General features: G+C 38.2%; 48 protein-coding genes and 2 tRNA genes. 29 read left to right on the top strand and 21 right to left on the bottom strand.

The window, feature by feature from the left end:
- Positions 1-159 precede the first annotated feature (159 nt).
- The 5 genes from agaR to A1D26_RS08880 all read left to right on the top strand — a co-directional run bounded on the left by agaR (position 160) and on the right by A1D26_RS08880 (position 4,363).
- A complete protein-coding gene (gene agaR / locus A1D26_RS08860) occupies positions 160-921 on the top strand; it encodes a transcriptional repressor AgaR (protein ID WP_157403658.1) in 762 nt (253 codons plus the stop codon).
- Positions 922-1,030: 109 nt separating this feature from the next.
- Entirely contained in the window at positions 1,031-2,170 is a 1,140-nt protein-coding gene (locus A1D26_RS08865) for an SIS domain-containing protein (protein WP_157403659.1), read from the top strand.
- Between the two features lie 10 nt (positions 2,171-2,180).
- Positions 2,181-2,654: a PTS system mannose/fructose/N-acetylgalactosamine-transporter subunit IIB gene (locus tag A1D26_RS08870; protein WP_157403660.1), complete on the top strand. Its 474-nt coding sequence runs from the start codon at positions 2,181-2,183 to the stop codon at positions 2,652-2,654.
- Positions 2,655-2,667: 13 nt separating this feature from the next.
- Positions 2,668-3,540 (top strand): PTS mannose/fructose/sorbose/N-acetylgalactosamine transporter subunit IIC, encoded by an 873-nt coding sequence (locus A1D26_RS08875; RefSeq protein WP_157403661.1) that lies wholly within the window; start codon positions 2,668-2,670, stop codon positions 3,538-3,540.
- Positions 3,527-4,363: a PTS system mannose/fructose/sorbose family transporter subunit IID gene (locus tag A1D26_RS08880; protein ID WP_157394110.1), complete on the top strand. Its 837-nt coding sequence runs from the start codon at positions 3,527-3,529 to the stop codon at positions 4,361-4,363. The genes A1D26_RS08875 and A1D26_RS08880 overlap by 14 nt, the downstream gene beginning before the upstream one ends.
- 91 nt (positions 4,364-4,454) lie before the next feature.
- Here A1D26_RS08880 and A1D26_RS08885 read toward each other — a convergent pair whose 3' ends face one another.
- Complete coding sequence (locus tag A1D26_RS08885; protein WP_157403662.1) at positions 4,455-4,787, bottom strand: DMT family transporter; 333 nt, start codon at positions 4,785-4,787, stop codon at positions 4,455-4,457.
- A gap of 199 nt (positions 4,788-4,986) precedes the next feature.
- Here A1D26_RS08885 and A1D26_RS08890 point away from each other — a divergent pair, with 199 nt between their 5' ends.
- From A1D26_RS08890 to A1D26_RS08945, 12 genes are all read left to right on the top strand, one after another.
- On the top strand, positions 4,987-5,658 hold the full coding sequence (locus A1D26_RS08890) for an HAD family hydrolase (RefSeq protein WP_157403663.1): 672 nt from the start codon (positions 4,987-4,989) through the stop codon (positions 5,656-5,658).
- A gap of 9 nt (positions 5,659-5,667) precedes the next feature.
- On the top strand, positions 5,668-7,461 hold the full coding sequence (locus A1D26_RS08895; protein ID WP_157403664.1) for a glycoside hydrolase family 35 protein: 1,794 nt from the start codon (positions 5,668-5,670) through the stop codon (positions 7,459-7,461).
- Between the two features lie 65 nt (positions 7,462-7,526).
- Positions 7,527-7,913, top strand: a complete 387-nt coding sequence (locus tag A1D26_RS08900; RefSeq protein WP_157403665.1) for a PTS sugar transporter subunit IIA — start codon at positions 7,527-7,529, stop codon at positions 7,911-7,913.
- A 13-nt stretch (positions 7,914-7,926) separates the two neighbouring features.
- Complete coding sequence (gene lacD / locus A1D26_RS08905) at positions 7,927-8,871, top strand: tagatose-bisphosphate aldolase (protein ID WP_157403666.1); 945 nt, start codon at positions 7,927-7,929, stop codon at positions 8,869-8,871.
- Positions 8,872-9,180: 309 nt separating this feature from the next.
- Positions 9,181-10,401: an FtsH protease activity modulator HflK gene (gene hflK, locus A1D26_RS08910; RefSeq protein WP_157403667.1), complete on the top strand. Its 1,221-nt coding sequence runs from the start codon at positions 9,181-9,183 to the stop codon at positions 10,399-10,401.
- A gap of 2 nt (positions 10,402-10,403) precedes the next feature.
- On the top strand, positions 10,404-11,291 hold the full coding sequence (hflC, locus tag A1D26_RS08915) for a protease modulator HflC (RefSeq protein ID WP_157403701.1): 888 nt from the start codon (positions 10,404-10,406) through the stop codon (positions 11,289-11,291).
- Positions 11,292-11,422: 131 nt separating this feature from the next.
- Positions 11,423-12,721: an adenylosuccinate synthase gene (gene purA, locus A1D26_RS08920; RefSeq protein ID WP_157403668.1), complete on the top strand. Its 1,299-nt coding sequence runs from the start codon at positions 11,423-11,425 to the stop codon at positions 12,719-12,721.
- Between the two features lie 385 nt (positions 12,722-13,106).
- Positions 13,107-13,811: a dipeptidase PepE gene (gene pepE / locus A1D26_RS08925; protein WP_157403669.1), complete on the top strand. Its 705-nt coding sequence runs from the start codon at positions 13,107-13,109 to the stop codon at positions 13,809-13,811.
- A gap of 18 nt (positions 13,812-13,829) precedes the next feature.
- Positions 13,830-15,122, top strand: coding sequence for a C4-dicarboxylate transporter DcuC (dcuC, locus tag A1D26_RS08930; RefSeq protein WP_157403670.1), 1,293 nt, complete (start codon positions 13,830-13,832; stop codon positions 15,120-15,122).
- Between the two features lie 162 nt (positions 15,123-15,284).
- Positions 15,285-16,502 carry a beta-ketoacyl-ACP synthase I gene (gene fabB, locus A1D26_RS08935; protein WP_157403671.1) on the top strand — a complete coding sequence of 406 codons (1,218 nt, stop codon included), beginning with the start codon at positions 15,285-15,287 and terminating at the stop codon, positions 16,500-16,502.
- 97 nt (positions 16,503-16,599) lie between these two features.
- The gene (locus A1D26_RS08940; RefSeq protein ID WP_157403672.1) at positions 16,600-16,971 is read left to right on the top strand and encodes a cytochrome b562; all 372 of its coding nucleotides are present in this window, start codon (positions 16,600-16,602) and stop codon (positions 16,969-16,971) included.
- Positions 16,972-17,048: 77 nt separating this feature from the next.
- Positions 17,049-18,101 carry an AI-2E family transporter gene (locus A1D26_RS08945; protein ID WP_157403673.1) on the top strand — a complete coding sequence of 351 codons (1,053 nt, stop codon included), beginning with the start codon at positions 17,049-17,051 and terminating at the stop codon, positions 18,099-18,101.
- A gap of 83 nt (positions 18,102-18,184) precedes the next feature.
- Here the strand turns inward: A1D26_RS08945 and A1D26_RS08950 are convergent, their stop codons facing one another.
- Complete coding sequence (locus A1D26_RS08950) at positions 18,185-19,096, bottom strand: lysine exporter LysO family protein (protein WP_157403674.1); 912 nt, start codon at positions 19,094-19,096, stop codon at positions 18,185-18,187.
- A gap of 132 nt (positions 19,097-19,228) precedes the next feature.
- Here A1D26_RS08950 and dinB point away from each other — a divergent pair, with 132 nt between their 5' ends.
- From dinB to msbA, 3 genes are all read left to right on the top strand, one after another.
- Positions 19,229-20,299, top strand: coding sequence for a DNA polymerase IV (dinB, locus tag A1D26_RS08955; RefSeq protein ID WP_157403675.1), 1,071 nt, complete (start codon positions 19,229-19,231; stop codon positions 20,297-20,299).
- 91 nt (positions 20,300-20,390) lie between these two features.
- On the top strand, positions 20,391-21,242 hold the full coding sequence (htpX, locus tag A1D26_RS08960) for a protease HtpX (RefSeq protein ID WP_157403676.1): 852 nt from the start codon (positions 20,391-20,393) through the stop codon (positions 21,240-21,242).
- A 155-nt stretch (positions 21,243-21,397) separates the two neighbouring features.
- Positions 21,398-23,173 (top strand): lipid A ABC transporter ATP-binding protein/permease MsbA, encoded by a 1,776-nt coding sequence (gene msbA / locus A1D26_RS08965; RefSeq protein ID WP_232516821.1) that lies wholly within the window; start codon positions 21,398-21,400, stop codon positions 23,171-23,173.
- 368 nt (positions 23,174-23,541) lie between these two features.
- On the opposite strand, the gene A1D26_RS08970 is transcribed toward msbA, so the two are convergent.
- Both A1D26_RS08970 and A1D26_RS08975 read right to left on the bottom strand, forming a co-directional pair.
- A tRNA-Arg gene (locus A1D26_RS08970) sits at positions 23,542-23,618 on the bottom strand.
- Positions 23,619-23,659: 41 nt separating this feature from the next.
- A tRNA-Pro gene (locus A1D26_RS08975) sits at positions 23,660-23,736 on the bottom strand.
- A gap of 166 nt (positions 23,737-23,902) precedes the next feature.
- On the opposite strand from A1D26_RS08975, the gene folD reads away from it, so the two are divergent.
- Positions 23,903-24,757 (top strand): bifunctional methylenetetrahydrofolate dehydrogenase/methenyltetrahydrofolate cyclohydrolase FolD, encoded by an 855-nt coding sequence (gene folD / locus A1D26_RS08980; RefSeq protein WP_157403677.1) that lies wholly within the window; start codon positions 23,903-23,905, stop codon positions 24,755-24,757.
- Between the two features lie 52 nt (positions 24,758-24,809).
- Here the strand turns inward: folD and tsf are convergent, their stop codons facing one another.
- The 5 genes from tsf to A1D26_RS09005 form a co-directional block, all read right to left on the bottom strand.
- Positions 24,810-25,655, bottom strand: a complete 846-nt coding sequence (gene tsf / locus A1D26_RS08985) for a translation elongation factor Ts (protein ID WP_157403678.1) — start codon at positions 25,653-25,655, stop codon at positions 24,810-24,812.
- Between the two features lie 97 nt (positions 25,656-25,752).
- A complete protein-coding gene (rpsB, locus tag A1D26_RS08990; RefSeq protein ID WP_157403679.1) occupies positions 25,753-26,469 on the bottom strand; it encodes a 30S ribosomal protein S2 in 717 nt (238 codons plus the stop codon).
- Positions 26,470-26,761: 292 nt separating this feature from the next.
- Positions 26,762-28,129, bottom strand: a complete 1,368-nt coding sequence (gene glmU, locus A1D26_RS08995; RefSeq protein WP_157403680.1) for a bifunctional UDP-N-acetylglucosamine diphosphorylase/glucosamine-1-phosphate N-acetyltransferase GlmU — start codon at positions 28,127-28,129, stop codon at positions 26,762-26,764.
- A gap of 426 nt (positions 28,130-28,555) precedes the next feature.
- Positions 28,556-29,197 (bottom strand): orotate phosphoribosyltransferase, encoded by a 642-nt coding sequence (gene pyrE / locus A1D26_RS09000; protein ID WP_157403681.1) that lies wholly within the window; start codon positions 29,195-29,197, stop codon positions 28,556-28,558.
- A 57-nt stretch (positions 29,198-29,254) separates the two neighbouring features.
- On the bottom strand, positions 29,255-30,094 hold the full coding sequence (locus tag A1D26_RS09005; RefSeq protein WP_157403682.1) for a 23S rRNA (adenine(2030)-N(6))-methyltransferase RlmJ: 840 nt from the start codon (positions 30,092-30,094) through the stop codon (positions 29,255-29,257).
- Positions 30,095-30,169: 75 nt separating this feature from the next.
- Here A1D26_RS09005 and ampD point away from each other — a divergent pair, with 75 nt between their 5' ends.
- Complete coding sequence (ampD, locus tag A1D26_RS09010) at positions 30,170-30,727, top strand: 1,6-anhydro-N-acetylmuramyl-L-alanine amidase AmpD (protein ID WP_157403683.1); 558 nt, start codon at positions 30,170-30,172, stop codon at positions 30,725-30,727.
- An 81-nt stretch (positions 30,728-30,808) separates the two neighbouring features.
- On the opposite strand, the gene A1D26_RS09015 is transcribed toward ampD, so the two are convergent.
- A complete protein-coding gene (locus A1D26_RS09015) occupies positions 30,809-31,795 on the bottom strand; it encodes an amidohydrolase family protein (RefSeq protein ID WP_157403684.1) in 987 nt (328 codons plus the stop codon).
- Positions 31,796-32,034: 239 nt separating this feature from the next.
- A complete protein-coding gene (tcdA, locus tag A1D26_RS09020) occupies positions 32,035-32,808 on the bottom strand; it encodes a tRNA cyclic N6-threonylcarbamoyladenosine(37) synthase TcdA (RefSeq protein WP_157403685.1) in 774 nt (257 codons plus the stop codon).
- Between the two features lie 176 nt (positions 32,809-32,984).
- On the opposite strand from tcdA, the gene A1D26_RS09605 reads away from it, so the two are divergent.
- Complete coding sequence (locus tag A1D26_RS09605) at positions 32,985-33,626, top strand: hypothetical protein (RefSeq protein ID WP_198303154.1); 642 nt, start codon at positions 32,985-32,987, stop codon at positions 33,624-33,626.
- A 76-nt stretch (positions 33,627-33,702) separates the two neighbouring features.
- On the opposite strand, the gene A1D26_RS09030 is transcribed toward A1D26_RS09605, so the two are convergent.
- Entirely contained in the window at positions 33,703-35,646 is a 1,944-nt protein-coding gene (locus A1D26_RS09030) for an ABC transporter ATP-binding protein (protein WP_157403686.1), read from the bottom strand.
- A gap of 124 nt (positions 35,647-35,770) precedes the next feature.
- On the opposite strand from A1D26_RS09030, the gene A1D26_RS09035 reads away from it, so the two are divergent.
- Positions 35,771-35,929: a hypothetical protein gene (locus tag A1D26_RS09035; RefSeq protein ID WP_157403687.1), complete on the top strand. Its 159-nt coding sequence runs from the start codon at positions 35,771-35,773 to the stop codon at positions 35,927-35,929.
- Positions 35,930-36,027: 98 nt separating this feature from the next.
- Positions 36,028-36,912, top strand: coding sequence for an NAD(+) kinase (locus A1D26_RS09040; protein ID WP_157403688.1), 885 nt, complete (start codon positions 36,028-36,030; stop codon positions 36,910-36,912).
- 67 nt (positions 36,913-36,979) lie between these two features.
- On the opposite strand, the gene A1D26_RS09045 is transcribed toward A1D26_RS09040, so the two are convergent.
- Positions 36,980-37,519: a GNAT family N-acetyltransferase gene (locus A1D26_RS09045; protein ID WP_157403689.1), complete on the bottom strand. Its 540-nt coding sequence runs from the start codon at positions 37,517-37,519 to the stop codon at positions 36,980-36,982.
- A gap of 200 nt (positions 37,520-37,719) precedes the next feature.
- On the opposite strand from A1D26_RS09045, the gene A1D26_RS09050 reads away from it, so the two are divergent.
- On the top strand, positions 37,720-38,007 hold the full coding sequence (locus tag A1D26_RS09050) for a co-chaperone GroES (RefSeq protein ID WP_157403690.1): 288 nt from the start codon (positions 37,720-37,722) through the stop codon (positions 38,005-38,007).
- A gap of 23 nt (positions 38,008-38,030) precedes the next feature.
- Positions 38,031-39,674 (top strand): chaperonin GroEL, encoded by a 1,644-nt coding sequence (gene groL / locus A1D26_RS09055; RefSeq protein ID WP_157403691.1) that lies wholly within the window; start codon positions 38,031-38,033, stop codon positions 39,672-39,674.
- A 99-nt stretch (positions 39,675-39,773) separates the two neighbouring features.
- On the opposite strand, the gene ubiH is transcribed toward groL, so the two are convergent.
- A complete protein-coding gene (gene ubiH, locus A1D26_RS09060) occupies positions 39,774-40,994 on the bottom strand; it encodes a 2-octaprenyl-6-methoxyphenyl hydroxylase (protein WP_157403692.1) in 1,221 nt (406 codons plus the stop codon).
- Positions 40,994-42,037: a selenide, water dikinase SelD gene (gene selD / locus A1D26_RS09065; RefSeq protein ID WP_157403693.1), complete on the bottom strand. Its 1,044-nt coding sequence runs from the start codon at positions 42,035-42,037 to the stop codon at positions 40,994-40,996. Before selD ends, ubiH begins: the two co-directional genes overlap by 1 nt.
- Before the next feature lie 137 nt (positions 42,038-42,174).
- On the opposite strand from selD, the gene A1D26_RS09070 reads away from it, so the two are divergent.
- Both A1D26_RS09070 and A1D26_RS09075 read left to right on the top strand, forming a co-directional pair.
- Complete coding sequence (locus A1D26_RS09070; RefSeq protein WP_157403694.1) at positions 42,175-42,609, top strand: type II toxin-antitoxin system RatA family toxin; 435 nt, start codon at positions 42,175-42,177, stop codon at positions 42,607-42,609.
- On the top strand, positions 42,569-42,904 hold the full coding sequence (locus A1D26_RS09075; protein WP_157403695.1) for an RnfH family protein: 336 nt from the start codon (positions 42,569-42,571) through the stop codon (positions 42,902-42,904). The genes A1D26_RS09070 and A1D26_RS09075 overlap by 41 nt, the downstream gene beginning before the upstream one ends.
- A gap of 17 nt (positions 42,905-42,921) precedes the next feature.
- Here the strand turns inward: A1D26_RS09075 and lpxM are convergent, their stop codons facing one another.
- The 6 genes from lpxM to A1D26_RS09610 all read right to left on the bottom strand — a co-directional run.
- Positions 42,922-43,869, bottom strand: coding sequence for a lauroyl-Kdo(2)-lipid IV(A) myristoyltransferase (gene lpxM, locus A1D26_RS09080; protein WP_157403696.1), 948 nt, complete (start codon positions 43,867-43,869; stop codon positions 42,922-42,924).
- An 18-nt stretch (positions 43,870-43,887) separates the two neighbouring features.
- Positions 43,888-44,583, bottom strand: a complete 696-nt coding sequence (locus tag A1D26_RS09085; RefSeq protein WP_157403697.1) for an electron transport complex subunit E — start codon at positions 44,581-44,583, stop codon at positions 43,888-43,890.
- Positions 44,584-44,593: 10 nt separating this feature from the next.
- Entirely contained in the window at positions 44,594-45,229 is a 636-nt protein-coding gene (rsxG, locus tag A1D26_RS09090; protein WP_157403698.1) for an electron transport complex subunit RsxG, read from the bottom strand.
- Positions 45,229-46,302 (bottom strand): electron transport complex subunit RsxD, encoded by a 1,074-nt coding sequence (gene rsxD / locus A1D26_RS09095; RefSeq protein ID WP_157403699.1) that lies wholly within the window; start codon positions 46,300-46,302, stop codon positions 45,229-45,231. Before rsxD ends, rsxG begins: the two co-directional genes overlap by 1 nt.
- A gap of 29 nt (positions 46,303-46,331) precedes the next feature.
- Positions 46,332-46,976: a trimeric intracellular cation channel family protein gene (locus A1D26_RS09100; protein WP_157403700.1), complete on the bottom strand. Its 645-nt coding sequence runs from the start codon at positions 46,974-46,976 to the stop codon at positions 46,332-46,334.
- Between the two features lie 19 nt (positions 46,977-46,995).
- Positions 46,996-47,190 (bottom strand): electron transporter RnfC (locus A1D26_RS09610; protein ID WP_198303155.1); only part of this gene is annotated, 195 nt, incomplete at its 5' end.

Genomic DNA, 47,190 nt, shown 5'->3' on the forward strand with positions numbered 1-47,190 from the left:
TGATAACTCGCGGTTTTTTTTATTTTATTACTTTTTGTAAATTTATGTGATCTTTATCTCACTTTTGAATCTTTTCGATTGTTTTTATTATTTGTTGTTTTATTATTCATATCGAAAGCAATCGTAGTTTGTGGTGATTGTTTGAATTTAGGAGAGAAAATGAAAAGTAGCGTTGAAAGACGTTCTGATATTTTAGAATTGCTTAAGCAAACTAATAGCCAACGAGTTGAAGCTTTAGCCCAGTATTTCAAAGTATCTTCAGTCACGATTAGAACTGATTTAAATGCTTTGGAGCAGCAAGGTTTTATAATTCGTTCACATGGTTTTGCAGTGTTAAATTCTAGGTTGATTGCGGAACTTTCAATTGCAGACAAGCGAAATCATTATCCTGAAGTTAAGCAAAATATAGGCAAAATGGCAGCGTCCTTATTACAAAATGGTGATAAGATTATTTTAGATTCTGGGACAACAACAAAAGCAATCGTAAGTCATCTAAATGATTTAAACTTGACAGTTTTGACAAATGGCTTAGATATTGCAATGGAATTAGTTACTTGCCCGAATGTAGAAGTCAGAATGACGGGAGGCATTTTGCGTAAAAATGCGATGTCTTTTTCAGGTATAATGGCTGACAACAATTTACGTCAATATCGCTTTGATAAAGTTTTCTTAGGCGTTGATGGTTTTGATTTGCAAAAAGGTATTACAACTTTTAATGAGCAAGAGGCACATCTAAATCGTTTGATGTGTGAGGCTGCGAATCAGGTTATTGTGGTAACGGATTCAAGTAAATTTGGACAATATAGTGATTTTGTTATTTGTCCTGTTAATCAAATTGATGTCCTGGTTACAGACGATCAGCTACCGAAGAATTATCAGCACTATCTAGAAAATTCAGGCGTAACAGTGTTAGTCGCTTAATTCATTTTCTCAGAACAAAGTATTTATTCATTGTCGGTTAAATTTAAAATAAAGCATTGTATTTCTATAATTTTAAATTTAAATGGCAATATTTTGTGAGGGAAGTGGAATGATCCTAAATATTTCAAACCAAACCTTAGAAAATCAAAAGGCTTTTTGGACAGCAAAAGAAATTGCACAACAGCCACAAACGTGGCGAGAGACCACAGAAATTGTTGCAAATTCTTCCATTCACTCTTTTATTGCCCCGCTTGTAGAAAGAGCTAAAAAAGGCGAGCTACGCATTATTTTTACTGGGGCGGGAACGTCAGCATTTATTGGCGAGGTAATTGCTCCAGTGTTAAGTGAACAGCTAGGTTGCGTAGTGGAAGCCATTGCCAGTACAGATTTAGTTTCCAGTCCTTACCAATATTTGTTTGAAGATAAACCTACCTTATTAGTGTCTTTTGCTCGTTCAGGAAATAGCCCTGAAAGTATCGGAGCTGTTGATCGTGTCAATGATATTGTGAAAGAAGCTTACCATTTAGCGATTACAAATAATGTAAAAGGTGCATTATTTGTAAAATGCTCGCAAAATCCTACCTCTTGTTATCCGCTAGCTTTACCTGATTCTACTCATGATCAAGGATTTGCAATGACATCAAGTGCTAGCAATATGATGTTAGCTGCATTGTTAGCCTTCGCACCACAAAGATTTAATTCACAATGGGTAGAACACTTTTCACAAGTAACAGAAAAATTATTAGCAGAAGACGCTTTAGCAATTCAAACGCTTGCTCATCTTCCTGTTAAACGTGTGGTTTATTTAGGTAGTGGTGGTTTTCAAGGGTTGGCTCGAGAAACTGCATTGAAGTTATTAGAATTAACCGCAGGAGAGCGTTTAGGCTTTTTTGAATCAACAATGGGATTCCGTCACGGGCCAAAATCATTAGTACAAAATGAGACGCTTATTTTTGTATTCCTTTCCCAACACACTTATACCGAAAAATATGATCGGGATCTTTATAACGAACTAATTCGAGATAAAAAAGCGAGAGAAGTGATATTACTTGGAGATACAAGCGGTCAGTTCCACGCAGAAATTTACCAATTAGATGATGCTGCTCGTATTTTCCCATTCTTAGTCGTGGGGCAATTATATTCATTCTATAGCTCGCTTCATTTGGGCTATACCACCGATAATCCTTGTCCGACAGGAGAAGTGAATCGAGTGGTGCAAGGTGTAACGCTTTATTCATACAATAACTAAGGAGACCAATATGGCAATTTTAAATGTACGAATTGATGGTCGCTTAATCCACGGTCAAGTCGCTAATTTGTGGACATCTTATCTCGATATTACTCGCATTATGGTCGTAGATGATGTGGCTGCAAATAATGATATTGACAAAGCAGGGCTACGCTTGGCTTGCCCAGCTGGTGTCAATTTAAGTGTGTTGACGGTGGAAAAAGCTGCTGCAAATATCAATGATGGACGTTATGACTCTCAACGTGTCCTGATTGTGACGCGTAATCCACAAACCTTATTAAGACTTGTGGAACAAGGTGTTGAGCTAACAGAAATCAATGCAGGCAATATGCCAAAAACGGATCTAACGCGTGCAATCAGAAAAACGGTACACGTTACCGATGATGATGTGGATGTGTTTAGAAAACTTTCTGCAAAAGGTATCAATTTAACTGCACAGTTAGTACCTAATGAAGAGAAAGTCGATTTAATGAAACTTTTATAGAGGAGTAAAGATTATGATCGAATGGTGGCAAATACTTTTGATAACGCTCTATGCGTTCTATCAAATTTTAGATGAAATTACTATCGTATCAAGTGCTGGTTCCCCTGTGTTTGCAGGTTTTATCACAGGGTTAATTATGGGTGATCTGACAACAGGGTTACTCATTGGTGGTTCAATGCAACTTACCGTTCTCGGTGTAGGGACTTTCGGTGGTGCATCTCGTATTGATGCAAACTCAGGTACTGTGATTGCAACAGCATTCTCAGTCGCTGTCGGAATGGATCCGCAACTTGCATTAACATCGTTAGCGGTACCAATTGCGGCGTTAATGGTTTATACCGATATTTTAGCGAGAATGTCTAACGTATTCTTCGCTCACCGTATTGATAAGAATATCCAAGACCATGCTTATAGTGCAATTACAGTGAACTATCTCTGCGGAGCACTTGCTTGGGGTCTTTCTCGTGCATTACCAATCTTCCTTGCTCTAGTATTTGGTGGTCCATTTGTGGCAAGTTTAGCCGAAGCAATGCAACAAGGTGTATTAAAAGTTATTGCAGATGGTTTAACTCTTGCAGGTGGTGTATTACCAGCATTAGGTTTTGCAATTTTACTTCGTTACTTACCTACAAAACGTCATATTGCTTACTTAATCCTAGCATTCGCACTCACATCTATCTTCATTACCCTATTCGGTAATATTTCAGCGGTAGGTGCTGCAACAAATGTAAGTAATTCAATCAATAGCGTGCCAATGTTAGCAATGGCTGCAATCGGATTCGCATTCGCTTATATGGTTTACCAACGTAGCGTAGAGGGTGGCTCTGCCCCAGTTGCGAAAAATACAACTTCTGCAAAAGGAGAAATTGAAGATGACGAACTCTAATCAACAAGTTGGAAATCCAAAAGGCTATAAACTTACTGATGCAGATTTCCGCCAAATCAATATCCGTAACTTATTCTTTAACCAAGTCGGTTGGAACTATGAGCGTATGCAAGGTTCTGGTTATCTTTGGATTATGTTGCCACAACTACGTAAAATGTATGGTGATAACACACCTGAATTACAAAAAATGATGGTGATGCATAACCAATTCTTTAATACCAGTCCGTTCTTCAACACTATTGTTAAAGGGATCGACCTTGCTCTTGAAGAAAAACAAGGGGTTAAATCACTAGAAGCAGTAGCAGGGATTAAATCAGGTTTAATGGGGCCATTCGCTGCTATTGGTGATGCGATTTTCGGCTCTCTCGTTCCTGCAATTATGGGTGCGATTGCTGCAACAATGGCAGTAGGTGGAAACCCATTAGGTGTTGGTTTATGGGTTGCTGTTGCAATCGCTACAATGGTATTCCGTTGGGTACAACTCAAAATCGCGTATCGTGAAGGGGTTAATCTTGTAACCAATTTAGGACACAAACTCAACGCCTTAACCAATGCCGCAACAGTACTTGGGGTGTTTGTTGTCGGGGTGATGTGTGCCACGATGGTAAATGTGAAAGTACCTTATGTGGCAACCATTGGTGAAAAAGTCGTATCAGCACAAGCAAACTTAGATCTCATTCTTCCACGCTTAGTGCCTGCTTTAGTCGTGTTCTTTATCTACTGGTTACTTGGAAGACCAAAAATGAACTCGAATAAAGCGATTATGATCATTATCGCACTCTGTATCTTGCTCTCTTGGGCTGGATTATTAGCGAAAGGTTAATCATAAAAAATGTAAGGACGTACTAAGTGCGTCCTTATAAAAATTATAGAGAAGTTAAACCTACTATCGGATAGCTGATTTAATTTTGCAATCAGTGTCCTGTACTTTTTGAAAACAAATTAATAACCAAAACACCTGCAATAATCATTGCCATACCAATAAATCCTGCTAAATCAGGTTTTTGACCGAAAGCGAAATAGGCAATAACTGCAGTAAGTACAATACCAGTACCAGACCAAATAGCATAGACCAAGCCGACAGGTAAGGTTTTAAAAACAATAGAAATTAAATAGAACGCAATTAAAAATGCGCTTAAAGCAAGAATTGTAGGTAATGGCTTAGTGAAACCATTACTATATTTTAAAGCGGTAGTGCCACAGATTTCAGCACAAATAGAAATAAATAATAAAATCCAAGCATTCATATAAAAAATTACCTTAATCATTGAAAAAGAGTGGCTATTTTAAAGAGAAATAATTTATTTGGTAGTCTTGAAAAATAAAAAAATCTGTGCGCATTAAATCAAGTAGTATTAAATTAATTGTTATAAAACAAATGGTTATGTTTTTATAATCTAAAGTAAGTATAAATTTTCTAGGTTAATAATTACCAAGGTATTTGCAATGTTGAAACTCATTATTTTTGATATGGACGGCGTTATTATTGACTCGGAATATATGGGATTTGGTTTATTACAACGCTTCGTAAATGAATTGAAAACTTTTGATGAGCCAATTAGCCTACAACAATTTTCATCTGTTGTTGGGCGTTCTTATCAAGACCTTTTTTTAGCTATTAAACAACTCAGCCAATCACCGCTTTCAGTAGAAGAAATTGGTGAGCGATTGCTAAATTATGATAAAGACTATTGGGAAAATTTAGATTATTTAGCCATTTTTCGTCAAGACATTCGTCATATTATCCATTTTGCTAAAGCCAATAATATTAAACTTGCAGTTGCATCATCAGCAGATCGTAAACATATTGAAAGAATACTTACCCTTACTCAAATTAGAGAACATTTTGATTTTATTATGAGTGGTAAAGAATTAGTGAAAAGTAAGCCTGATCCTACAATTTATCAAAAAGTCTTGGCTCATTTTAATCTAAATTCGGATCAAGTCATTGCGATTGAAGACTCTGAACACGGTATTGCATCGGCAAAAGGTGCTGGATTAAAAGTAATAGCCTATGAAGAAACTCGGATTTTAATCGATCAATCCAAAGCTGATTTTAAAGGCAAAGATATGAATGCGATTTTAACTATTTTGCAGTCATTACATTTCGCAAATTAGGAGCAAGAAATGACTACATTTGAAATTGGAAACAAAGATTTTTTACTTAACGGCAAGCCATTCAAAATTATTTCTGGGGCGGTTCACTATTTCCGCATTGTGCCAGAGTACTGGTATAAAACCTTATACAACCTAAAAGCAATGGGGTGTAATACCGTAGAAACTTATGTGGCGTGGAACGTCCATCAACCAAAGCCAAATGAATTTAACTTCAGTAAGCGGGCAGATTTGGTGAAATTTTTGCAAACGGCAAAAGAGTTAGGGCTTTATGTCATTTTACGCCCAACGCCTTATATCTGTGCGGAATGGGAGTTTGGCGGATTACCTGCTTGGTTACTGAACATTCCAAATATTCGCTTACGTCAAAACGATCCTTTATTTCTTGCCGAAGTTGAACGTTACTTTGCCAAATTATTGCCTTTAGTTGCACCTTATCAAACTACGCAAGGTGGCAATATCCTAATGATGCAAATTGAAAATGAATACGGCTCTTTTGGCAATGATAAAAACTACTTACGAGCTATTCGAGACTTAATGCAAAAAAATGGCATAAATGTACCGCTTTTCACTTCTGATGGTGCTTGGCAAAATGCGTTAGAAGCTGGCGCATTGATTGAAGATGACATTTTGCCAACAGGTAATTTTGGCTCACGTTCTAACCAAAATTTAGATGAATTACAACGCTATTTTGATAATCACCATAAATCTTACCCATTGATGTGTATGGAATTTTGGGACGGGTGGTTTAACCGCTGGAAAGAACCTGTAATAACACGAGATGCACAAGATTTAGTGAATTGCACGAAAGAGTTGTTAGATCGTGCCAGCATCAATTTCTATATGTTCCAAGGCGGTACGAATTTTGGCTTTTGGAATGGTTGTTCAGCTAGATTAGATACCGACTTACCACAAGTTACTAGCTATGATTATGATGCCCCCGTTAGAGAATGGGGTGAACCATCTGAAAAATACTATTTGCTACAAAAATTATTGGCAACTTATCCAGATGCTAGCCCAATTTCTGAGCCGATTTTACCTGAAATCACAGCTTATCCAACTTTAGTGCCGAATAAGTCTGTTTCTCTATTTAGTACCTTATCGACAATCAGCCAAAGAGTAGATAGCCCTTATACACAGACAATGGAAACATTAGGACATTATTACGGCTACTTGCTTTATCGGGCTAAACCAACGGCATATAGCGGTGAGATTAAGCTCAGAATTTACCAATGCCGAGATCGTGTACAAGTATTTAACGATCAACAAAAAGTCGCCACTCAATATCAACACGAAATTGGCAACGACATAATGCTACAAACCCCGAATGGAGCATTTCAATTAGATCTTTTAGTTGAAAATATGGGGCGTGTCAATTATGGAGGAAAACTCCTCGCTCCAACACAACATAAAGGAATCGGAGCTGGTGCAGTTTTAGATCTTCATTTCCATACGGGGTGGGAACAGTATCTGATCGATTTTGAACGCTATGATCAGATTGATTTTAATGGTTGTACAGATCCTAAAACGCCATCATTTTATCAATTTACTTTAACGATTGATGACGAACCGAAAGATACTTTTATTGATACGCAAGAATTAGGAAAAGGTGTTGTTCTTGTCAATGGAGAAAATATAGGACGATATTGGAATGAAGGTCCGACTTGTTATCTTTATGTTCCTGCACCATTATTAAAACAAGGTAAGAATGAAATCATTGTTTTTGAAACAGAAGGTGTAGAGATCACACAACTTAAATTTAGTGATAAACCGATTTATAAAAAGTTAGATACGAAGGATTTATAATCTAGTTATAAAGATAAAAGCGGTCAGATTTCAGAAAAGTTTTACAAATAAAATAAGGAGCAATTATGAGCTTGATTTTAATCAGTCATGGTGAATTTGCAGAGGGGTTATTAGAAACCGCTGAAATGATTTTAGGCAAAATTCCCGAAGCACAAACGGTGTGCTTATATCCCCACGAAGGGTCTGAAGACTTTCAACAAAAATTTGAACAAGCTTTAGCAAAAGCGAGTGGCGAGATTGTCGTTTTTTGCGATATTATGGGCGGAACACCTTGTAATGTGGCAATGCGTTATTTAAGCCAGCTTTCAGGGCTGTATAGTGGAATGAATCTACCGATGGTAATTAGTTATGTTAGCGAAGAAGGGACCGAAGGCTTAATTGAAAATGCCAAAGAGCAGATCCACGATGTCGCAGAACAATTAAAAAATTTAGTCTCAGATGATGATGAGTAAAAGGAGCACATAAATGAGCAAACAAGATTTACTAAAAAAATTAGCAACTAAAGATGGAATTATTGCGGCACTTGCTATCGATCAGCGTGGTGCATTACGCAGAATGATGGGTGATGATATTACACCACAACAGGTTAGTGAGTTTAAAACCTTGATTTCACAAGAGCTGACTCCTTATGCCTCTTCTATTTTACTTGATCCAGAATTTGGCTGGGCCGCCGCAGAAAAACGTGATGCAAATTGCGGCTTGATTATGGCTTATGAAAAAACAGGCTATGACAAAACAGCGGTTGGTCGTTTTCCTGATTTAATTGATGATGTATCTGTTTATCGCTTGAAAGAAAAAGGTGCGGAAGCGGTTAAATTGTTGCTCTATTTTGACATTGATGAACCTAAAGAAATCAATGATCGCAAAGCAGCGTTTGTCGAGCGTGTAGGATCAGAATGTAACGCAGAAGGCTTGCCACTGTTCTTAGAAATTCTGACTTACGATGCAAACAATGAAGACAAAGCTTATTTTGCAAAAGTGAAACCACGCAAAGTGATCGATGCAATGAAATTCTTTGCCGACAAGCGTTTTGGTGTAGATGTATTGAAAGTGGAAGTCCCAGTGGATATGAATTTTGTTGAAGGTTACGCCAAAGACGAAGTGGCTTACACACAAGCGGAAGCTAAAGCGTTTTTCAAAGCGCAAAGCGATGCAACGCCAATTCCATTTATCTTCCTAAGTGCAGGTGTATCCGCAAAACTTTTCCAAGACACCTTAGTGTTTGCTAAAGAAGCAGGTAGTAAATTTAACGGAGTACTTTGCGGACGTGCCACTTGGGCGGGTGCAACGGAAACCTACAAAGCTCAAGGCGTTGACGCTGCTCGCGAATGGCTCAAAACGGAAGGTAAACGCAATATCAGTGAATTACTTGCTGTATTAGAACAAACAGCAACGCCAGTTAAATTATAGATTTATGCGTTAATAAAACATTGCAATTAGGGTAGCGTTAGGCGCTACCCTAATTTTTTGTACACACAGATTGTAAATTTTTTGCATAAAACAACCGCTTGTCTTGAAATCTATTCTGTCAATAAACATATTGGGAATTCTCTATTAGCGAGATAAATTTTGCTAGTAAAAGCAACAATATCTTAAATGTAAAATAATTGTATCTTTATCCTAGCCAAAACTAGTGTAAATGGGTACAATTTAAGGCTTGCATTTGGTTATGTTTTAGCTAAATGCAGATAGATAACAGGTATTTCTTTGGAGAGAATTATGTCGTGGAATGAATCAGGCAACCAGCAAGATCCTTGGGGTAAACCAGGGCAAAAAAAGCCTGAACAAGAACAAGGTTCAGGTCAGCAACAGCCTGAGCAGAAAAATAGACAATCAGAACAACAGCCGCCTGATTTGGAAGAAGTATTCAATAATTTATTGAAAAAAATCGGTGGTGGAAAAGGCAATGGCGGTTCAAATCGTAGCCCTTCAGCACAATTACCTGTCGGAAAATTATTACCTCTCGGTTTAATTTTAGGTGCAATTGTATGGGGAGCATCGGGTTTTTACACCATTCAAGAAGCAGAACGTGGTGTTGTGACCCGTTTCGGTAAGTTACATAACATTGTATTACCTGGTTTAAACTGGAAACCAACCTTTATTGATGAGGTTTTGCCAGTAAACATTGAACGCGTGTTAGAGCTAAAAACCAATGGCTCAATGCTTACACAAGATGAAAATATGGTTTTAGTAGAAATGACGGTGCAATATCGTGTTGAAGATCCTGCTAAATATAAATTTAATGTAAATAACCCTGATGATAGTTTGAAACAAGCAACGGATAGTGCATTACGTTATGTTATCGGTCATATGACAATGGACGACATTTTAACCACAGGTCGAGCTGTCGTGCGTGAAAAAACGTGGAATGCGTTGCGTGATATTATTAAAACTTATGATATGGGATTGCTCGTTACAGACGTAAACTTCCAGTACGCCCGCCCGCCAGAAGAAGTTAAAGCGGCATTTGACGATGCGATTAAAGCACAAGAAGATGAGCAGCGTTTAATTCGTGAAGCGGAAGCTTATGCTCGTGGTCAAGAGCCGATTGCACGTGGTCAGGCACAACGTATTTTAGAGCAAGCAAGTGCTTATAAAGAGCAAGTTGTGTTGAATGCTAAAGGGGAAGTAGAACGTTTTAGTAAACTATTGCCAGAGTATAAAGCCGCTCCAGAAGTAATGCGTGAACGTTTATATATTCAAACCATGGAAAAGGTGATGAAAAATACACCTAAGTTAATGATGGACGGGGCACACAGTAATAATTTAACGGTTTTACCAATTGATAAACTAATGCAGAAACCAACCGCTTCTGATGCAACACAAACGATGGTTCGTCCGCAAGTTCATCAAGTGCCACAAATTACACAACCTGTACAGCCAGTTCAACCAGTACCGACTCAGCAAGAAGCAGAGCCAGTGCGTAAAGGGAGATTTTAATGATGCGTAGAATATTATTCCCCTTATTAGTGGTTATTTTATTTATTGTTTATCAAGCCGTAATTGTTGTGCAAGAAGGTCAGCGTGGCATTATGTTACGTTTTAATAAGGTTCATCGTGATGCAGATAATAAAGTTGTAGTTTACGAACCTGGTCTGCATTTTAAACTCCCTATTATTGACCAACTTAAAACATTAGATGCCCGTATTCAAACCCTTGATGGTCAAGAAGATCGCTTTGTTACTGTAGAGAAAAAAGATCTTTTAGTTGATTCTTATGTCAAATGGAAGATTAGCGATTTTGGTCAATTCTATACATCAACAGGTGGAGATTATCAAAAAGCTTCAGATCTTTTACGTCGTAAAGTCAATGACCGTTTACGTTCAGAAATCGGTTCTCGTACAATTAAAGACATTGTGTCGGGTTCTCGTGGTGAGTTGATGGCGGGTGCCCAAAAAGCGCTGAATGCAGGAGAAGACGGTGCAGAACGTTTAGGTATTGAAGTTGTTGATGTGCGTGTGAAACAAATTAACTTACCGAATGAAGTATCCTCATCTATTTACCAACGTATGCAAGCAGAGCGTGCGGCAGTTGCTCGTGAACACCGCTCTCAAGGTGAAGAAAAAGCCGAATTTATTCGTGCTGATGTTGATAAAAAAGTCGTGTTAATTTTAGCCAATGCGAATAAAACTGCAGAAGAAATGAAAGGTCAAGGGGATGCAGAAGCTGCCAAAATTTATGCAGATGCATTTAGCCAAGCACCTGATTTTTATAGCTTTATTCGTAGCTTAAAGGCTTATGAAGAGAGCTTCGCTGAAGGCAAAAATAATATGATGCTACTTAAACCGGATAGTGAATTTTTCCGCTTTATGAAAGCACCTACAAAATAATTGTATCTAAAGACCCGAGTAATCGGGTCTTTTTATGTTTGATTTTGAATAACAAGCGGTGGCTTTGTACAATATTTTTACAAAAGATCGCTTAATTGAATTTATAGAACTAACTCAAGAGGCAGCTAATTATGGGTAAAAGTGTAGCAATCCTTGGCGCACAATGGGGCGATGAAGGAAAAGGCAAAATTGTTGATTTATTGACGGATCGTGTGAAGTATGTGGTGCGTTATCAAGGTGGGCATAACGCAGGTCACACCTTAATTATCAATGGTGAGAAAACGGTACTTCGTCTTATTCCATCTGGTATTTTACGTGATAATGTAACTTGCTTAATCGGGAATGGTGTTGTGCTTTCTCCTACAGCATTAATGCAAGAAATGGGTGAGCTTGAATCTCGTGGAATCAATGTGCGTGAGCGTTTAAAAATTTCTGAAGCTTGCCCTCTGATTCTCCCATACCACGTTGCAATGGATCACGCTCGTGAGGCTGCATTAGGTAAAAATAAAATTGGTACAACTGGTCGTGGTATTGGACCTGCTTATGAAGATAAAGTGGCTCGTCGTGGCTTACGAGTAAGTGATTTATTTAATCGTGAAGTATTTGCAGAGAAATTAAAAAATATTCTTGAATATTATAATTTCCAGCTTGTCCACTACTACAAAGTTGAGCCAGTAGATTACCAAAAAACGTTAGATGACGTTTTTGCTGTGGCGGACATTATAACTGGAATGGTTGCAGATATTACGACTTTATTACATAAAGCTCGTGCGAATGGCGACAACATTTTATTTGAAGGTGCTCAAGGAACAATGCTCGATATTGACCATGGTACTTATCCATTTGTAACAAGTTCAAATACTACCGCTGGTGGTGTAGCAACTGGTTCAGGTTTTGGTCCTCGTAATCTTGACTATGTATTAGGGATTATCAAAGCTTATTGTACTCGTGTTGGTTCTGGACCATTCACAACAGAACTATTTGATGATGTTGGAGCAGAAATTGCTCGTAAAGGGAATGAATTCGGTGCAGTAACAGGTCGTCCACGTCGTTGTGGTTGGTTTGATGCAGTTGCTGTTCGCCGAGCGATTCAAATTAACTCAATTTCGGGATTCTGTATGACTAAATTAGACGTACTTGATGGTTTTGAAGAGTTAAAAATCTGTGTAGCCTATAAAATGCCAAATGGTGAAATTGTTGAATATGCACCAATGGCGGCAGCAGACTGGGAAGGTGTTGAACCAATTTATGAAACATTACCTGGTTGGAGTGAAAATACTTTCCGAGTAACTAAACTAGAAGATCTTCCACAAAATGCGATTAACTACATTAAACGTATTGAAGAAGTATTAGGTGTACCAGTGGATATTCTTTCAACGGGTCCTGATCGTGTAGAAACAATGATTTTACGTGATCCATTTGCAGCATAATCATTGCTATAACGCTAATAAAAACGCACCCATTAAGGTGCGTTTTTTGTTGTTAATTTTTATCGGTATCTTACCGCTTATTTAAGATTCATCTCTTGTAGTAATGGAAATGCAGGATAAATCTTTTACATAATCCAACTGATCGCAGTCAGTTTTACATTTTTAAATAAGTTCGTTTTTGAAGGGGGGGTTATTTGCTCGTTTTTTATAAACTTAAATTGTTTTAATTTTTTCTAAATCATACTTTTATCTACTGAAATAATTAATAGTGCGGATTATAAAAATTGAGGTGATTTTTACAAACTTTAGTGTTAATTTACTCAGCATTACTTTACTTTTGGAATGATAAATACACTTAACCTTAAATATGGAGGGAGAACTCACCATGAAAAAAATGTTACTAATGAGCGGTTCTAAATATCAGAATACAGATTATTTAGTTCACTGTTTACCTTGGTTAAAAGATTTTTTAGCCGCTTACAAAGGTAAACGCATTGCATTTGTTCCATATGCTGGTGTAAGACAAACTTACGATCAATATGAAGAAAAAGTGCAAAAGGCATTAGCTGAACTCGATATGGAAATTGTTGCAGTACATCGTGATGCTAAACATAGTAATATTATTGAGAGTGCAGATGTAATTGGTATCGGTGGTGGTAACACCTACTGCTTACTCAAGCAGATGTATGAAAATAATTTAATGGATGCTATTCGTGAAAAAGTATTGGCTGGCATACCATATTTTGGTTGGAGTGCAGGAGCAAATGTTGCAGGTGCATCAATTATGACAACCAATGATATGCCAATTACCTACCCTCCTTCTTTTGATGCATTAAATTTATTTCCACATCAGATTAACCCACACTTTATTTCAGGCAAAATGCAAGGTCATAATGGTGAAAGCCGTGAAGAGCGCTTAGAAGAGTTCTTGCGTGTTAATCCAACTTCACAAGTATATGCACTTCCTGAAGGTACAGCCTTAAAAGTAGAAGGAAATAAAGTGTCGCTATTGGGTGAAAGTGATGTGTTGTTATTTAATAGCGTAGCACAACCTTCGATTATTGCTAAAGGATCGAGTTTTACTCTTTAACATTAAGGAAATATAAAAATGGCTGAATTTAAAACAATTGTCGCAATTGTTGGTATTATTGCAACAATTTATTTGCTCATAAAAAAATATGAAACAAGGACTGTGCTTATTGGTGTCGGTCTTGTTATGGCGGTACTTGCTCTTAATCCAATGGGAGCGTTAGACGCCTTTGCGAAAAGTATGACATCGGGCGGATTGATTATGGCAATCTGTTCAAGTATGGGGTTTGCATATGTGATGAAATATACTGAATGTGACACACATTTAGTTCATTTGTTAACTAAACCATTAAGTGGATTGAAGTTTTTCTTAATTCCTATTGCAACTATCATCACTTTCTTTATCAATATTGCTATTCCATCTGCAGCAGGTTGTGCGGCGGCTGTTGGGGCAACTTTAATTCCGGTATTGAAATCAGCAGGTGTTAGACCAGCTATGGCTGGGGCGGCTATTTTGGCTGGTACTTTTGGTTCAATGATGAGTCCAGGATCATCTCACAGTGCGATGATTAGTGAGATGTCTGGTTTAACGATTACTGAAGTTAACTTATCACATGCTCCTTATACCATAATTGCTGGTGCGATTGGAATGGTGGTATTAACTCTCCTAGTTGTCGTATTTAAAGATTATGGGAAAGAACATCAAGAGAATTATTTAAAAGAGCATACAGAATCAGAATCTCATTTTTCTAAAGTAAACGTCCTTTATGCTATTGCTCCATTAGTTCCATTGATTATTCTTGTAATCGGTGGGACTTCATTACAAAAAGCACCAGGTCTTGAATGGACGAAAATGGGTGTACCACAAGCAATGTTAATTGGAACAATTTATGCGATTGTCGTTACTCGTACATCACCATCAAAAATTACCAATGAATTTTTCAATGGTATGGGGAATGCTTATGCAAATGTTCTTGGTATCATCATTGCGGCAAGTGTTTTCGTTGCAGGCTTAAAAGCGACTGGTGCAATTGATTCAGCTATTGAATTCTTAAAACACTCTAACGAATTTGTACGTTGGGGGGCGACAATCGGCCCATTCTTAATGGGATTGATTACGGGATCTGGTGATGCAGCAGCGATTGCGTTTAATACTGCAGTAACGCCACACGCTCCAGAGCTAGGCTATACTCATGTAAATTTAGGTATGGCATCTGCAATTGCTGGGGCTATTGGACGTACGGCTTCACCGATTGCAGGGGTCACCATTGTTTGTGCTGGTCTTGCTGGAGTGAGTCCAGTAGAAATTATTAAGAGAACCGCGCCAGGAATGATTCTTGCGGTATTATTCCTTGCATTCTTTATGCTGTAGATTATTAGCAATATCGTAAAATTAAGGCAGTTTTTTTAGAAAACTGCCTTTATTTTTGCAAAAACAGCTCGGATCAGACCGCTTAATTGTATTAAATATTTCAGTGAATAGCATAAACGTGTAGAATAGGGAAAATTTTTTAGATTAAACTCAGAGGTAAAAATGAAACGAGTTGTTATCACCGGTTTGGGTATCATTTCAAGTATTGGTAATAATAAAGAAGAAGTTATCGCATCTTTACGTGAAGGAAAATCGGGTATTGAATTTGTACCGGGTTTTGCAGAAGTGGGCATGCGTAGCCAAGTCGCAGGAACAATTAAATTAAATCCAGCGGAATTGATTGATCGTAAAGTTTATCGTTTTATGGGTGATGCGGCCGCTTATGCATATCTTTCAATGAAAGAAGCGATTGAAGATTCAGGTTTATCAGAAGAACAAATTTCTAATGATCGTACAGGTTTGGTTATCGGTTCTGGTATTGGTTCTGCTCGTGGACAAGTCGCTGCTTGTGATGCGGTTCGTGGTCCTCGCGGAGTCAAAGGTATTGGACCTTATGCGGTTACAAAAACAATGGCATCAAGTGTTTCAGCTTGTTTGGCCACTCCATTTAAAATTCGTGGAGTAAACTATTCTATTAGTTCTGCTTGTGCAACATCTGCACACTGTATTGGACATGCAATGGAATTGATTCAACTAGGTAAGCAAGATATCGTCTTTGCTGGCGGTGCAGAAGAGTTATGTTGGGAAGGTGCAACACAATTTGATGCAATGGGTGCTGTTTCTAGTAAATATAATGATACGCCAACTAAAGCAAGTCGTGCTTATGATGCAAATCGTGATGGTTTTGTGATTGCGGGTGGTGGTGCAGTTCTTGTTATTGAAGAATTAGAACACGCACTGGCTCGTGGGGCAAAAATTTATGCTGAAATCGTGGGCTATGGTGCGACATCTGATGGTTATGATATGGTTGCTCCAAGTGGTGAAGGTGCTGTACGTTGTATGAAACAAGCAATGGCAACTGTTAATGGTGAGATCGAGTATATCAATGTGCATGGCACATCAACACCTGTTGGTGATGTAAAAGAGCTTGGTGCAATTCGTGAAGTATTTGCAGATAAATCACCAGCTATTTCATCAACTAAATCAATGACAGGGCACTCATTAGGTGCTGCTGGTGCACACGAAGCAATTTACTCATTATTAATGTTAGATAATGATTTTATTGCACCAAGTATCAATATTGAAACTCTCGATGAACAAGCTCAAGGAATGAATATTGTGACAGAATGTCAAAATAAAGCACTAACTACGGTAATGTCAAATAGCTTTGGCTTTGGTGGAACTAATGCTTGCTTAGTATTCCAAAAATATAAAGGTTAATTCTTGGTTGGATTCTTTGTTCAATTTTTGATATAAAGACGTGGGGTTTTCCCCACGTTTTTTTTATTTTTAATGTTTATTTTTGGAGTGTAATGATATGAACAAAGCAAAACAAATTTTGTTCGCATCGTTGATTGCGGTTTCAACAATAGCTGCTGCAAATGTATCAACAGAAATGCGTCAAATGGGACGTAACGTCAATGGATTGCTGAGAGCAGATTCAGTTGAGAGCTTCCAACAAAGTGCAACAGAATTTTTAGTTGCAGCTAAAAAAGCTCAAGAAAAAATGCCATCAAGCCTTGATGGTGATCAAGAAAAATTTAAAGGTTATCAAAAAGGCATACAAGAGGTGATTGATGTTGTGGAACAGGCGAACCAATCAGCTAAAGATGGCAAACTTGATGAAGCTAAGACAACGGTAGAAAAGCTGAATCAACTCAAAAAAATCTATCATTCTGAATACAAATAATATTTAGCAAGCGGTTTGTTCTCTCATCTTTTTTACAAAAAGAATGAAAATCAGACCGCTTATTTTATAAGGCGATTATGCAACAACATTCAATTACTAAGATTTTATTAACTATTGCGGCTATTGTGATTATTCTTGCTGGAGTTAAATTAGCCACAGAAATTATTATTCCGTTTTTATTGTCATTATTTATTGCAATCATTTGCTCTCCTATCATTAAAGCAATGACAGATAGAAAAGTACCTCTTTGGTTAGCAATTACCCTACTTTTCGTACTTTTTATTGTGATTTCATTTTTCTTGATTGGTTTGATCAACAGCACAGTGCGGGAATTCGCTCTTTCAATTCCAACCTATAAAATTTTACTTTCTCAGCGTATTGCTGATCTATTAGCACTGGCAGAAAAATGGAATATATCTCTTTCGCTCTCTCGTGATGATATTATGAATGAGCTTGATCCCAGCAGAATTATGAATTTAGTAACTAGTTTACTCTTAAGTTTCTCTGGAGTGGTGACAAATATTTTTGTGTTATTACTTGTTGTTGTCTTTATGCTATTTGAAGCTCCAACAGCAAAACATCGTTTAGCAATTGCTTTAAGTTCAAATAATAATGACGCCATAGCACAGGAAAATCATATTAACCGTATTCTACAAGGTGTGATTAGTTATTTAGGGGTAAAAACATTAGTCAGCTTACTCACAGGATTTTGTATTTGGGCACTATTGGAGCTTATGGGTGTACAGTATGCAGTATTATGGGCAACATTAAGTTTCTTGCTAAATTATATTCCGAATATTGGCTCTATACTTGCGGGCGTACCCATTATTGTTCAAGCTTTGCTGTTAAACGGTTTTTCGGTTGGATTTGGTGTTGCGCTTGGTGTGATTAGCATCAATATGATTATTGGAAATGTATTAGAGCCTAGAATGATGGGAAGAACATTAGGGTTATCGACGCTAGTGGTTTTCCTTTCTTTACTTTTCTGGGGATGGATTCTGGGTACAGTTGGAATGTTGCTTTCTGTTCCTTTAACAATGGCTCTCAAAATTGTACTAGAGTCTAGCCCAAGTACAGCGAGATATGCCTTATTGCTAGGTGATGTTCCAGAAGAAAAATTACTCAAATAGGTATGTGGGGTATTTTTAGGGGGAGTAGATTAGTCTCTTTGATTTTTATAGACATGATCTACTTCACCCCCCCCTTGTTTATATTAAGAAGCTATCCCAATAAACATCGGTAATAAAAAAGGTATGGCTAAATTAACAATAAATCCAAAACTAATCGCTAACGGCACAACTTGCATTCCGCCTGATTTTTGGATAATTGGCAAGGTACAATCAAGCGATGTCGCCCCACCCAATCCAACCGCAGTCGAAGGAAACATTCTCATAAAGAAAGGAATACTGAATAAGCAGAAAATTTCGCGAGAGAGATCATTAAAAAAAGCAATACTGCCGTAAACAGGGCCCCACGCATCATTAACTAACACACTCGATAACGAATACCAACCAAACCCTGAAGCAAAAGCTAATGCTTTGAATAAAGGTAAATCTAATAGATAGGCGGAAATTACCCCACCAAGCAAACCACTACCCATAAAGATCAATGCTGTAAATATTCCACGTTTATTTAAAAATACTTCTTTCAAAGGAATACCGCTATTGCGTAGCTGAATACCGACACAAAAAATCATCACAACAAGCACATAAGTACTAGAGTGAAGCGGGAAATCTAATATACCCTTCGTTAAAAAGCCAAAAATTCCCCCTGCTAATACCGTTGAACATAACACCAAGGATTCCAAAAGCTGTTTCCAACGTGATGGTAATTCTTCTGCTGTTAAAGCAGTTCGTTTCATTGGATATAATTTATCGAAAAGCATTAAACTTCCGATATTACAACAATGAATAATGGTACTTAGCCCCAAAGCTGTCAGCCCAATTTGGGGAAGTTTAGTTTCTAAATCATCTAATTGCCCTAAAGCAATGCCCATTATCAACAAAATTAAGTAAAGGCTATACATTGTCGTTTTATTAACTACCGCTATTACCTTAGGATTATGAACACGAAAAAGATAGCCTAAAAAAAGTGGCACAAAGGCAATCAATAGCCCATAAATCATTCGTTCCCCCTTTCAATTTTCCTTTTTATTATTAAGGATAAATTTTAACAATAAATTAACGCAATAAAACTGTTTTTATATACAGTTATTTGATATGCTAACAAGCGGTTACTTTCTCTCAATTTTTTGCAAATGAATATATCACGAAAAATTATTCACATTGATATGGACTGTTTTTACGCCTCAATAGAAATGCGTCAAAATCCTACCTTGATCGGTAAAGCAGTTGCCGTTGGTGGAAGTGCAAATCAACGAGGAGTACTCACCACTTGCAATTATGAAGCGAGAAAATTCGGGCTACACAGTGCAATGCCAACTGCTCAAGCATTAAAATTATGTCCGCAATTAGTGCTGTTGCCCGTAAATATGTCTTTATATAAAGAAGTATCTGCCCAAATTCACCAAATTTTTCAACGATATACCTCTATTATAGAGCCACTTTCGCTAGATGAAGCCTATTTAGACGTAACGCATTGCCAACATCATTCTGGTTCAGCTACTTGGATTGCTCAAGCAATCCGCCAAGCAATTTGGAATGAATTACAATTAACCGCCTCGGCAGGCATTGCCCCACTAAAATTTCTTGCCAAAATTGCCTCTGACCAAAATAAACCGAACGGACAATTTGTAATTACTCCCGAGCAAGTTGCTGATTTTATTTCAACACTTCCATTAAAAAAGATCCCTGGTGTAGGTAATGTGACAAATGAAAAACTCAAACAGCTAGGATTTCACACCTGTGCAGATATTCAGAAATCAGAAAAACACTTTATTTTCCAACAATTTGGTAAATTTGGACAGCGTTTGTGGGATTTTAGCCACGGTATTGATGAACGAGAAATTGAAGTCAATCGCCCACGCAAATCACTTGCTGTTGAAAATACCCTACTACAAGATATTTCTGATTTAAACAGTGCTGAAATGATTGTCTGCGAACAATTTAATAAACTTATCTTTCGCATTCAGAGAAACTGGGCTGATACACCTTTATCCGAATTTAAAAAATTAGGTATCAAACTTAAATTTGATGATTTCAGTCAAACGACTTTGGAAAGAACAATGGATAACTTTACTCAAGAGAATTTCTTATATTTACTTGAACAGATCTGGCAACGAAGAAATGGACGAAAAATCCGCTTAATCGGTATAAACGTTCATTTTCCAAACAAAAAAGTAACAACACAGTTAAACTTATGGGAATAATTGTTGCCGAAACCTTGAATTTTGCTAAATTATCGCCATTTACAAGCGGTCTTTTTTACTCAACTTTTTACAACTTGGAGAATTATCTACTATGATGAGAATTGCACTCTTTCTTGCAACAAACTTTGCCGTAATGATTGTATTAGGCATTATCTTAAGCGTAACGGGCATTGCGGGTAACAGTACTGGCGGCATCTTAATTATGTCAGTGCTTTTTGGTTTTGCAGGTTCATTGATCTCATTATTTTTATCAAAAACAATGGCTTTACGTTCTGTTGGAGCAGAAATTATTACTGAGCCACGCAATAATGCAGAACATTGGTTAGTTGAAACCGTTAAACGTCAATCACAACAAGCAGGTATTCCAATGCCTGATGTCGCCATTTACCACTCAGCTGATGTGAATGCTTTTGCAACAGGTGCAACAAAAAGTAACTCTCTTGTTGCAGTAAGTACAGGCTTATTAAATTCAATGACCCAAGATGAAGCGGAAGCCGTTGTTGCACACGAAGTTGCTCATATTGCAAATGGCGATATGGTTACGATGACTTTATTACAAGGTGTACTGAATACCTTTGTTATTTTCTTATCTCGAATGATTGCAACCGCTGTATCAAGCACTCGCAACGACAATGGTGAAGAAAGCCAAAGCACTGGGATTTATTTCCTAGTATCAATGGTGTTAGAAATTCTCTTTGGTGTATTAGCAACGATTATTGCAATGTGGTTCTCTCGTTATCGTGAATTCCGTGCGGATGCTGGCTCAGCAAGCCTTGTAGGTAAAGAAAAAATGATTGCTGCCCTACAGCGTTTACAAAAACTACACGAACCAGAAGAGCTACAAGGTTCATTAAACGCATTTATGATCAATGGTAAACGTAAAGAGCTCTTTATGAGCCACCCACCACTTGAAAAACGCATTGAAGCGTTAAGAAATTTATAATTTGATACATAAGGGGCTAATCTACTTTAGCCCCTTTTATTTTCTTTAATTTGCAAAAATGCTCTCTAATCTTACCGCTTGTTGATCGAAAACTTGGTAGAAATCCAAATACCCTTTAAAATAGCAACGTATTTATACTGAAGAAAAGAGAAATTATGTCTAAACAATCTTTTTCGATTGATGAGATGACTCAAGATCAATCAACTTGGCAAACCTTTAAACGTTTATGGCCGATGATTTCGCCATTTAAGTTGGGTATTTTAGTGGCAATGGTCGCAATGGTATTTAATGCGGCTGCAGATGCTTATTTAATCACAATGCTTAAACCTTTAATTGATGAAGGTTTTGGTGGACAAGCGGATCGTAACTTTTTAAAAGTAATGGCATTCATTGTGGTTGGGTTGATTTTTGCTCGTGGTTTAACTAGCTTTGTATCAAGTTACTGTTTGGCTTGGGTGTCAGGCAAAGTCGTAATGACAATGCGTCAGCGTGTGTTTAAACATTTGATGTTTATGCCTGTAACTTTCTTTGATCAAAATTCATCAGGTAAATTATTATCCCGTATTACTTATGATTCAGAACAGATTGCAAGTTCATCAGCCAGTGCTTTGCAAAGTGTTGTTCGAGAAGGGGTGTATATTCTTTTTCTCGTAATTACAATGTTTTATTATAGTTGGCGACTTTCTCTTGTGCTGTTTATTATTGGGCCTTTGATCGCTATTTTGATTCGAGTGGTATCTAAACGATTTAGAACACTTAGCCGCAATATGCAAGAATCTATGGGTAGTATGACTGAAAGTGCTGAGCAGATGCTAAGAGGGCATAAAGTGGTACTTTCTTTTGGTGGACAGAAAGTAGAAGAAGAGCGTTTTAACCGTACAAGTAACGATATGCGCCGTAAGGGAATGAAAATGATGGCGGCAACGGCAATTTCTGATCCGATTATTCAGGTAATTGCTTCATTAGCCTTAGCCGTTGTGTTATTTGTTGCAGGTTCACCTGAAATTATGGGCGATAGTTTAACAGCAGGGGAGTTCGCTGCGGTAATTGGTGCGTTGATGGGGATTCTACGTCCATTAAAAACCTTAACCAATGTTAATGCCCTGTTTCAACGTGGAATGGCGGCTTGCCAAACCTTATTTACGTTATTTGATTTACCGACAGAAAAAGATAATGGCACTTACCAAACTCAGCGGGCAAAAGGCGATATTCGCTTTGAAAATGTCACTTTCACCTATTATGGTAAAGAGCAACCTGCACTAAAAAATATCTCTTTTGATCTTGCTGCAGGTAAAACATTAGCATTAGTGGGGCGTTCAGGATCTGGTAAATCGACCATCGCAAATTTAATTACGCGTTTTTACGATATTGATGCAGGGAATATTTATTTAGATAACCAGCCAATTCAAAATTACACCTTAAACAACTTGCGTGAACAGTGTGCGATTGTGTCGCAGCAAGTTCATCTTTTTAACGACACGATTGCCAATAACATCGCTTATGCGGCAAAAGATAAATATAGTCGAGCAGAAATTGAGCAAGCAGCTAAAGCGGCTTATGCGATGGAATTTATTGAAAAAATGCCACAAGGTTTGGATACGATCATCGGTGAAAATGGGGTGAACTTATCGGGCGGTCAGCGTCAGCGTTTAGCCATTGCTCGAGCATTATTACGAAATTCACCAGTATTAGTTCTTGATGAAGCCACATCTGCTTTAGATACGGAATCAGAGCGAGCTATTCAAGCTGCATTAGATGAGCTACAAAAAGATCGTACCGTTCTTGTCATTGCTCACCGCTTATCTACGATTGAAAAAGCAGATGAGATTTTGGTGGTTGATCACGGGCAGATTATTGAGCGTGGAACTCACAGTGAACTACTTGCACAAAACGGTGCTTATAAACAACTTCATAGCTTACAGTTTGGATAGTAGGGCAATCAAATTTGTTGTTTTGTTTCGAATTTTTCGGTCTAGAAAGGACAATCTTGGATATAGATTGCCATAGACTTTCTCATAGGTTTTTTGTCCCTTAATATTCCTTTCTCACGTAGGGTAAAGATAAAGTATTAAACCTTGTATCATATATAAATAAGCACATTGTCTTGATGTGGGGTGAAATTCTTTTAGCCTCTCTTGATATTCTTTCACTTTGTTCGTGGCTTGTTCTCTATAGGTCGTCATCTTTTTTAAGTGCAATATTCATTTTTTCAATGCGTTATATGCGATGGACTAAAGGCTGTGGCAACTATTTAAAGCTCTTTGTATAGAGTATAAGTGATTGAATTTAAATAGAAATATGGCACGCCCTAAAGGATTCGAACCTTTGACCCACGCCTTAGAAGGGCGTTGCTCTATCCAGCTGAGCTAAGGGCGCAATAAATAGATAATATTAAGAATAGTACTATAAAAAAGAAGTGGTCGGCGAGATAGGATTTGAACCTACGACCCACTGGTCCCAAACCAGTTGCGCTACCAAGCTGCGCTACTCGCCGACGTAAGATGTGCAGAATTATAGTTTTTTTTATTCTTTCGTCAATCCCTTTTTAATTTCAGCTTATTTGAATGACTGTTCTTTGAACGTTAAACATATTAAGACTTATCAAAAAGCAAAAATTTTGAGAGAATAGCAAACGTTTTCGTATCACTAGGAGCCAAACAATGTCTGCAAATATTATTTCAGGAACATCCATTTCAAACCAAATAAAAAATGAAGTAGCAACTAAAATCTCGCATTATCTTGAACAAGGATACAGATCACCAGGGCTTGCGGTTATTTTAGTTGGTTCAGATGCTGCTTCTCAAGTGTATGTTGGAAGTAAAAGAAAAAGCTGTGCTGAAATCGGCATTCAATCCCAATCATACGATCTTCCTCAAGAAACAACGGAAAAAGCCCTTTTAGATTTAATTGATGAGTTAAATAAGGATGAAAGTGTAGATGGCATTTTGGTTCAGTTACCGCTACCTAAACATATTGATAGCACCAAAGTGATCGAAGCAATTCAACCCGATAAAGATGTTGATGGTTTCCACCCATATAATGTCGGCAGATTATGCCAACGTATTCCAACCTTAAGAGCTTGTACACCTTATGGGGTAATGAAACTCTTAGAAAATACCCAAGCTGATCTTTATGGTAAACACGCTGTTATCGTAGGAGCATCCAACATTGTAGGACGCCCTATGGCATTAGAATTGTTATTAGCTGGATGTACCGTTACCGTTACTCACCGTTTTACTAAAGACCTCGCATCTCATATTCGTCAGGCGGATATTTTAGTAGTTGCGGTAGGCAAGCCTCAATTTATTCCTGGTGAATGGGTTAAAGAGGGTGCCATTGTGATTGATGTTGGTATTAACCGTATTGACGGCAAATTAGTCGGCGATGTGGAATTTGAACAGGCTTCTCAAAGAGCGAGCTATATTACGCCTGTTCCTGGTGGCGTAGGTCCAATGACTGTTGCAATGCTGATGCAAAATACCTTACAGGCTTATCAGCATCATATTTCACTGTAACAGACAACAAAAAAAGCAGGCTAAAGCCTGCTTTTCTATTTTCATACGAAAATTAAACTTTTTGCATTGCTGCAACTTCTGCTGCGAAGTCAGTTTCAACTTTCTCAATACCTTCACCAACTTCTAAACGAATGAAGTTAGATACAGAAGTATTTACTGATTTTAAGTAGCTACCTACTGATTGAGAAGGATCCATTACAAATGCCTGACCTGTTAATGATACTTCACCAGTGAATTTAGCCATACGGCCTTCAACCATTTTCTCGGCGATTTCTTTGGGTTTACCTGAGTTCATTGCGATTTCGATTTGAATTTCACGTTCTTTTGCAACTACTTCTGCAGATACATCTTCTGGGTTTACAAATTCAGGTTTAGATGCTGCAACGTGCATTGCAACTTTCTTCAATTCTTCTTCTGAACCTTCACCAGCAACTAATACACCGATTTTCGCACCGTGTAAGTATTGTGCAATCACTTGACCATCTAAGTATTGAACACGACGAATGTTCATATTCTCACCAATTTTTGCAACTAAAGCGACACGTTTTTCTTCAAATTGTGCTGCTAATGCTTCAATTGAAATACCTTTGTTTGCTAATGCATAGTCAGCAACTTCGTTTGCTAAGCCTAAGAAACCTGCGTCTTTTGCAACGAAGTCAGTTTGGCAGTTCATTTCAACTAATACACCAAAACCTGCACCAATACGAGCTAAGATTACACCTTCAGCAGCGATGTTACCTGCTTTCTTAGCCGCTTTAGCTTGACCAGATTTACGCATATTATCGATTGCTAACTCGATATCACCGTTTGCTTCTACTAACGCTTTTTTACATTCCATCATTCCAGCGCCTGTACGCTCACGAAGTTCTTTTACTAGAGATGCTGTAATTTCAGCCATTTTTTTATTCCTCTTAAATATAAACAAAGAAAGCAGGGGAATTGTCGCCCCTGCTTCACAAATTACGAATGTGTATAGGGCTTATGCCTTAATACGATTATTCAGCCGCTTCTTCTGCAACGATTTCAACTTCTTGACCACGCCCTTCTTTGATTGCTGCAACTGCTGCATCTAAGTAAAGTTGGATCGCACGAGCTGCGTCATCGTTACCAGGGATAACGTAGTTTACGCCATCTGGACTTGCGTTAGTATCAACGATAGCAAATACAGGAATACCTAAGTTGTTTGCTTCTTTGATTGCGATATGTTCGTAGTCTGCACCGATTACAAAAATTGCATCTGGAAGACCAGCCATATCTTTAATACCGCCTAAGCTTAATTCTAATTTCTCAAGCTCACGAGTACGCATTAATGCTTCTTTCTTAGTAATTTTATCGAAAGTACCATCTTGAGTTTGAGTTTCTAGATCTTTTAAGCGTTTGATTGATTGACGAACTGTTTTCCAGTTAGTCAACATACCACCTAACCAACGGTGGTTTACGTAGAATTGTTGGCTCTCTACTGCTGCTGCTTTTACGGCATCAGATGCTGCACGTTTTGTACCAACGAAAAGAATTTTACCATTGTTACCTGCAATGCGTGTTAATTCAGCTAACGCATCGTTGAATAATGGTAATGTTTTCTCTAAGTTGATGATATGAACACCATTACGAGCACCGAAAATGAAAGGTTTCATTTTTGGATTCCAGTAACGAGTTTGGTGACCGAAGTGAACGCCTGCGTTAAGCATATCGCGCATAGATACTTGTGCCATAAGAAATTTCCTTTATGTTAGTTCCCAATTTTATGGGAAGGGTTTTGCCTCCACATATCCTGTATATCGACCATTAAAATAACTTACTTAATAGCACCCCGATAATCAGTTGGCGATATGTGTGTGATTTTGGGTTAATAAAAAATGATGTTTTTTGCACTGTTTTTCAATGAAAAGCAAGCACAAAAAACGGACGGATTTTACAGAAAAGCAAGGAAAAAAGCTATAACTATTTCACGACAAGCGGTGCGTTTTGCAAAAAATTTTACCTTTCACACCGCTTGTAAAGCTATTATGCTTTTTTCTTCGTTGGACGTTGCCAATTTTGAATATGACGTTGTGGCACACGAGTAATCACTAATTCTTTTTCCGCCACATCTTTAGTTACTGTTGAACCAGCACCAATGGTTGAACCACTCGCAATCGTTACTGGAGCGACCAACTGACTATCAGAGCCAACAAACACATCATCGCCGATGATTGTTTTAAATTTATTCGCTCCATCATAGTTACAAGTAATGACGCCAGCACCGATATTACAATTTGCCCCAACTTCTGCATCACCTACATAAGCCAAATGGTTTACTTTTGAGCCTATGCCCACTTGTGCATTTTTAATTTCAACAAAGTTACCTACGTGAGTATCGTCTCCTAAGTGTGTGCCAGGGCGTAAACGAGAGAATGGTCCAATTTTAGCTTGCTTGCCAATAACGGTATCTTCAATTACAGAATAAGGTTTGATCTCTACATCATCACCGATTTCACAATTTTTCAGTACTGAACCTACACCAATTTTGACACGATCGCCTAACTTAATTTCGCCCTCTAAGACAACATTCACATCAATATAAACATCTTTACCGTGTGAAACCGTACCACGCACATCAAAACGCTGTGGATCAACAATAGTCACGCCAGCCAACAACAATTTTTCAGCTTGCTTTTTTTGATAATAACGCTCTAAAGCGGCAAGTTGTAAGCGATTATTTGCACCTTCCACTTCCATTAAATCTGTCGCTTGCACCGCTTGTACTTTGAAACCATCACGATTTGCCATTGCAATCACATCAGTAATGTAATACTCGCCTTGAGCATTGTTATTGTTTAATTGAGCTAACCATCTTTTGAAACTCGCACCACTTGATACCATCACCCCAGTGTTAATTTCTTGAATTTTTAACTGTTCAGGGTTGGCATCTTTTTGCTCAACAATTGCGACTACCGAGCCATTTTCACGAATAATTCGCCCATATCCTGTAGGGTTCGCTAATTCAACAGTCAGTAAAGCGATACCATTTTCAGGCTTAGCCGCAATCAACTTCTCTAAAGTTTCTTTGGTAATCAATGGAGAGTCACCATATACCATTAAAATATTTTCATCGTCAGCAAAAAATGGTGCAGCTTGTTGCATTGCATGTCCTGTACCGAGTTGCTCTGCTTGTAACACCCAATTTACGGGTTCATTAGCTAAACGCTGTTGTAGTAGGTTGCCACCATGCCCATAAATTAAATGAATTTGTTTAGCATCAAGCTGTTTTGCAGTATCAATCACATGTTTTACCATTGGCTTACCTGCGATAGGGTGTAAAACTTTAGGTAAATCTGAATACATACGAGTGCCTTTACCCGCAGCAAGAATAACAACGCTAAGTTGGGTCATTTTGAAATCCTTATAAGAAAAAATTCCGGACATTCTACCGAAATTTGAGAAAAATGAGAAATAAACAAGTGGTTGCTTTCATTCAACATTTTGCAAAAAAATTTCAGGGAAGTTATTGTTTGTCTAAGAGTTGAACATTCAATTCAAAAGCTTACATTTTGAATTACCTATATATTATTTCCCCTTTAGCATCATACTATAGCCATCACATCTATTTTTAACGTTGTTATCATAAGCCGTACCAAAACACTCTCTATTTTTTTAAGTTATTCAAGATAAGATCATGTTTTAAACCATACATATAACCCAAATTAGTTTGGGTCATTACACTCATTTTCTGCAGCTTTCTGGTACCATTTTGCTTTCAAAGCCCTGTCGTTAAAAATACCCACAATAAGCGGGTATTTTTGACGAAAGATTTACAAATCAAACTCCATACTGCTCGCGATATTCCATCATTTTAGGTAAGAATGGGGTATATTGTGCTGATTTTTCAAGATATTTCACTAAATCATCAAAATCAATAATAGAGAATACTCGACATTGGTAATCACGCTCTACTTCTTGAATTGCAGAGAGTTCGCCTTTGCCTTTTTCTTTACGGTTTAGGGCAATCAATACACCAGCTAGGTTAGCTTTATTCGCATTGATAATTTCCATTGATTCACGAATGGCAGTGCCTGCGGTAATTACATCATCGACTAATAAAATATTTCCGAATAAACCACTGCCGATTAAATTACCACCTTCACCGTGATCTTTCGCTTCTTTGCGGTTAAAACAACAAGGTTTATCAATATCAAACTGGTTTGCAAGTGCAACAGCGACAGTTGTTGCTATCGGAATTCCTTTATAGGCTGGGCCGAATAACACATCAAATTCAATGTCACTCGTCTGAATTGCTTCGGCATAGAACTCTCCTAATCTAGCGAGATCTCTCCCTGTGTTAAATAAGCCTGCATTGAAAAAATACGGGCTTAATCTGCCTGATTTTAAGGTAAATTCACCAAATTTAAGCACGTTACGGCTTAAACAAAATTCGATAAAGTCGTGTTTGTATTGTTCCATTTTATATCCTTTGTTTTTATTGTGATTTGCAAAAAATCGAATAAATCTTACCGCTTGTTATTCAGGCGTAATCCAATTTACCGACCAAGATCCAGTTCCTTCAGGTACAAGAACATCAGTCAAGTAAGGAAGAATTCTTTTCATCTGGCTTTCTAATTGCCAAGGTGGGTTGATTACAATCATTCCACTTGCAGTCATTCCTCGTTGATCTGAATCGGGGCGGACAGCAAGTTCAATTTGTAAAATTTTGCGAATGCCTGTTGCTTCCAAACCGCGAACAATACGCTTAGTATGCTGGCGTAGCACTACGGGATACCAAATTGCATATACACCAGTCGCAAAACGCTTATAGCCTTCAATAATCGCTTTTACCACCAACTCATAATCTTCTTTTAATTCATAAGGTGGATCAATAAGTACTAGCCCACGTTTTTCTTTCGGAGGTAAAGCAGATTTTAGTTGTTGAAAACCATTTTCTCGCTTAGTCACGACATTGCGATTTTTCGCAAATTCATTACGAAGTAAAGGGAAATCATTTGGGTGTAACTCGGTAAGTAATGCACGATCTTGTGGGCGGAGTTGTTGTACCGCCAATAATGGCGAACCAGTATAAAAGCGTAGCTTATCTTTATTGATCTTCTTAATTTCATTGAGATACATGGCGACTTCTTCAGGTAAATCATCACGCTCCCATAAACGAGCGATACCTTCGACATATTCCCCCGTTTTTTCCGCTTCGGCACTCATTAAACTATAACGTCCTGTGCCAGAATGGGTATCTAAATAGAAGAAACCTTTCTCTTTTTGTTTCAGTGCATCCAAAATTAAGGTTAAAACAATATGTTTTAACACATCGGCGTGATTACCTGCGTGAAAACTGTGACGATAACTAAGCATTTTTGTTCTCTTTCTTGTAAAATAGGTCTTATTTTAACGTATTTCCGACTATTAAACTATTTCTTGTTATCGCTTATGAACACTTTACACATTGATAATGGTTGGTTGCTTGGAGAAAAACAAGTCATTTCTCCTCATTTCGACCCTCGTCCATTTAATGATGACATTTCACTCCTTGTTATTCACTACATTAGTTTACCCCCCGATGAATTTGGTGGGGATTTTATTGATCGATTTTTTCAAGGGAAACTTGATCCAACAGAACACCCTTATTTTGAAGAAATTAAAGACTTAAAAGTATCGGCTCACTGTTTAATCAATCGTCAAGGAAATATTACACAATATGTCAATTTTAATGATATGGCTTGGCATGCAGGAGCATCTAGTTTTGATGGGAGAGAAAAATGTAATCAATTTTCGATTGGGATAGAGTTAGAAGGGAGCAATAATCAACCATTTACTCAAGAACAATACCAAACCTTAGCAAAACTTACCAAAGTTATTATTAAAACGTACCCTAAAATTACGCCTGAAAGGATTGTAGGACATTGTGATATTGCCCCAGGACGAAAAATTGACCCAGGGCAGTATTTTGATTGGTGTTATTATCGAGATTTAATTAGCCAGACCTAGTTAAGCTAATAAATAAGCGACTTGATTTCATTGAAATTTTGCAGTACTTCAGTGAAATCAGATCGCTTATAGCAATAGAAATTATAGAAGCCCTAATACTTTCCGTCCGTTAATACTTGCGATATTTGCCATTTCATCTAAATTAGTAAAGCGGCAACCTGCGGATAATAAACTCAGTTCTTGCCACATATCACCTTCGCATAAAGGAACCATATAGTCACAGATGTTATCTGTACCGAGTGCAACTGTAATCCCTTCTGGAATCATTTCATCAGCTGGGGTAAGAGCATTGTGGAAAGGGAGTAGTTCATCTTTACGTGGGCTATCAATCCACGCCATAGGGCAAGCAATAACCATCATTTCACAGGCTTTCATTTTTTTATACAACATTTGGCGATATTCTTTTGGATGAGCACCAATAGAGATACCGTGAATAGCCACAACACGCCCTTGCATTCCGTGTTCTACGGATTTATCACATAGCTGTTCCGTTTCTTTTTCCTTTGGTGAGTTGAATTGGTCGACGTGAACATGCAACATTTTTCCTTGTGATTTTGCCGTGTCCATCAGAATATCCATCGCTTCTAAACCTTTACCGTAATCTAATTCATCACGATAAGGTAAGCCACCGATCATATCTACCATTTCCGAACCGATATCGAACCATTTGCGTGCATTCGGTTCAATTACTCCTTTTAAAGTTTGGTTAGCAAATTTTAAAGTGATGTCATTTTTATAGACTTCACGTGCTTTGTGGGCGGCAATAATCGCTCTATCTTCACAAATCTGATCAATATCTACAAAGCTACCAAGTGCGGTTACTCCTTGAGAAATCATCAACTCAATGGATTGGCTAAAACGGCGATAATAATCTTCAACGCTAGATTGACGTTTTACTTCATCAACTAAATCCCATTTTTGTCGTAAATTTGATTCCTGATAGATTTTGATTTTCTCTGGTGTCATCGTAAAAGCACGGTCGGCGTGAGCGTGGGAATTTACCCATCCCCCTTTTTTGATAACTTCATCACGAATATGGCTTTTTAGCGTACGAATCAATTGGCTCATTCTTTCTGTATCCTTAATGTATAACGATTTATAAATTTTAGGCAAAAAAAAGATCTCTACAATGTAGAGATCTTAGATATGGGTAATAGAAAAACCGCTAAACCTTGATATGTTTTTAGGTTTAGCGATGTGAATTTGGTTGTCATTTGAATTTGGTTGTATTGCATTTCTAGTTCCTTATTGGCACTAGGCGGATAGTATAATTTTATCTAGCTTGAAATGCAAACGTTTGCGGTAAATTAAGCGGGCAGATCTTTCAATAATTTTTCAATCACACGAGAAACTGCAAAAAAACCAAATGTTGCTGTTACCATTGTTGCTGCTCCAAAGCCATTGGCACAATTCATTGTTGCCGATATTTCACAGCCTTCTTGCATTTTGGGGAAAATCAATGGTTGGGTTGAGAAAACACAATCAATCCCAAATTTACGTTTTGGATTTTGACTAAAATGGTATTCTTTGCGTAACAAACTACGGACTTTTGACGCTAATGGATCTTGAATAGTCTTACTCAAATCGGTAATTTGAATTTGCGTAGGATCAGTTTGCCCACCTGCTCCGCCAGTAGTAATAAGTTTGATTTTATGACGTTTACAATAAGCAATAATGCCAGCTTTAACACGCACACTATCAATGGCATCAATCACATAGTCATAGCCTTGATTCAGATATTCAGCCAGATTATCAAGGGTAATAAAATCATCAATAATAAGAACTTCACATTCAGGATTGATTTTTAAAACCCTTTCCCTCATTACTTCTGTTTTTAGCTTACCAATTTCACCAGACATTGCGTGAATTTGACGATTGATATTGGTTACGCAAATGTCGTCCATATCAATTAGAGTTAGCTTACCGATACCTGAGCGAGCAAGGGCTTCCACCGCCCAAGAGCCAACGCCTCCGATACCGATAACACAGATATGTGCTTGTTGTAAGCGAGCTAATCCTGCTGGCGTATAAAGTCTGCCAATACCGCCAAAACGCTGTTCATAATTATCTATTCTTGTCATTCTATTTAATAACTCTATAAATTTAATAAGTAGTGAAATAACTTAAAGTTATAAGTTTTAACATATTTTTTATAAATTAGGCTAGACATTTATATTTTTTGCCTGTACTCTGAAAAAGCGATGGATAATCGTAATCTTTAAATCTTTAAATTTCAATAAGTTAGTAAGGAGATCTTATGAAAGAATTTCTATCCGATGTTTTAGATAGTGCAAGTAAACAATTAGATAAAGCCAAAAAAGCATTAGACGAGTCTATTGAAAAAGGTAAAGAACTAGCAGAAGATGCAAAAGATAAAGTTTCCGAAGCCAAAGATGCCGTCGTTGATAAATTTGATGATGTAAAAGACAAAGCTGAAGATCTGAAAGATGATGCTGCTGATAAAGTAGAAGATGCTAAAGATAAAGCTGAAGAGTTAAAAGATGCCGCTGCTGATAAAGTAGAAGATGCTAAAGATAAAGCTGAAGATCTGAAAGATGATGCTGCTGATAAAGTAGAAGAAGCTAAAGACAAAGCTAAAGATTTGAAAGATTCTGCGGAAACTAAATTTGATGAAGTCAAGAATGCAGTCGAAGAAGTGGAAGGCGATGCAACAGATAAATATAACGAAGCTAAAGCTAAAGTAGCTGAATTAACGGAAGAGGCTAAAAATGACTGTAACAGTAAGTTTGAACAAGTAAAAGAGAGCGTCGCATCATTTGCTGATTCAGTTGGTGAAAAAGTTGATCAAGCGAAAGCATCTGTAGCTGGTACTTTAGATTCACTAGGTAAAGCTATCCAAGATAAAGCTGCTGAGTGGAAAGATGCAGATAAAAAATAAATAGCTCTTATACATACATTATTTAAAAAGTTGTGAGCGGTTAGTTCTAGGAGCTAACCGCTTTAAATTTTAGACCTTATACATTCCCATTTTTAATGTTTTCTAACTCTTCCCAGCGTTCAAATGCTTGTTCTAAGGCTTGCTCGGTATCGGCGAGTTTTTGTAGCTGTGCTTGGGTGTAACTTGGATCTTTGCTAAAGAAATCAGCACTATTTACTTCTAACTGTAATGTTTCAATTTCAGCTTCAAGCTGCTCCATTTTTTCAGGTAACGCTTCCAATTCACGTTGATCTTTATAAGAGAGCTTCACTTTTTTTGCAGGTTCGGTTTTCGCTTTTTCCTGTTCTACAAGCGGTAGCTTTTCAGTTGTTTTTTGCAAATTTTTACTTGTATCTGACCGCTTGTTTTCAAGGCTAGTGTGATAATTTTCTTGTTGCTGTTTTGCATCGTGATAGCCACCGATGTATTTATTTAAAATGCCATTACCTTCAAAGATGTAACACTCTTCAACGGTATTATCAATAAATTGACGGTCGTGGCTTACGATCAAGAGTGTGCCTTGATAGTCGGCTAATAGTTCTTCCAATAACTCTAAGGTTTCCACATCAAGATCGTTAGTCGGCTCGTCTAATATCAATAAATTATTTGGTTTAAGTAGTAACTTCGCCAACAATAAGCGGTTACGTTCACCACCAGATAATGCTTTAACAGGTGTCATTGCTCGTTTTGGTGGGAATAAAAAGTCTTGTAGATAGCCTAAAACGTGGCGTTTTACACCATTTACTTCAATATCTTGCTTACCATCAGCTACGTTATCCATCACTGTTTTTTCAGGATCAAGTTCAGCACGATATTGATCGAAATAAGCTACTTCTAATTTCGTACCACAGCGAATAGAGCCTGATGACGGTTGTAATTCGCCTAATAAGAGCTTGATAAAGGTGGTTTTTCCACAGCCATTTGCACCAACAAGGGCAATTTTATCGCCACGCAGAATAGTCGTGCTAAAATTGCTCAATAACGTTTTACCTGCAACTTCATAGCTGGCATTTTCCACTTCAAAGACAATTTTGCCAGAACGAGCGGTCTGATCGAGCTGAATTTTTGCTGTTCCCAACACTTCTCGGCGATTTCGTCTTTCTTCTCGAAGGGCTTTTAAGGCTCTTACACGTCCTTCATTACGGGTACGGCGAGCTTTAATACCTTGTCTTATCCAAACTTCTTCTTGGGCGAGTTTCTTATCAAACAGCTCATTTTGTAATGCTTCGACACGCAAGTCTTCTGCTTTAGTTGTGAGATAAAGATCGTAATTTCCAGGGTAAGAAACTAATTTACCGCGATCTAAATCCACAATACGAGTTGCCATTTTGCGAATGAAAGCACGATCGTGCGAAATAAAAATAATGCTGCCTTTAAAATCCAACAAGAGATTTTCTAGCCAGTGGATTGCATCAACATCTAAATGGTTGGTTGGCTCATCTAGTAGCAACACATCGGGGTTTGACACTAACGCTCGTGCCAGTGCCGCTTTACGCAGCCAACCACCCGACAAGGCGGAAAGTGGTGTGTCTGGGTTTAGTTCTAGCAAACGGAGTGTATCTTGAATACGGTTTTCAAACTGCCAACCATTAGCGTGCTCAAGTTGAGTTTGTATAGCGGAAAGCTTTGCCAGTAAAGTGTCGTTATAGTCTGTTTGCATTTCAACAGAAATATGATGATATTGCTTTAACAGATCAGCAAGATGGCTAATACCTTCCGCAACATAATCAAAAATTGTCCCTTCTGCAAAGCGTGGTGGGTCTTGCTCTAAGCGAGAGACAACAATATCTTTCTCAAAAATCAGTTTGCCATCATCAAGTTGAATTTCGCCAGCAAGAATTTTCATTAGGGTGGATTTACCTGCCCCATTACGTCCAACTAAACAGACACGCTCGCCTGCTTCAATATGTAATTCAGTGTGATCTAACAGTGGGTGATCGCCAAAGCCTAGGTAGGCATTAGAAAGGTTAATTAAAGCCATAATCTCGATATCTTATAAAAAATTTTGCAAATTTTAGCAGTTTTATGACCGCTTGTAAGCGGTGGTTTTTAGGGAAAGTTTTACAACTGCGTAGCGATTTCTTACTTTGTGCTGGTTTAATGCAATGAGCTTAAATGATGTGGCATTTGTGACAGTTGGACAAATCGAAATTCCAGTAATGTTTATGATCTCTTATTTTATCTTTAAAGAGCGTTTAAACTCGCAAGATTTAGTCGGTATTTTCCTAATTGTTGCAGCCGCATTATTGGTTGTGTGGGGATAAAATCGTTTAATCGTGAAAGATAGTTTTTAAACAGATTTTACAAAAAGGGTTGAGCTGAATACAATGTCCACACAAATTCTTGTAGGAATAAACGAACTATGAACCGAAATCGTCCCTTTCAAACTATCGCTATTGTGGGTAAACCTCGCCACGATATTGCGTTGGAAACACACTTAGCTGTTTATAACTGGCTAAAAGAACGTCAATATAATGTCTTAGTTGAGAAAAATATTGCTCAACAACTGAGTTTACCTAACCCAATGAGCCTTCAAGAAATTGGTGAAGGGGCGGATCTGGTGATTGTAATTGGTGGCGATGGTAATATGCTCGGAATGGCTCGCCAGCTGGCAAAATATCAAGTGCCACTGATCGGGATCAATCGTGGAAATCTTGGCTTTTTGACCGACATCGCCCCACAATCTGCCTTTGAGCAGTTGCATAGCTGTTTAGAGCGTGGTGAATTTATCATTGAAGAACGATTTTTATTAGATGCGAAAATCGAGCAAAATGGCAAAATTATTGAATCGAATAACGCCTTAAATGAGGTCGTGGTGCATTCTAGCCAAATTGCTAGAACCATTGATTTTGAAGTGAGTATTGATGGGAAATTTGCTTTTTCACAACGTTCTGACGGTTTAATTATTTCAACTCCAACAGGTTCAACGGCTTATTCACTTTCGGCTGGTGGGCCTATTCTTAGTCCTAATTTGAATGCGATAGCACTGGTGCCAATGAACCCGCATAGTTTGTCTTCTCGTCCATTGGTAGTTGATGGCGATAGCCTTATTTCACTGCGTTTCGCTCAATATAATCAACCTAACTTAGTGGTAAGTTGTGATAGTCAGCGTTTACTACCTTTTAGTGCTGATGAACGCGTTATTGTGCAAAAAAGTGCAGATAAATTAAAATTACTTCACCTAAAAGATTATAACTATTTCAATGTGTTAGGCTCAAAATTAGGCTGGTTGAGTAAGTTGTTTTGATAAGTTAAGCGGTAGGATCACGCAAATTATTTGCAAAATAGAATGTAAATCTTACCGCTTGTTAGCTTTAAATCGCTTTTTGATATACATTCTGTGAATAAAGATTATCGCCAATTTTTTCAGCATTTTCTTGCACTTCTACAAAGACAAAACCGCAACGTTGGGCCACTGCATTACTACGAGAATTATGAAGGGCACAGCGTAAAATATAATGGGTAAATTGATCTTGAGTCGCATTGATAATTGCATTAACCGCTTGTGTAACAATGCCTTGCCCTTGCATTTCAGGCGAAAGCCAGTAACCGATGTGGGCTGTTCTGTTTTTCCAATCAATCGGCTTATTAAAACTAATTGTTCCTACCGCTTTTCCTTGCCAGCAAATCGCCCAAACAAAAGATTCGCCACTTTCTGCTTCCGTTTCACACAATTTCACAAAATTCTGTGAGTCTTCCAACTTATGCGTAAATCTTGTCCAATGGACAAATTGAGATAAATAATCACGATGGCGATCAATCTGTGTAAAAATAGCTTCACTATGCCTATCATTGATTTTCTCAAGTACAATTTCATTATTTATTACAATCTGTTGCGGTAGCTTGTACATCATTTTATTCTCCCTTTAAATCAACAAGATTGGAATTTACGCTCAAAAATTTTACATATCAAGAAATAAGCGGTCTGTTTTTATAAAAATTTTGCAGTTTTTTGTGATCTACCCTTGAAAAGTAAATTCTTGCCACCAAATAGCTCGCCGTTACCCTAAAATCAGGGAAAATATTTTAATCTAGGCTATAAGGAGCTATTTCAATGAAAATTCGTCCATTACACGATAAAGTTATTTTAAAACGTGAAGAAGAGGAAACTAAATCAGCAGGCGGTATTGTATTAACAGGTTCTGCTGCAACAAAATCCACTCGTGGTAAAGTATTAGCGGTCGGTAACGGTCGTACTTTAGATAATGGCACAGTACTCCCGTTAAATGTGAAAGTGGGCGATGTAGTTATCTTTAATGAGTATGGTATAAAAGCAGAGAAAATTGACGGCGAAGAAGTCTTAATTCTTTCTGAAGATAATATTTTAGCAATCGTAGAATAATTGAAATTATAGGAAATTAAAAAATGGCAGCAAAAGACGTAAAATTTGGTAATGATGCACGCGTTAAAATGTTAAACGGTGTGAATGTATTAGCAGACGCAGTAAAAGTAACGTTAGGCCCGAAAGGTCGTAACGTAGTATTAGATAAAGCATTTGGTGCACCAACGATCACTAAAGATGGTGTTTCAGTTGCTCGTGAGATCGAATTAGAAGATAAATTCGAAAATATGGGTGCACAAATGGTAAAAGAAGTGGCATCAAAAGCGAACGATGTAGCGGGCGATGGTACAACGACTGCAACAGTATTAGCACAAGCTATCGTAAACGAAGGCTTGAAAGCAGTTGCGGCAGGTATGAACCCAATGGATTTAAAACGCGGTATTGATAAAGCCGTTACCGCTGTGGTTGAAGAATTAAAAACACTTTCTAAACCTTGCGAAACATCAAAAGAGATTGAGCAAGTAGGGACAATTTCTGCAAACTCAGACAGCACTGTGGGCAAACTCATTGCTCAAGCAATGGAAAAAGTGGGCAAAGAAGGCGTAATTACTGTTGAAGACGGTACAGGTTTAGAAGATGCTTTAGATGTTGTAGAAGGTATGCAGTTTGATCGTGGTTACTTATCGCCATACTTCATCAATAAACCTGAAGCAGGTACCGTTGAGTTAGAAAATCCGTATATCTTGTTAGTGGATAAAAAAATCAGCAACATTCGTGAAATTCTTCCTGTATTAGAAGCGGTAGCAAAAGCAGCGAAACCATTGTTAATTATTGCAGAAGATATTGAAGGCGAAGCATTAGCAACTTTAGTGGTGAATACAATGCGTGGTATCGTGAAAGTTGCAGCAGTGAAAGCGCCGGGATTTGGCGATCGCCGTAAAGCAATGTTACAAGATATTGCGATCTTAACGGCAGGTACAGTGATTTCAGAAGAAATCGGTATGGAATTAGAGAAAGCAACGCTTGAAGAGCTTGGTCAAGCGAAACGTGTTGTGATTTCAAAAGACAATACCACTATTATTGACGGTATCGGTGATGAAGCACAAATTAAAGGTCGTGTTGCTCAAATTCGTCAGCAAATCGAAGATTCAACATCAGATTACGACAAAGAAAAACTACAAGAACGTGTAGCGAAATTAGCTGGCGGTGTTGCAGTAATCAAAGTGGGTGCGGCAACTGAAGTTGAGATGAAAGAGAAGAAAGATCGTGTTGATGATGCACTTCACGCAACTCGTGCAGCGGTTGAAGAAGGTATCGTTGCTGGTGGTGGTGTAGCATTAGTTCGTGCTGCAAGCAAAGTAGCAACAACCTTAAAAGGCGATAATGAAGAACAAAACGTAGGTATTAAACTGGCGTTGCGTGCAATGGAAGCTCCACTTCGTCAAATCGTCACTAACGCAGGTGAAGAAGCATCAGTTGTTGCTCGTAATGTAAAAGATGGTAGCGGTAACTACGGCTATAATGCAGCAACAGAACAATATGGCGATATGTTAGAAATGGGTATTTTAGACCCAACTAAAGTAACTCGTTCAGCATTACAATTTGCAGCATCTATCGCAGGTTTAATGATCACCACAGAATGTATGATCACCGATTTACCTAAAGATGAAAAAGCTGACTTAGGCGCTGGAATGGGCGGTATGGGTGGAATGGGCGGAATGATGTAATTCGCTCACTCCCGAATATAAACGTATAAAAGGCTTGGTAGATAACCAAGCCTTTTGTCTATTACATCTCTTATTATTTAGAAAATCTTAGGATTATTTTTACCACCCTACTGCTTGGTGGGCGACAAAGTTGCGTAATGGTTTGGCGTGGTTTAAGGTAATTAAACCTAGATTACGGGCAACTTGAATGGGTAGAAAATCGCAAGAAAATAGCGTAATCAAACCGCTTGTAGTTTGCATAATACGCTGTTGATCGGCTGAACGTTGTTGTGCATATTCGTTCAATAATGTAGAGCCACCAAGATCTTGTTTCCCTTCAAAAGCTTGACCAACGAGATTTGCCAACGTAAAGAGATCTCGCATTCCTAAGTTAAACCCTTGTCCTGCAACAGGGTGTAATAGTTGTGAAGCGTTCCCCACAATTGCGAGCCGATGATGGATATGGGAACTTGCCTTTTGAGATGAAAGCGGATAGACAAAGCGTTTGCTAACTTGAGTAAATTTCCCTAATTTCCAGCCAAATTGTTGTTGAATATCCTGTAAAAAGTCTGTGTCAGACATTGCCATCGCTTGAGTAGGATCTTGCAAGCACCAAACGAGCGACATTGTATTATCAGCCAAAGGAAGTAGGGCGAATGGGCCTTGTTTCGTGAAACGCTCAAAGGCTTGGTTATCATGTGGAGCGGTTGTTTTGACATTAGCAATGATTGCCGACTGCTGATAATCTCGAATACAGTCAGTGCTTACGCCACACTGTTGAGCAATTTGAGATTGAATACCGTCTGCGGCAACGAGTAAAGATGTTGTAATTTGTTTATTGCTCTGTAAGGTAATTTGACAAGCGGTAAGATCACGCTCAATTTTTACAATGGTATCAGGGCAAAAAATCTGAATGTTCGGCTGCTGAGCAATCAGTTGATTAAGCTGTTCGCCTAATGTTGCCAGCTCAACCACCACGCCTAGTTGCGGTAAAGCTAATTCATCAGCTTTTAAAGTGGTTTTGCCAAAATGATTTTGGTCAGAAACGTGAATTTGTTGAATTGATGTAGCGATTTTTCGGATACGTTCGGCAAGATTTCTGCCCACAAGCGGTTCGATTTTCGCTAATTTTTGCAAGCTACCATAAGCCAACGCAATGGAGCGAGCATCAAATCCCCCTTGTTCAGCATAATTCAGGGGGCTTTTTTCGATAATCACAATATTAAGCTGATGAGCAGTAGCGGAACTCAATGCAAGAGCAAGGATTGACCCTGTAATAGCACCGCCGACAATCACGACATCGGCATCTAATTTTTCTCGTGTTTCTGACCATTCAGCCATTATTTTACCTCAATCAATGCTTTGTTATTATCCGCATCAAAAAGTTTCCCAACAGGGTATAGTGAAACTTGAGCTGCTTTTGCAATTTGTTGAACGGAAGCGACCGCTTCAGGCTTAACAGCAATCAGTAAACCGCCAGATGTTTGTGGATCACATAAAATGGCTTTTTGTTCATCAGTGAGTGGTGAAATCCATTGCCCATAACTATCAAAATTACGTTGTGTTCCACCAGGTACTGCACCTTGAGCAATATATTCTTTTACGCCATCAAGGGTATGAATTTGTTCGCTATATACTTCGGCTCTTAATTGAGAGCCTTGGCAAATCTCGGTTAGGTGTCCTAATAAACCAAAGCCAGTCACATCAGTCATTGCGGTAATTTCAGGGATTTTGGCAAATTCAGCTCCGATTAAATTCATCTGACACATTACATCACGCGCGAGATTTTTATGCTCCGCTTTGAGTTTTCCTTGTTTTTCCGCCGTGGTTAATACGCCGATACCTAATGGCTTGGTTAAGAATAATTCACAGCCAGCTTGAGCAGACGCGTTTTTCTTCACTTGCTCCGTTGAGATAATACCTGTTACGGCTAAACCGAAGATAGGTTCTGGCGAGTCAATAGAATGACCGCCAGCGAGAGCGATACCAGCTTGCTGACAAGCGAAACGTCCGCCTTCTACAATTTTTTGTGCGACTTCGGCAGGTAGTTTATTGATTGGAAAACCTAAAATAGCAATTGCCATAATTGGTTTGCCCCCCATCGCAAAAATATCACTAATCGCATTCGTGGCGGCAATTCGCCCAAAATCAAATGGGTCATCAACAATCGGCATAAAGAAATCGGTTGTGCTTACGATACCGACACCGTTGCCAATATCATAGACGGCAGCATCATCTTTCGTTTCATTGCCGACTAATAAATTCGGATCGATAAATTTGGCTTGTTCCGTATGCAAAATTTGCTCTAAAACTTTAGGGGAAATCTTACAGCCACAGCCAGCACCGTGGCTATATTGGGTTAAGCGAATCGGTTCGTTTTGCATAATCTACCTCTGTTCTTATTTAGCCTAAATAAAGATGGTTAGCTCAATTCTACTCCGATTTGCAAAAAATTGACAGTAACCGACCGCTTGTAACTATGTTAAACTAGCTACATTGAGCAATTTTACAGTCAATCGCTATGCCAATTATCAATCAATCTGCCCTTGTTGCTTATAGTGCGGAGCAGATGTATCAACTTGTAAACGACTATGAAAAATACCCACAATTTTTATCTGGCTGTGTGGGAGCAAGTACGCTAAGTTTAGGCGAAAATGAGCTCAATGCTGAGCTTGTTATTCAGAAACTGGGAATTAGCCAGCGTTTTAGCACGCACAATACGATGATTCCTAATCAGAAAATCACAATGGAACTATTAAACGGTCCTTTTCGTTATTTGAAAGGCTATTGGGCGTTTCAGCCTTTTGATGAACAGAGTTGTAAAATTACCTTACAGCTTGAGTTTGAATTTTCAAATGCTTTAATTGCAATGGCATTTGGCAAGATTTTTAATGAACTTACTTTAAAAATGGTCAATGCGTTTAAACAACGAGCCAAGGAGATTTACGGTGTCTGATGCAGAGAAAACAGAAAAAATTGTGGTAGAAGTGGTTTATGCTTATCCCGAAAAGTATTTTTTGAAGAAGATCGAATTAGATAACCCGATCTCAATTCAGAATGTGATTTTACAATCGGGTGTATTACAAAAATATACGGAAATAGATTTAAGAGAAAATAAGATCGGCATTTTCAGCCGACCTGCGAAACTCACCGATCTAGTTGAAAATGGTGACAGGATCGAAATCTACCGCCCACTTATTGCCGATCCGAAAGAGATTCGCCGTAAACGAGCAGAGCAGCAGAAGAAGTAACATTGCTAATTTTGTCGCTATTTTTTATAAATATCTTCCCCATCTCTACGAGTTTTGAGTAAGCGTAAAATCCAGACATATTGTTCTGGATTTTTTTCAACAAAATACTCAATAATTCGGTTCATTTCTCTTGCAGATTGTTCTGGGCTTTCATCAAATTCAATTTGTGGCAAAATCTCAATTTGATAAACGCCTTTTTCAGCGTTGTAAATCGGAAACATTGGTATAACAACGGCATTCGTTACTCTTGCCATTTTGGCTAAACCGGGTAGGGTAGCCTTTTCTGTGGCAAAGAATGGTGCATAAACACTTAGGTTCTCTCCATAATCTTCATCGGGAAGAAAGTAGCCTAAATTACCTTTACGCACATCATTTAAGAAAGGTTTAATTCCGTTTTGTCGAGTGTGCATTTTCCCACCGAAACGCTCACGAGTTGCGTTCCATAACCAATCGACTAATTGATTACGATGTGGGTTATACATGGATACCATTGGCATTCCGTAAGTGTGCATCACAATTCCTGACGCATCAATCGCCCAAGTATGTGGAACAAGCAAAATCACGTTTTTTCCCTTTGCTCTTGCCTCTCGAACAATCTCCAAGTTAGAAAAGGCACTGCGTTTTTGGATATGTTTCACCGAGCGAATGCCAATTTCACCTATCCCCAACATTGTTTGGGTGACAGTAATAAACATTTTTTCGATAATTTCTGCTCGCTGTTGCTCACTCCAATCGGGAAAACAATAACGTAGATTGACATCTGCACGATGATATTGTTTTTTACCTTTTAAGTGGCGAGCTACAATCTTGCCTACCCAAACACCAAGTTTATCGCGTAAACGAAACGGAACATATGCCAAAATAATTAGCCCCAAAACGCCAAGCCATACGCCCCAGTATTTAGGGTGTAAAAAATGCCAAGAAAATTGATGTTGATAGCCAACTTGTTGTGTAAAACGTCCCATTGTTATCTCTCTTAATCGTTATTTGCGTTTTTGGTCGATCTTATTTTTTAAGGCAAGAATAATCCCTAAACCAATAAAAGCACCAGGGGGTAAAATAGCCAGTAATAAGCCACTTTCAAGCTGAAGTAGGTCAATTTTTAAACTTTTTGCCCATTCGCCGAGTAATAAATCTAATCCGTCAAATAGCGTACCATTGCCGATAATCTCACGCAATGCACCTAATAAAACTAAGCTTAAGGTCATACCAATGCCCATTGAAAAGCCATCAAAGGCAGAGTGGATAAGATTATTTTTAGAAGCAAAAGCCTCTGCACGCCCAATCACAATACAGTTCGTTACAATCAATGGAATAAAAATACCTAATGATTGATAAACAGGATATGCAAACGCATTCATTAGTAGCTGAATAGCGGTAACGGCAGTGGCAATAATCATCACATAAATAGGAATACGAATGTCGTGCGGCGTTACCTTGCGAAAGAGCGACACACAGCTATTGGTAATAATCAGTACCAGTAGCGTTGCTAAGCCTAGCCCTAACGCATTGGTTACGTTATTGGACACCGCAAGTAGCGGACAAAGCCCAAGTAGTTGGACTAAAGCACCATTATTTGACCAAACGCCTTGTGTGAAAATATTTCCCCACACAGATGTTTGCGGAGTTTGGGGAATATCATCATCAATTTGTTGGATTGGAATTTGATTATCTGCCATATTTTGCCTTTTATTCTTTACAATCGCTAAAGGTTTCAATTAACTGTGGATGATGTTTCAGTTCGGTAATGACCCATTTTGCTGTTTGTCGAACTTTATTTACTACCGCTCTTGGTGTGATTGTCGCCCCTGTGAACTGATCAAAATCACCGCCGTCTTTTTTTACCGCCCAATGATTTTCATCGTCTAACGTAAATGTTTTATCATTAAAGCTATAAATCCAGTTAGAAATACGAGTTTCAATTTTATCGCCAAGCCCTGGGGTTTCTTTATGTGCTAATGTCCGTACGCCTAGCACTTTACCATCAGGCTGAATACCCATAAGTAGCACGATATTCCCCGAATAGCCATCAGGTGCGGTAGCTTGTAATGCGTAAGCGGTAAGATCTTGCCCTTTTTTTGCACTGTATAGTTTATTGAGATAAGGGGCATCGGGTAGCTTAATCGTTTTACAACTACTTAGAAGATCATTGTCAAAATAGTCTTGTGGTACAACTTCAAGCAATAAATCTCGTTGCTGTTGTGCGACAACTTGATCTATTCGCCCTTTGGTTAAAAGATAGATCCCTGTTGAGATGGCAGCACAAACTAAGGCGATTATCCCTAAAATGAGGGCATAAGTTGTAGTGATTTTAGAAGTTTGCATTATTTTCGTCCTAGTTGTGTACCATATAAACGAGGTTGAGTATAGTGATCGATCAACGGCACACAAATATTGGCTAATAGCACAGCAAAGGCAACACCGTCAGGGTAGTTACCTAAATAGCGGATCAAATAAACTAATAACCCAACCAATGCACCAAAGATCAATTTGCCTTTCGGTGTAATTGAAGCAGATACAGGATCGGTCGCAATAAAAAATGCACCAAACATCATTGCACCACTGAATAAATGGAGTGGCATAGCCCAGATCGCATCACTGTTTTCCGATAAAAAGAGATCGTGAAGTAAACTAAAAATCGCAAAGGTCGATAACATTGCCATTGGAATTTGCCAATGGATAATGCGTTTATAAATCAGCACTAACCCACCGAATAAAAAGGCTAAATTCATCTGTCCCCAACCGCCAAAGAACACTTTTTCAAGCAGATCATCAAATAACATAGCACGATAAGTGCTATCTTTAATACTTGTCATCGCATTTTTTGAGCCATCTAATACCGTTGCGGAAGAAATTCCATCCACACTTTGAATAAGCTGGTGAATAGTAAAGCCATCGGTAGTAATGCCTTGAAAAATCAGAGCAAAACTATCCGCTAAAGTCGGTGGTTCACTCAATAATGCCGCAGGCGGTAGCCAAGCGGTCATTTGTACTGGGAAAGATACCAACAGCAACGCATAGCCGATCATCGCAGGGTTAAATAAATTCTGTCCCAATCCACCATAAACGTGTTTTGCAAGTAACAATGCGACAATCATTCCAACGATGATAATCCAATAAGGTGAATAAGGCGGAATTGCCATTGCTAAAATAAAAGCAGTTAAAATACCCGACATATCTTCCACATAGAAAGCGGTCGGTTTCTGGCGAAGTTTTGCAACGGCAATTTCAATAATAATGGCTAAACTTACCGCTAGTGCGATTTGAATAAGCACACCGTACCCAAAGAAATACCACTGCACAAAAAGTGCAGGTAGCATCGCAGCAATCACCCATAACATAAAATTAACGGTGAGATTGTTCGAGTGAGTATGGGGTGAGCTGATCATTTTGAACATTGGTATCTTTCCTTGTTATATATAGCCCATTAAATTTTCGGCAAATGTATATTTAATCGAATGGTGAGCATACGAATTGCAATAACGGTTGTGACGGTTGCTACATCAATCCAATTACTTTCAAAACCAGCTTCGCGGAACAAAATGAAGATAATACCACCGATTAAGCTAGCAGTAACATAGACTTCTTTTTGTAAAATAATAGGTACTTCATTACGCAAAATATCGCGGATAAGTCCACCAAAGCAACCTGTTACGCCACCAAGTGCGATACAAATAAGTGGGTGTAAGCCAAAATCCAGCCCTTTTTGCACGCCAATAACTGTAAATACGCCTAAACCGATGGCATCAAAAATCAGTAATCCCTTTTGCCAACCTGCTTTATTTAAGCTGTTACGAAAAATAGCAGTGATGATTACCGCAAGTGTAATCATTAATACGTAGATCGGTTGTTTCATCCAGAATACTGGAGTGCTACCGATCATCACATCACGCAATGTACCACCGCCGACGCCTGTTACAAAGGCAAGTACGAACATTCCAAAAAGATCCATTTTATGTTGTCTGGCCGCAATCGCCCCTGAGATCGCAAAAACGATAGTACCAATCAAATCTTGGATAAAGAGAAATGACCAAGGGAAATCTGGAATTAAATCGTGAATTGGGTGGCTCATTACGTTTCCTTATATCGTGTTATTTATGGCTATTTTGTTCAGCTTCTTTTTTCGCTTTAGCCCTTGCGATAGCAGCCGCCACAGCGGCTTTGCGTGGATCGGTTTCCACTGGTGTTTCAGTTGCAACTGTTGCGGTTGCTTCCACTTTTGCATTTTGTGGCTCGGAACTGACCGCTTGTTGAGCTTCTTTTTTCGCTTTAGCTCTTGCGATAGC

It is taken from the genome of Ursidibacter maritimus (assembly GCF_009761395.1).
Classification (GTDB): Bacteria; Pseudomonadota; Gammaproteobacteria; order Enterobacterales; family Pasteurellaceae; genus Ursidibacter; species Ursidibacter maritimus.

Excerpts from the sequence above, each read along its gene's own strand:
- agaR (WP_157403658.1), top strand. The coding sequence starts at position 160 with ATGAAAAGTAGCGTTGAAAGACGTTCTGATATTTTAGAATTGCTTAAG.
- A1D26_RS08865 (WP_157403659.1), top strand. The coding sequence starts at position 1,031 with ATGATCCTAAATATTTCAAACCAAACCTTAGAAAATCAAAAGGCTTTT.
- A1D26_RS08870 (WP_157403660.1), top strand. The coding sequence starts at position 2,181 with ATGGCAATTTTAAATGTACGAATTGATGGTCGCTTAATCCACGGTCAA.
- A1D26_RS08875 (WP_157403661.1), top strand. The coding sequence starts at position 2,668 with ATGATCGAATGGTGGCAAATACTTTTGATAACGCTCTATGCGTTCTAT.
- A1D26_RS08880 (WP_157394110.1), top strand. The coding sequence starts at position 3,527 with ATGACGAACTCTAATCAACAAGTTGGAAATCCAAAAGGCTATAAACTT.
- A1D26_RS08885 (WP_157403662.1), bottom strand. The coding sequence starts at position 4,787 with ATGAATGCTTGGATTTTATTATTTATTTCTATTTGTGCTGAAATCTGT.
- A1D26_RS08890 (WP_157403663.1), top strand. The coding sequence starts at position 4,987 with ATGTTGAAACTCATTATTTTTGATATGGACGGCGTTATTATTGACTCG.
- A1D26_RS08895 (WP_157403664.1), top strand. The coding sequence starts at position 5,668 with ATGACTACATTTGAAATTGGAAACAAAGATTTTTTACTTAACGGCAAG.
- A1D26_RS08900 (WP_157403665.1), top strand. The coding sequence starts at position 7,527 with ATGAGCTTGATTTTAATCAGTCATGGTGAATTTGCAGAGGGGTTATTA.
- lacD (WP_157403666.1), top strand. The coding sequence starts at position 7,927 with ATGAGCAAACAAGATTTACTAAAAAAATTAGCAACTAAAGATGGAATT.
- hflK (WP_157403667.1), top strand. The coding sequence starts at position 9,181 with ATGTCGTGGAATGAATCAGGCAACCAGCAAGATCCTTGGGGTAAACCA.
- hflC (WP_157403701.1), top strand. The coding sequence starts at position 10,404 with ATGCGTAGAATATTATTCCCCTTATTAGTGGTTATTTTATTTATTGTT.
- purA (WP_157403668.1), top strand. The coding sequence starts at position 11,423 with ATGGGTAAAAGTGTAGCAATCCTTGGCGCACAATGGGGCGATGAAGGA.
- pepE (WP_157403669.1), top strand. The coding sequence starts at position 13,107 with ATGAAAAAAATGTTACTAATGAGCGGTTCTAAATATCAGAATACAGAT.
- dcuC (WP_157403670.1), top strand. The coding sequence starts at position 13,830 with ATGGCTGAATTTAAAACAATTGTCGCAATTGTTGGTATTATTGCAACA.
- fabB (WP_157403671.1), top strand. The coding sequence starts at position 15,285 with ATGAAACGAGTTGTTATCACCGGTTTGGGTATCATTTCAAGTATTGGT.
- A1D26_RS08940 (WP_157403672.1), top strand. The coding sequence starts at position 16,600 with ATGAACAAAGCAAAACAAATTTTGTTCGCATCGTTGATTGCGGTTTCA.
- A1D26_RS08945 (WP_157403673.1), top strand. The coding sequence starts at position 17,049 with ATGCAACAACATTCAATTACTAAGATTTTATTAACTATTGCGGCTATT.
- A1D26_RS08950 (WP_157403674.1), bottom strand. The coding sequence starts at position 19,096 with ATGATTTATGGGCTATTGATTGCCTTTGTGCCACTTTTTTTAGGCTAT.
- dinB (WP_157403675.1), top strand. The coding sequence starts at position 19,229 with ATGAATATATCACGAAAAATTATTCACATTGATATGGACTGTTTTTAC.
- htpX (WP_157403676.1), top strand. The coding sequence starts at position 20,391 with ATGATGAGAATTGCACTCTTTCTTGCAACAAACTTTGCCGTAATGATT.
- msbA (WP_232516821.1), top strand. The coding sequence starts at position 21,398 with ATGTCTAAACAATCTTTTTCGATTGATGAGATGACTCAAGATCAATCA.
- folD (WP_157403677.1), top strand. The coding sequence starts at position 23,903 with ATGTCTGCAAATATTATTTCAGGAACATCCATTTCAAACCAAATAAAA.
- tsf (WP_157403678.1), bottom strand. The coding sequence starts at position 25,655 with ATGGCTGAAATTACAGCATCTCTAGTAAAAGAACTTCGTGAGCGTACA.
- rpsB (WP_157403679.1), bottom strand. The coding sequence starts at position 26,469 with ATGGCACAAGTATCTATGCGCGATATGCTTAACGCAGGCGTTCACTTC.
- glmU (WP_157403680.1), bottom strand. The coding sequence starts at position 28,129 with ATGACCCAACTTAGCGTTGTTATTCTTGCTGCGGGTAAAGGCACTCGT.
- pyrE (WP_157403681.1), bottom strand. The coding sequence starts at position 29,197 with ATGGAACAATACAAACACGACTTTATCGAATTTTGTTTAAGCCGTAAC.
- A1D26_RS09005 (WP_157403682.1), bottom strand. The coding sequence starts at position 30,094 with ATGCTTAGTTATCGTCACAGTTTTCACGCAGGTAATCACGCCGATGTG.
- ampD (WP_157403683.1), top strand. The coding sequence starts at position 30,170 with ATGAACACTTTACACATTGATAATGGTTGGTTGCTTGGAGAAAAACAA.
- A1D26_RS09015 (WP_157403684.1), bottom strand. The coding sequence starts at position 31,795 with ATGAGCCAATTGATTCGTACGCTAAAAAGCCATATTCGTGATGAAGTT.
- tcdA (WP_157403685.1), bottom strand. The coding sequence starts at position 32,808 with ATGACAAGAATAGATAATTATGAACAGCGTTTTGGCGGTATTGGCAGA.
- A1D26_RS09605 (WP_198303154.1), top strand. The coding sequence starts at position 32,985 with ATGAAAGAATTTCTATCCGATGTTTTAGATAGTGCAAGTAAACAATTA.
- A1D26_RS09030 (WP_157403686.1), bottom strand. The coding sequence starts at position 35,646 with ATGGCTTTAATTAACCTTTCTAATGCCTACCTAGGCTTTGGCGATCAC.
- A1D26_RS09035 (WP_157403687.1), top strand. The coding sequence starts at position 35,771 with ATGAGCTTAAATGATGTGGCATTTGTGACAGTTGGACAAATCGAAATT.
- A1D26_RS09040 (WP_157403688.1), top strand. The coding sequence starts at position 36,028 with ATGAACCGAAATCGTCCCTTTCAAACTATCGCTATTGTGGGTAAACCT.
- A1D26_RS09045 (WP_157403689.1), bottom strand. The coding sequence starts at position 37,519 with ATGATGTACAAGCTACCGCAACAGATTGTAATAAATAATGAAATTGTA.
- A1D26_RS09050 (WP_157403690.1), top strand. The coding sequence starts at position 37,720 with ATGAAAATTCGTCCATTACACGATAAAGTTATTTTAAAACGTGAAGAA.
- groL (WP_157403691.1), top strand. The coding sequence starts at position 38,031 with ATGGCAGCAAAAGACGTAAAATTTGGTAATGATGCACGCGTTAAAATG.
- ubiH (WP_157403692.1), bottom strand. The coding sequence starts at position 40,994 with ATGGCTGAATGGTCAGAAACACGAGAAAAATTAGATGCCGATGTCGTG.
- selD (WP_157403693.1), bottom strand. The coding sequence starts at position 42,037 with ATGCAAAACGAACCGATTCGCTTAACCCAATATAGCCACGGTGCTGGC.
- A1D26_RS09070 (WP_157403694.1), top strand. The coding sequence starts at position 42,175 with ATGCCAATTATCAATCAATCTGCCCTTGTTGCTTATAGTGCGGAGCAG.
- A1D26_RS09075 (WP_157403695.1), top strand. The coding sequence starts at position 42,569 with ATGCGTTTAAACAACGAGCCAAGGAGATTTACGGTGTCTGATGCAGAG.
- lpxM (WP_157403696.1), bottom strand. The coding sequence starts at position 43,869 with ATGGGACGTTTTACACAACAAGTTGGCTATCAACATCAATTTTCTTGG.
- A1D26_RS09085 (WP_157403697.1), bottom strand. The coding sequence starts at position 44,583 with ATGGCAGATAATCAAATTCCAATCCAACAAATTGATGATGATATTCCC.
- rsxG (WP_157403698.1), bottom strand. The coding sequence starts at position 45,229 with ATGCAAACTTCTAAAATCACTACAACTTATGCCCTCATTTTAGGGATA.
- rsxD (WP_157403699.1), bottom strand. The coding sequence starts at position 46,302 with ATGTTCAAAATGATCAGCTCACCCCATACTCACTCGAACAATCTCACC.
- A1D26_RS09100 (WP_157403700.1), bottom strand. The coding sequence starts at position 46,976 with ATGAGCCACCCAATTCACGATTTAATTCCAGATTTCCCTTGGTCATTT.